Source organism: Pseudomonas sp. S30_BP2TU TE3576 (genome assembly GCF_050436025.1).
Taxonomy (GTDB): Bacteria; Pseudomonadota; Gammaproteobacteria; order Pseudomonadales; family Pseudomonadaceae; genus Aquipseudomonas.
Window position 1 is genome coordinate 5734120 of sequence record NZ_JBNDLK010000001.1, and the last position, 57671, is coordinate 5791790.

At 60.8% G+C, this 57671-nt stretch carries 45 protein-coding genes, 1 pseudogene and 2 riboswitches (1 of these 48 running past the window's edge); of the genes and pseudogenes, 21 read left to right on the top strand and 25 right to left on the bottom strand.

The window, feature by feature from the left end; genetic code table 11:
* The 4 genes in view from ABIA48_RS26275 to ABIA48_RS26290 are tightly spaced (at most 16 nt apart) and all read right to left on the bottom strand, a layout consistent with a single transcriptional unit that may run on beyond the window.
* Window positions 1-393, bottom strand: the 5' end (the start) of a protein-coding gene (locus ABIA48_RS26275) for an extracellular solute-binding protein (protein ID WP_429492433.1). It extends 660 nt beyond the left edge of the window; only the first 393 of its 1053 coding nucleotides appear in the window; the start codon lies at window positions 391-393; its stop codon lies beyond the left edge, outside the window.
* 16 nt (window positions 394-409) lie between these two features.
* Complete coding sequence (locus ABIA48_RS26280; protein ID WP_429492435.1) at window positions 410-1198, bottom strand: ABC transporter permease; 789 nt, start codon at window positions 1196-1198, stop codon at window positions 410-412.
* The gene (locus ABIA48_RS26285) at window positions 1195-2112 is read right to left on the bottom strand and encodes an ABC transporter permease (protein WP_007995937.1); all 918 of its coding nucleotides are present in this window, start codon (window positions 2110-2112) and stop codon (window positions 1195-1197) included. Before ABIA48_RS26285 ends, ABIA48_RS26280 begins: the two co-directional genes overlap by 4 nt.
* A 1-nt stretch (window position 2113) precedes the next feature.
* Window positions 2114-3199: an ABC transporter ATP-binding protein gene (locus tag ABIA48_RS26290; RefSeq protein WP_429492437.1), complete on the bottom strand. Its 1086-nt coding sequence runs from the start codon at window positions 3197-3199 to the stop codon at window positions 2114-2116.
* Between the two features lie 140 nt (window positions 3200-3339).
* On the opposite strand from ABIA48_RS26290, the gene ABIA48_RS26295 reads away from it, so the two are divergent.
* The 3 genes from ABIA48_RS26295 to ABIA48_RS26305 all read left to right on the top strand — a co-directional run bounded on the left by ABIA48_RS26295 (window position 3340) and on the right by ABIA48_RS26305 (window position 6789).
* A complete protein-coding gene (locus ABIA48_RS26295; RefSeq protein WP_007987445.1) occupies window positions 3340-4029 on the top strand; it encodes a GntR family transcriptional regulator in 690 nt (229 codons plus the stop codon).
* Window positions 4030-4270: 241 nt separating this feature from the next.
* A complete protein-coding gene (locus ABIA48_RS26300; RefSeq protein ID WP_429492440.1) occupies window positions 4271-6382 on the top strand; it encodes an ATP-binding protein in 2112 nt (703 codons plus the stop codon).
* A 173-nt stretch (window positions 6383-6555) separates the two neighbouring features.
* The gene (locus tag ABIA48_RS26305; RefSeq protein ID WP_429492442.1) at window positions 6556-6789 is read left to right on the top strand and encodes a hypothetical protein; all 234 of its coding nucleotides are present in this window, start codon (window positions 6556-6558) and stop codon (window positions 6787-6789) included.
* Between the two features lie 220 nt (window positions 6790-7009).
* On the opposite strand, the gene ABIA48_RS26310 is transcribed toward ABIA48_RS26305, so the two are convergent.
* From ABIA48_RS26310 to ABIA48_RS26330, 5 genes are all read right to left on the bottom strand, one after another.
* On the bottom strand, window positions 7010-8089 hold the full coding sequence (locus ABIA48_RS26310; RefSeq protein ID WP_429492444.1) for an SMP-30/gluconolactonase/LRE family protein: 1080 nt from the start codon (window positions 8087-8089) through the stop codon (window positions 7010-7012).
* Window positions 8086-9231: a sterol desaturase/SRPBCC family protein gene (locus tag ABIA48_RS26315; RefSeq protein ID WP_429492446.1), complete on the bottom strand. Its 1146-nt coding sequence runs from the start codon at window positions 9229-9231 to the stop codon at window positions 8086-8088. The genes ABIA48_RS26310 and ABIA48_RS26315 overlap by 4 nt, the downstream gene beginning before the upstream one ends.
* 106 nt (window positions 9232-9337) lie before the next feature.
* Entirely contained in the window at window positions 9338-10201 is an 864-nt protein-coding gene (locus tag ABIA48_RS26320; RefSeq protein WP_204933728.1) for a LysR family transcriptional regulator, read from the bottom strand.
* A 251-nt stretch (window positions 10202-10452) separates the two neighbouring features.
* Complete coding sequence (locus ABIA48_RS26325) at window positions 10453-10767, bottom strand: SCP2 sterol-binding domain-containing protein (RefSeq protein ID WP_085725686.1); 315 nt, start codon at window positions 10765-10767, stop codon at window positions 10453-10455.
* A 64-nt stretch (window positions 10768-10831) separates the two neighbouring features.
* Window positions 10832-11542, bottom strand: coding sequence for a histidine phosphatase family protein (locus ABIA48_RS26330; RefSeq protein WP_007987438.1), 711 nt, complete (start codon window positions 11540-11542; stop codon window positions 10832-10834).
* A gap of 201 nt (window positions 11543-11743) precedes the next feature.
* Between ABIA48_RS26330 and sohB the strand changes: the two genes are divergently transcribed.
* Together sohB and ABIA48_RS26340 are read left to right on the top strand one after the other, a co-directional pair.
* The gene (gene sohB / locus ABIA48_RS26335) at window positions 11744-12766 is read left to right on the top strand and encodes a protease SohB (protein ID WP_310062545.1); all 1023 of its coding nucleotides are present in this window, start codon (window positions 11744-11746) and stop codon (window positions 12764-12766) included.
* A gap of 327 nt (window positions 12767-13093) precedes the next feature.
* Entirely contained in the window at window positions 13094-16993 is a 3900-nt protein-coding gene (locus ABIA48_RS26340) for a dermonecrotic toxin domain-containing protein (protein ID WP_429492449.1), read from the top strand.
* 50 nt (window positions 16994-17043) lie between these two features.
* Here ABIA48_RS26340 and ABIA48_RS26345 read toward each other — a convergent pair whose 3' ends face one another.
* Complete coding sequence (locus ABIA48_RS26345; RefSeq protein ID WP_007987432.1) at window positions 17044-17538, bottom strand: DUF934 domain-containing protein; 495 nt, start codon at window positions 17536-17538, stop codon at window positions 17044-17046.
* Window positions 17522-19180: a nitrite/sulfite reductase gene (locus ABIA48_RS26350; RefSeq protein WP_429492451.1), complete on the bottom strand. Its 1659-nt coding sequence runs from the start codon at window positions 19178-19180 to the stop codon at window positions 17522-17524. The genes ABIA48_RS26345 and ABIA48_RS26350 overlap by 17 nt, the downstream gene beginning before the upstream one ends.
* Before the next feature lie 525 nt (window positions 19181-19705).
* On the opposite strand from ABIA48_RS26350, the gene ABIA48_RS26355 reads away from it, so the two are divergent.
* The gene (locus tag ABIA48_RS26355; RefSeq protein ID WP_429492453.1) at window positions 19706-20791 is read left to right on the top strand and encodes an ABC transporter substrate-binding protein; all 1086 of its coding nucleotides are present in this window, start codon (window positions 19706-19708) and stop codon (window positions 20789-20791) included.
* 6 nt (window positions 20792-20797) lie between these two features.
* On the opposite strand, the gene ABIA48_RS26360 is transcribed toward ABIA48_RS26355, so the two are convergent.
* The 3 genes and pseudogenes from ABIA48_RS26360 to metH form a co-directional block, all read right to left on the bottom strand.
* A complete protein-coding gene (locus ABIA48_RS26360) occupies window positions 20798-21016 on the bottom strand; it encodes a DUF2970 domain-containing protein (protein ID WP_429492455.1) in 219 nt (72 codons plus the stop codon).
* 171 nt (window positions 21017-21187) lie between these two features.
* Window positions 21188-21283: pseudogene (locus tag ABIA48_RS26365) on the bottom strand (hypothetical protein); the annotation flags it as partial.
* A gap of 142 nt (window positions 21284-21425) precedes the next feature.
* On the bottom strand, window positions 21426-25136 hold the full coding sequence (gene metH / locus ABIA48_RS26370) for a methionine synthase (protein ID WP_429492457.1): 3711 nt from the start codon (window positions 25134-25136) through the stop codon (window positions 21426-21428).
* 156 nt (window positions 25137-25292) lie between these two features.
* Between metH and ABIA48_RS26375 the strand changes: the two genes are divergently transcribed.
* On the top strand, window positions 25293-27590 hold the full coding sequence (locus tag ABIA48_RS26375) for a fatty acid cis/trans isomerase (RefSeq protein WP_429492459.1): 2298 nt from the start codon (window positions 25293-25295) through the stop codon (window positions 27588-27590).
* A 186-nt stretch (window positions 27591-27776) separates the two neighbouring features.
* Window positions 27777-28361, top strand: a complete 585-nt coding sequence (gene nfuA, locus ABIA48_RS26380; protein WP_007912592.1) for a Fe-S biogenesis protein NfuA — start codon at window positions 27777-27779, stop codon at window positions 28359-28361.
* A 196-nt stretch (window positions 28362-28557) separates the two neighbouring features.
* Here nfuA and cobM read toward each other — a convergent pair whose 3' ends face one another.
* From cobM to ABIA48_RS26400, 4 genes are all read right to left on the bottom strand, one after another.
* Complete coding sequence (gene cobM / locus ABIA48_RS26385; RefSeq protein WP_429492461.1) at window positions 28558-29304, bottom strand: precorrin-4 C(11)-methyltransferase; 747 nt, start codon at window positions 29302-29304, stop codon at window positions 28558-28560.
* A gap of 84 nt (window positions 29305-29388) precedes the next feature.
* Window positions 29389-29802: a cobalamin biosynthesis protein gene (locus ABIA48_RS26390; RefSeq protein ID WP_310062581.1), complete on the bottom strand. Its 414-nt coding sequence runs from the start codon at window positions 29800-29802 to the stop codon at window positions 29389-29391.
* Entirely contained in the window at window positions 29799-30506 is a 708-nt protein-coding gene (locus ABIA48_RS26395) for a CbtA family protein (protein ID WP_204933717.1), read from the bottom strand. The genes ABIA48_RS26390 and ABIA48_RS26395 overlap by 4 nt, the downstream gene beginning before the upstream one ends.
* A gap of 11 nt (window positions 30507-30517) precedes the next feature.
* The gene (locus ABIA48_RS26400; RefSeq protein ID WP_007992699.1) at window positions 30518-30709 is read right to left on the bottom strand and encodes a CbtB domain-containing protein; all 192 of its coding nucleotides are present in this window, start codon (window positions 30707-30709) and stop codon (window positions 30518-30520) included.
* Window positions 30710-30830: 121 nt separating this feature from the next.
* Window positions 30831-31056, bottom strand: a riboswitch (cobalamin riboswitch).
* 195 nt (window positions 31057-31251) lie between these two features.
* Window positions 31252-31464, top strand: a riboswitch (cobalamin riboswitch).
* A 103-nt stretch (window positions 31465-31567) separates the two neighbouring features.
* Here ABIA48_RS26400 and cobW point away from each other — a divergent pair.
* The 4 genes from cobW (at window position 31568) to ABIA48_RS26420 (ending at window position 38313) form a co-directional block, all read left to right on the top strand.
* The gene (cobW, locus tag ABIA48_RS26405) at window positions 31568-32638 is read left to right on the top strand and encodes a cobalamin biosynthesis protein CobW (protein WP_429492952.1); all 1071 of its coding nucleotides are present in this window, start codon (window positions 31568-31570) and stop codon (window positions 32636-32638) included.
* A 3-nt stretch (window positions 32639-32641) separates the two neighbouring features.
* Window positions 32642-36490: a cobaltochelatase subunit CobN gene (gene cobN, locus ABIA48_RS26410; RefSeq protein WP_429492464.1), complete on the top strand. Its 3849-nt coding sequence runs from the start codon at window positions 32642-32644 to the stop codon at window positions 36488-36490.
* Window positions 36491-36640: 150 nt separating this feature from the next.
* Window positions 36641-37648 carry an ATP-binding protein gene (locus ABIA48_RS26415; protein WP_429492466.1) on the top strand — a complete coding sequence of 336 codons (1008 nt, stop codon included), beginning with the start codon at window positions 36641-36643 and terminating at the stop codon, window positions 37646-37648.
* A gap of 119 nt (window positions 37649-37767) precedes the next feature.
* Entirely contained in the window at window positions 37768-38313 is a 546-nt protein-coding gene (locus tag ABIA48_RS26420; protein ID WP_429492468.1) for a vWA domain-containing protein, read from the top strand.
* 122 nt (window positions 38314-38435) lie between these two features.
* On the opposite strand, the gene ABIA48_RS26425 is transcribed toward ABIA48_RS26420, so the two are convergent.
* Complete coding sequence (locus tag ABIA48_RS26425) at window positions 38436-39659, bottom strand: NADH:flavin oxidoreductase/NADH oxidase family protein (protein WP_429492470.1); 1224 nt, start codon at window positions 39657-39659, stop codon at window positions 38436-38438.
* 76 nt (window positions 39660-39735) lie between these two features.
* Here ABIA48_RS26425 and ABIA48_RS26430 point away from each other — a divergent pair, with 76 nt between their 5' ends.
* Window positions 39736-40140, top strand: coding sequence for a MerR family transcriptional regulator (locus ABIA48_RS26430; RefSeq protein WP_429492472.1), 405 nt, complete (start codon window positions 39736-39738; stop codon window positions 40138-40140).
* A gap of 30 nt (window positions 40141-40170) precedes the next feature.
* Here ABIA48_RS26430 and ABIA48_RS26435 read toward each other — a convergent pair whose 3' ends face one another.
* Genes ABIA48_RS26435 through wecB form a run of 4 tightly spaced genes read right to left on the bottom strand, consistent with a single transcriptional unit; the run spans window position 40171 to window position 47523 of the window.
* Complete coding sequence (locus ABIA48_RS26435; RefSeq protein ID WP_429492474.1) at window positions 40171-41037, bottom strand: DUF4434 family protein; 867 nt, start codon at window positions 41035-41037, stop codon at window positions 40171-40173.
* Window positions 41037-44201, bottom strand: a complete 3165-nt coding sequence (locus tag ABIA48_RS26440) for an NfrA family protein (protein ID WP_429492476.1) — start codon at window positions 44199-44201, stop codon at window positions 41037-41039. Before ABIA48_RS26440 ends, ABIA48_RS26435 begins: the two co-directional genes overlap by 1 nt.
* Window positions 44198-46372, bottom strand: a complete 2175-nt coding sequence (gene nrfB, locus ABIA48_RS26445) for a cyclic di-3',5'-guanylate-activated glycosyltransferase NrfB (RefSeq protein ID WP_429492478.1) — start codon at window positions 46370-46372, stop codon at window positions 44198-44200. The genes ABIA48_RS26440 and nrfB overlap by 4 nt, the downstream gene beginning before the upstream one ends.
* Window positions 46369-47523, bottom strand: a complete 1155-nt coding sequence (gene wecB, locus ABIA48_RS26450) for a non-hydrolyzing UDP-N-acetylglucosamine 2-epimerase (RefSeq protein ID WP_429492479.1) — start codon at window positions 47521-47523, stop codon at window positions 46369-46371. The genes nrfB and wecB overlap by 4 nt, the downstream gene beginning before the upstream one ends.
* A 371-nt stretch (window positions 47524-47894) precedes the next feature.
* Between wecB and ABIA48_RS26455 the strand changes: the two genes are divergently transcribed.
* The 8 genes from ABIA48_RS26455 to ABIA48_RS26490 all read left to right on the top strand — a co-directional run bounded on the left by ABIA48_RS26455 (window position 47895) and on the right by ABIA48_RS26490 (window position 54583).
* Window positions 47895-48743: a transporter substrate-binding domain-containing protein gene (locus tag ABIA48_RS26455; protein WP_429492481.1), complete on the top strand. Its 849-nt coding sequence runs from the start codon at window positions 47895-47897 to the stop codon at window positions 48741-48743.
* A gap of 51 nt (window positions 48744-48794) precedes the next feature.
* A complete protein-coding gene (locus tag ABIA48_RS26460) occupies window positions 48795-49457 on the top strand; it encodes an amino acid ABC transporter permease (protein WP_033063194.1) in 663 nt (220 codons plus the stop codon).
* An 8-nt stretch (window positions 49458-49465) separates the two neighbouring features.
* Entirely contained in the window at window positions 49466-50128 is a 663-nt protein-coding gene (locus ABIA48_RS26465) for an amino acid ABC transporter permease (protein WP_204933707.1), read from the top strand.
* Complete coding sequence (locus tag ABIA48_RS26470) at window positions 50125-50919, top strand: amino acid ABC transporter ATP-binding protein (RefSeq protein WP_007984631.1); 795 nt, start codon at window positions 50125-50127, stop codon at window positions 50917-50919. Before ABIA48_RS26465 ends, ABIA48_RS26470 begins: the two co-directional genes overlap by 4 nt.
* A 30-nt stretch (window positions 50920-50949) precedes the next feature.
* Window positions 50950-51339: a RidA family protein gene (locus ABIA48_RS26475; protein WP_277529124.1), complete on the top strand. Its 390-nt coding sequence runs from the start codon at window positions 50950-50952 to the stop codon at window positions 51337-51339.
* Window positions 51340-51485: 146 nt separating this feature from the next.
* Entirely contained in the window at window positions 51486-52250 is a 765-nt protein-coding gene (locus ABIA48_RS26480; protein WP_429492485.1) for an IclR family transcriptional regulator, read from the top strand.
* Window positions 52251-52289: 39 nt separating this feature from the next.
* A complete protein-coding gene (locus ABIA48_RS26485; RefSeq protein ID WP_429492487.1) occupies window positions 52290-53507 on the top strand; it encodes an amino acid deaminase in 1218 nt (405 codons plus the stop codon).
* A 140-nt stretch (window positions 53508-53647) separates the two neighbouring features.
* A complete protein-coding gene (locus ABIA48_RS26490) occupies window positions 53648-54583 on the top strand; it encodes a sugar kinase (protein WP_429492489.1) in 936 nt (311 codons plus the stop codon).
* A gap of 161 nt (window positions 54584-54744) precedes the next feature.
* Here the strand turns inward: ABIA48_RS26490 and ABIA48_RS26495 are convergent, their stop codons facing one another.
* Both ABIA48_RS26495 and ABIA48_RS26500 read right to left on the bottom strand, forming a co-directional pair.
* Window positions 54745-55020: a peptidylprolyl isomerase gene (locus tag ABIA48_RS26495; RefSeq protein WP_007898282.1), complete on the bottom strand. Its 276-nt coding sequence runs from the start codon at window positions 55018-55020 to the stop codon at window positions 54745-54747.
* A 68-nt stretch (window positions 55021-55088) separates the two neighbouring features.
* Window positions 55089-57626, bottom strand: coding sequence for a PAS domain-containing protein (locus tag ABIA48_RS26500; protein ID WP_429492491.1), 2538 nt, complete (start codon window positions 57624-57626; stop codon window positions 55089-55091).
* Between the last annotated feature and the right edge of the window lie 45 nt (window positions 57627-57671).

The following is a 57671-nucleotide window of genomic DNA, read 5'->3' on the forward strand; positions in this document are numbered from 1 at the left end:
CAGGTACGGTGCCGAGAACTTGCGGCCGGGGTCGAAGCTCGGGTCGCGGAACGCCGGTTTGACGTACTGGAAGTTGGGCAGGGTCGAGGCGTCGATTTCCAGCAGCAGGTTCTGGTTGATCAGGGTACGCATGATCGATTGCGACGGCACGATCACGTCATACGCGGCGCCGCCGGCCTGCAACTTGGCCAGCAGGGTTTCATTGCTGTCATAGCCATCCATGGTGACCTTGATGCCGGTCTCCTTTTCGAACTTGGCCAACAGGTCGACCGGGTAGTAATCGGTCCAGTTGTAGAAGAACAGCTCCTTGGGTTCGGCGGCCTGCGCAGTAAAAACGGTGAAGCAACTGAGGGCCAGACCGGCAATGCCGTAACGCATGTTTTTATTTTTCATAGAGCGCGCTCCAGGTTCATTGGTTTTTGCCGCGCTGTCCCAGCCAGAAGGCCAGCACCACCAGCACGATGGATATCACCAGCATCAGGGTCGAGATCGCGTTGATCTCCGGCGTCACGCCGGCCTTGATCGCCGAGAAGATGTACACCGGCAAGGTCGTAGAACCCGGCCCGGCGACAAAGAAGGTCATGATGAAATCGTCGAGGCTGACCACGAACGCCAGCACCGAACCGGACAGCACCGCCGGCCACAGCAGCGGCAAGGTCACCCGGCGAAACACCTGCCACGGGTTGGCGTACAGATCGTTCGCCGCTTCCAGCAGGCTCTTGTCCAGGTCATTGAGCCGCGCACGAATCGGCAGGTAGGCAAAGGGAATGCAAAAGCCGATGTGCGCGACGATCACCGTCAGCAAACCGAGCTTGATCCCCAGCGCCATGAACAGCAGCAGGGTGGCCACGGCGGTGACGATCTCCGGCAGGATCAGCGGCAGGTTGATCCCGCCCTCGACCATTTTCTGTCCGTAGAACGGCCGGTAAGTCGCCAGCGCCGCGAGCAACGCAATCGCCGTGGCGCAGAGCGTGGCGATGCCGGCGACGATGATCGAGTTCAGCGCGGCGGTCTGGATCGACGGGTTGGCGAGGATTCGTCCGTACCAGTCGAACGAGAATTCGGTCCACACCGTCGCCGAGCGGTTGGCGTTGAAGCTGTAGGCGATCAACACGAAAATCGGCAGATACAGATAGGCCAGCATCAGCAGGCTGACTTCACGGGTCAGGGGCAGTTTTTTCAGGTGCAGGGCAATCATGCTTGGGCTCCCCGACGCAGGGTCTTGGCGGCATTGCGGCTATAGAGGGCGTAGAGCACCAGGGACAGCAACATGATCCCCAGCAACAGGAACGACAGCGAACTGCCCAGCGGCCAATTGCGCGCGGTGCCGAATTGTTGCTGGATCAGGTTGCCGATCATCAACGTCTTGCCACCGCCGAGGATCGCCGGGGTAATGAACGCACCCAGGCTTGGCACGAACACCAGCAAGGCACCTGCAATCACGCCCGGCATCGACAGCGGCAGGATGATCCGGCGCAATGCGTGCCAGCGGTTGGCGCCCAGGTCATAGGCGGCTTCCACCAGGCGCCAGTCGAGTTTTTCCAGGGTCGAGTAGATCGGCAGGATCATGAATGGCAGGAAGCTGTAGACCAGGCCGACGCTGACCGCGAAGTCGTTGTAGAGCAGGGTGATGCCACCGGCTTGCGGGAACAGCGCGTTGAGGCTCTGGGCGACCCAGCCGTGTTCGCGCAGGATGATCAGCCACGCATAGTTGCGGATCAGCAGGTTGGTCCAGAACGGAATGGTGATCAGCAACACCATCAGGTTGCGCCGACGGGGTGTCAGGCTCGACATCCACAACGCCACCGGAAAGCCGAACAGGAAACACAACACCGTGGTGCCACCGGCCTGGAACACCGAGCGCAACAACGCTTGGGCGTAGACCCAGTTCAGTTCCAGTTCACCGTCGAAACCTTCCTGGAAAAACAGCTGCACGTAACTTTGCAATTGCCAGTTGGCCTGCCAGTCGACGCCACCATAGACGTTGCGTGGCAATAGGCTGATGTAGCCCATGATGCCCAGCGGAATGGCGATCAGGGCCAGCAGGGTCAGAACCACCGGGCTGAGCAGCAGCGCACGGTTGAGGGCTGGGGAAGTGCTGCTGACGCTCATCTCAGGCCTCCATCAACAGGCAGGCGTGGGGCGGCAGGTTGACCGCGACCCGATCACCCACCACCCGGCCGTGGTTCAGGCCTTCGTTGTTCTCGCGCAGCATGACCTGGATGTCGTTGTTCAAGCGGCATTGATAGAGCGTGGCCGTGCCGACATACAGCACGGCTTCGATCACGCCACGCAGGTGATGCGGCTGTGTCGGCTCGACCAGTTGCGAACGCTCGGGGCGAAACGCCAGTTGCACCTTGCTGCCGTCAAAGCCCTGGGCCTGGCAGGGGATTTCCACCGGCATGCCGTTGGGCACGAAGAGGTTTTCGTTCTGCTGACCGCGCTTGAGATGGCCGGGGAGGAAGTTGATGTCGCCGATGAATTGCGCGACGAACTGGTGTTGCGGCCGTTCGTAGATTTCATTGGGCGTGCCGATTTGCAGGATCTTGCCGGCAGACATCACGGCAATGCGATCGGACAGGGTCAGCGCTTCTTCCTGATCGTGGGTGACGAAAATGAAGGTGATCCCGGCTTCTTTCTGCACGCGCTTGAGTTCGACCTGCATTTCCTTGCGCAGCTTGAGGTCCAGGGCCGACAGCGGCTCATCGAGCAACAGCACTTTGGGTTTCGGCGCCAGGGCCCGGGCCAGAGCCACGCGTTGCTGTTGGCCGCCGGACAGTTCGGCCGGTTTGCGTTTGGCCAGGTGCTGCATTTGCACCAGCGCGAGCATTTCCTCGACGCGCTGCGGAATCAGTTTGCGATCAAGACCCTGCATCTCGAGGCCGAAGGCGATATTCTGCGCAACACTCATGTGCGGAAACAGCGCGTAACTCTGGAACACCGTGTTGACCCGACGCTTGAACGGCGGCAAATCGTTGACCGGCTCGCCTGCCAGTCGGATCTCGCCGTCACTGACATGCTCGAAGCCGGCGATGGTGCGCAGCAAAGTAGTTTTGCCGCAGCCGGAGGGGCCGAGCAGGGTGAAGAACTCGTTATCGGCGATATCTACCGAGACGTTGTCCAGAGCCGGAGCCAAGCCTGGATCGTCGGAATATCGTTTGGAGACGTTTCGCACTTCAATTGCAACTGGATGACCCATAATGGTGCATTCCTCTAATTATTGTATGCAAAATCTGGATGCAATTTAGAAATACCCGGATTAATCTGCCCGTGCAAGCCCCTTTTTCAATGGCTGTTCATCCGCCAGGCTTGTTTGCACGGGGCGCGAGGAGTTGATGAATGACGGAAAAGAAGCTGGAAACTACGGTCGACCGCGTCTACCAAGGGGTTTACGAGGCGATCAGCAAACGCTCGTTGCGGCCCGGGATGAAGCTCGGCGAAGCCTCTTTGGCCGAACTTTTCAATGTCAGCCGCACGTCCGTTCGGGCCGCGCTCAAGCAATTGGAGGCCGACGGACTGGTCACCACCGAGCCCAATAAAGGTGCCTCGGTGTCGTTACCGAGCGACGAAGAGATTCGTTCGCTGTTCGAAACCCGGCGCCTGATCGAGATCGGTATCGTCAGCGAGCTGTGCCGTCGGCGCGATACAGCGGTGACCCAGGACCTGCGCGATCATTTGCTGCTGGAAGATGAAGCGCATCAGAGCGGTGATCACGAACGGTTGATTCACCTGCTCGGCGAGTTCCACATCAAACTGGCCCGCAGCCTGAACAACCCGGTGCTGCTCGACTGGTTCCAGAAGCTGATTTCCCGGGCGTCGCTGTATGCCGCCGCACTGGATGACGACAGCCATGAAGCCTGCCGCGACGACGAGCACCTGCGGCTGATCGAATACATCGAAGCGGGCAACCAGAGCGCTGCCATCGAGCTGACCTGCATGCACTTGAATGGCATCGAGAAGGCAATTCTCGACGTCGCGGCCACCCTGAAAAGCAGCTACAACCCGCTCAAGCACTTGATTGAGGTTTAGTAGGCCACACTGAAGATCAAAAAGTGGGAGCGGGCTTGCTCGCGAAAGCGGTGCATCAGAAGACGAATAAGTTGAATGAGACACCGCTTTCGCGAGCAAGCCCGCTCCCACAGGGATCTCTATTGGCCACAGACTCCAGGCTCGACAAGGAAGCCTCAGAATCAGCTATACCTCTATGAACCGAATAGTGTGCAGGATGCTCGAAACAAACGGATGCAAATGACCGGGATAGAGCCAAGCCATGCAGTTTCTAGAGGATAGCCACGGGTGTTCCGGGTGGAACGGCGAAATGGCCGGGCGCATTCGTGCGTTCGACTGGAGCCTGACCGAACTTGGGCCACTCGACTCATGGTCCAAGAGCCTGAGCAGCGCGGTGCAGTTGATGCTCGCGTCCTCGCTGCCGATGGTGATGCTCTGGGGCCAGTCCGGGTACATGATCTATAACGACGCTTACTCCAAGTTTGCCGGTGGGCGTCATCCGTACCTGCTGGGGGCTGCGGTGGAACTGGGTTGGCCAGAAGTCGCCGAATTCAATCGCCACGTGGTGGATACCTGCCTGGCAGGCGGCACCTTGTCCTATCGCAATAAAGTCCTGGTATTGCTGCGCGACGGCGTTCCCGAGGATGTCTGGCTCGACCTCTATTACAGTCCGGTGGCCGACGATGACGGGCGCCCGGCCGGGGTCATGGGCATGGTGGTGGAAACCACGGAGCGGGTAATTTCCGAGCGCCGGCGGCAGGCGGCCGAAGACGCTTATCGAGCGGATAACGAGCGGGTGCGTCTGGCGTTGAACGCCGGTGCCTTGCTCGGTTCCTTTGTCTGGGACATCAAGACCAACGTGCTTTCGGGTGATGAGCGCTTCGCTCGCACGTTCTCTTATCCACCCGGGCAAGACTTGGGCAACCTGTCACAGGAGATCGTCGAAGGGCGGATCCATCCGGACGACCGTAGCTGGGTCCAGGAACGGATCGCACTGTCGGTCGAGACTGGCGAACCCTACAACGTCGAGTACCGGATCCAGCGTCCCGACGACAGTTACTTCTGGGTGCTCGCCAGCGGTTGCTGCGAATTCGATGAGCAAGGGGAGGCATTTCGGTTCCCCGGCGTGCTGATCGATATTCACGAACGCAAGACCGCCGAAGAATCCCTGCTCAAGTTCACCCGCAACCTGGAGCAGCGGGTGGCCGATGAGGTCGAGGCGCGGCTGGCGGCGGAAGAACAACTGCGCCAGTCACAGAAACTCGAAGCCATCGGTGGCCTCACTGGCGGTGTGGCCCATGACTTCAACAACCTGTTGCAAGTGATCGCTGGCAACCTGCACCTGTTGGCACGCCATGAGCCGAATAACGCCAATGTGCAGCGTCGGGTCTCGGCGTCGATTGCCGCCGTCGAACGCGGTGCCAAGCTGTCCTCGCAGTTGCTGGCATTCGCCCGTCGCCAACCGTTGTCGCCAGGGGTCTTCACATTGCGGCAGATATTCGATGGCCTGGCGGAACTGTTGCAGCGTGCCTTGGGTGAAACCCTTCAAGTGCACATGGCAGCACCTGAAGACTCCTGGAGTGTGTTTGTCGATCGCAATCAACTGGAAAATGCCATTCTCAATCTGGCGATCAACGCCCGGGACGCCATGCAGGGGGAGGGGACCATTGATCTTTGCGCGGACAACATCGTTCTCGACCGCAAGTTTTGCGCCGGTAAGGGCATTGCTGCCGGGGACTATGTGCGGGTGTCCGTGGCGGACACCGGCGTCGGCATGCCGCCACAGGTGCTGGCCCAGGCGTTCGAGCCATTCTTCACCACCAAGGCCGACGGTCAGGGCACCGGATTGGGCTTGAGCATGGTGTTTGGTTTCGTCAAACAGAGTGGCGGTCATATCGAGATTGCCAGCGACGTTGGGCAGGGCACCCGGGTGCAGCTGTATTTCCCGCGCACCTCGCGTTCGGCACCCAGCGAAACACCGAACCTTGACGTGCCGCAACGGGGCGGGCACGAGCGCATCCTGGTGGTCGAAGACAATGAGGCCGTGCGGGTATCGGCGGTGGAGTTGTTGCGCGAAGAAGGCTATCGGATCCTCACGGCAACCAACGGTGACGTCGCCATGCAAATGTTGCTGCAAGGCGTGGCAGTGGACCTGATATTCACCGACGTGGTCATGCCCGGCCTGATCAAGAGTTCGGACCTGGCGGCCTGGGCGAAAGTGCAGGAGCCCCCGGTGGCCGTGCTGTTCACCTCGGGGCATACTCGCGACATCATCTCGCGTAATCACCAGTTGAGCCCCGACACCCACCTGCTGAGCAAACCCTACAATCCCGAAGCACTCAAGCAGATGGTGCGCATGGTGCTTAACGGCTGAAACCTGTGGCGGCACGGGCGCAGGCCAAGGATTTATCGCATTTGCGGCAGGACGACGAACGGGCACCGCTGGTCTGACGGGTGGTCGACAGAACAGGCTAACCGAGGCCATTCTGATAGTTGGTGAACGCAATTGATCGCGTTTCGCTGCCGATCAACAAACGGAGGTGTTCCATGCCGGTGCCCCATGACCTTTATCAGGATCTGAAACGCTCAAAGGAAGAAATCCAGCAGAAACGCACCAAGGATCCGTTACTGGATTCACTGCTTAACAAGTATTCCCAGGCGGATGCCGAAGTGGTGAAAGCAGAGGAGGCCAAGTCAAACGATGACACCGTAAGGAAACTCAAAGAGGCTCGTTTGCTGGTCAAGGACAAGATCGTCAAGCAACTTGGCTCGCCATCCTGACCCAGCCCCTTCATCCCGAACACACCACGGTCAATCCCGTTGATGACTGGCCGGATGATGAGGGAGGCGACTCGGGCTCCGAGTGAACGCTGTCCCTGTGGGAGCGGGCTTGCTCGCGAAGGCGTCAGGTCAGCCAACATCTCTGTTGAATGTGCCGGCCTCTTCGCGAGCAAGCCCGCTCCCACTGGGGGACTTGGGTGAATTCAGAGAGGTGCACTGCTCATTGCAATGCCTTGCTCAATGGCAAACGCACCATGTTCTGCGCTTTCAGCGAACCGAAGTACAACCAGTCCCCATACTCGCGCACCGTGGTGATGGGTGAGTAATTGTCGCTGCTGCCATCCTGCAGGTTGGCAATCACTTTGCCCTCAAGGTCCAGACCGAGGGCAAACCCGCGCTTTTCCACGGGTTTGGGCAGGACAGTCATGGCCCGCACGATCATCTTGCGCACGAACGGATGCGCCGCCGTGCCGTCGAGCAAGGCGTTCCGGGGGGCATACAGTGCCACCCAGAACCGGTCGTGACCATTGAACGACAGGTTGTCCGGCAGCCCCGGCAGGTTGTCGATGAACAGGTCATGGGTGCCGGCCTTCGGGCCGCTGAGCCAATAACGGCTGATGCGGTAGGCACCGGTTTCATTGACCAGTACATAGGCATCGTCTGGTCCCAGGGTTACGCCGTTGGCAAACTCCAGCTTATCCAGCACAACCGAGGTCTTGCCGGTCTGGAAGTCGTAACGCAGCAGTCGACCGTCCCCGCCGTGTTCGAGCACGGCCTCACCGTCGTGGCCATAGCCGAATCGGCTCGAAGCATCGCTGAAATAGGCGTAGTGACCGGGTTTGTCGATGGCCACATCGTCGGTAAAACCGAAGGGAACACCGCCGGCTTCTGTGGTCAGGGCCACCAGACGCCCCTGGGCGTCGAGTGACAGCAAGCCTTTGACGGCATCGGCGATCACCAGCAGACCATTGGGATGCCGGGCCATACCCAGTGGTCGGCCACCGGTATCGACCAGGACTTTGGTGGTCTTGCCGTCCAGGCTCGTGCGGATCAGGCGACCGTCGTGCAGGCCGGTGATGAGCATGTCGTTTTCCAGCAACAAGGCTTCCGGCCCGTCGATGTCGGCGGCACCGACGCGCTCCACGTCTTTGAGCCGCTGATTGTCGGCATAGATTCCGCTGGTGAGGGATGGCGCCGGTAGTGGCGTCCAGGCCACCGGTCGCACCTTGGTCGGCATCAGTAGCAGGAAGGCGCCGATGACGATGATAACCAGCAACAGAGATTTGAAGGTTCTGCTCACGCCTTGACTCCTGACGCCGCCAAGTGTTTTTGCGCCATGTCGCGCAACGCCTGCATCGACGCCGCCGATTCGTGATCAATGCGACGCTTGAGCAACACCCGGTTGGCGATCCGCATCGCCAGACCGCTGAATTGATACTCCAGGGTGCGGACGAAACGTGTGTCCTCGCCTGTTGCATCGCATTCATAGGTCACCACCAGCGACAGGCCATGATCACCCTGGGCCCGGGCGCTCCAGCGCCTCCCGGGCAGGTATTCGGCCACCTCCCAGCTCAAGTGTCCATCGCGTCCACCGGCGCGGATGTCTTCCTCGAAACGTGCGCCGGCATGCAACGGACCTTTTGGCCCGTCGATGCGCAGCGACGACGGATGCCATTGCGGCCAAAGGGTCACGGTGCTGGCGTAGGCCAGTACGTCCACCGGGTGTCCGGCAATGACAATCTGATGCTGCATGCGGGTCATGGGCATTCTCGTCGGGTTGAGCGGCACAGGTTCCGGCTCCCAATAAAGGGTACCGAACAGGTAGTCCATCAGCGGGAAAACGATGTTGAAATTGCGCTCCTGCATCAGTTCGCGGCGGTGGTGCAGTTCGTGTAGCCGGCGCATCTGGCGGATCCACGGCAATCGCGTGATCGGGTAGTGCGGTGGCAGGTGTTCGCAGGCATGAAACACTTCATAGGCCAGGTAACCGAGGACAAGAACACCGCCCACCAATCCGGCGACGTTGGCATCGATGTGCTTGAGCAGCCACCAGAGAGGCAGTGCGACAGCGAGGGTGTGCAGCATGATCAGCCATGCCGGAAACAGAATCACCCGCCAGTCGCGAGCACTGTCATAGGTCATGTGGCCGGGGGTGAAAAAGCTGTGGTGATCGCCCGCGTGACGGGCATAAAACAGCCGGGCGAAGCTCTTTCTATGATGACCCAGGTGGCGGTGCACCATGTACACGCCGAGGTTGAACAACAACAATGTAACGGGCACCGCCAGCCATTGCGCTGGCCGCACCTGATGCACGTTGCTCCAGAAAACGCTGATCGCCAGTACCCCGAACAACAGGACAAAAGCGCCGTGCAGCCAAGGGTTGTAGAGCGGATGAATGTCGGCGCGGTAACGGCGGCGGAATCCTTCGGTGGTCTGCCTCACTGCAATCACCTGTCATTATTGTTATTTCTTTCAGATTAGCCGATCCCGCTGATATGACGGGCCGAACCTTGAGGACACAATAGCCATGATCCGGTGCAGACCGGTCTCAGGTCAGCGGGTCCCAGCGTTGCGACCAGTCTTCGTCGGAGTCGATAACCTCGCGCAGCAGGTCGAAGGCGCGTTGCAGCGTCGGCGAGTCACGATCGCGGGAGTAGACCAGATAGGTCGGGTAGCTGAATTCCGGCGCCTTCGGCACCCGTTCCAGGGCGCCGCTTTCCAGATAACTCTGCACGACGCGGGTGCGGAAGTAGCCACTGCCGCCATTTTCAAGCAGGTACTGCAAACCCAGCGGGCCGAGATTGAAACTCAGCGCAGCCTTAGCCTTTTCCGGCAGGGCGGCGTCGTGCTGGCGTCGGAATTCGCTGCCCCAATCGATGTACACATAAGGATCGGGCTTGTCGGCCAGACGCACGAGAATCAGCTTTTCTTCGAGAATCTGCTCGACCTGCAAGCGCGGCCAATACTCGGGCTGATACACCAGCGCCGCGTCCAGAACGCCCAATTCCAGTTGGCGCAGCAGGTTTTCGCCGTCCCGGATTTCCATGCGCAAGGCGTGGCTGGGGATGTTCTTGCGGATTTCGCCGGCCCAACCGAGCATCAGCGGGTTGCACAGGCTCACTTCGCCACCGATGTGCAGCACATCGCGATAGCCCTCGGGCAACGGTAAATCCCGTCGCGCGGCTTCCCAGGTTTGCACCAGCTGATTGGCGTACACCACGAACGCTTCACCGTTGGGCGTCAGGCGGGCGCCTGCACGATTGCGCACGAACAGGGTGCCGCCCAGCTGGCTCTCGAGTTTTTGCACCCGAGCGGTGATGGCGGTCTGGGTGACATGGAGCTTCTCGGCAGCCGCGGCCAGGCTGCCATGGCGGACGATTTCGAGGAAGGTGCGGGCGAGGTCGATGTCCATGGGGCGGCCGGTGTCGAAAGTGCGGACATTGTAAGATCACCACCGAACCTGTGGCGAGGGGGCTTGCCCCCGTTGGGGCGCGAAGCGGCCCTTGACGTTCGCCCGGCCAATAGAAACTCCGAATGGGCGACTGCTTCGCAGCCGAACGGGGGCAAGCCCCCTCGCCACAGGGCCCTGAAACGACGAATCCCGCCACTAAGGGCGGGATTCGTTTGCGGCAGGCACACTCCCGAAGGCCGGGAGCCCAGTGCTTACGACGGGAACAGCTCGGACAGTTTCATGGCCAGCATCATGTCGCCTTCAGCGCGCAGTTTGCCGCCCATGAACGCTTGCATGCCGTCGGTTTCGCCGCTGACGATGCCTTGCAGGGTTTCGCCGTCCATCACCAGGGTCACCTGGGCGTCCGGGTTCTCGCCTTCCTGCAGCTCGCAGGTCTGGTCCTTGACGATCAGCGAGAAGTTCTTGGTGTCGTCGATGCGGAAACCGAAGACCAGGTCCAGACCGGCAGCAGCGGCTGGGTTGAACTTGGCTTTCATTGCTTGTACGGCATCAGCTACGGAGGTCATGGTTCGATCCTTTCTTGGGTAATAAGAGCTGGGTGATTACAGCCAGGGTCACAATGGTCCGGACTCAACGAAACGTGATGAGCTCCGGGGTCTTCAACAGTTGCAGGTGTGCATGACCGTTGAAGGAAGCCAGGGACACCTCGCGACCACGAAACTTAAGCTGGTTGAGCGAGGTGTTGACGATTTGCCAGTTCAATTCAAAGGCCTGCCTGGCAGGCATTTGCGTAATCAGGTGGAGCAGGGCGGTGATGGTGCCGCCGGAGGTGAACACGGCGATTTTTTGTGTGTTGTCGGCCTGGTCGAGGATGCGATGCAAACCGGCCCGCACCCGCTCGACAAACCCCAGCCAGCTTTCCAGGCCCGGTGTGTCATAGGTGCCGGCGAGCCAGCGTTCGATGATCAGGGCGAAGATACGCTGGAACTCACCGCGGTTTTGCGCGGCGTTGCGTAAGATGTTCAAGGCTTCGGGTTCATCCGGCAACATGGCCGGCAACAGCGCTCGGATGACCGCATCGGCGTCGAATTCGTTGAAGGCGGAGTCGGTTTCCAGGAGCGGCACCGGCAAGCCCACCGCGGCGAATTGTTCCAGCGCGCTGTTGGCCGTGTGCTGCTGGCGGCGCAGGTCGCCCGCCAGGCAGCGGTCGAAGCTGATCCCCAGTTCGGCCAGGTGCCGGCCGAGGATTTCAGCCTGACGAATACCGGTCGGCGACAGAACGTCGTAGTCGTCCGCACCGAAGGAGGCCTGGCCATGTCGAATCAAGTAGATGCTGCCCACGTCCGCGTCATCCCGGTACGTTGAAGGTTTGGCGAGGTTATGAGGATGGCGGTGTGCTGTCAATGAAAAAACATACGCTTGTTTGAAATGCCCGTTACAGGCCTGTTGCCAGAGGTTTCACGGCTGGTCGCAAGGCCGGCGCATGGGTATGCTGGAGGTATCCCGCGCGCGTTCAAGCCGCGTATCGTTTGAGGAGTCCCTGTGGAGTTTTTTTCCGAGTACGCCATTTTTCTGGCCAAGACCGTGACCCTGGTGATCGCCATTCTGGTGGTCCTGGCCAGTTTTGCGGCCTTGCGCAGCAAGGGGCGGCGCAAGTCGGCCGGCCAGTTGCAGGTCAGCAAGCTCAATGATTTCTACAAAGGGCTGCGCGAGCGCCTGGAGCAAACCTTGCTCGATAAGGACCAGCTCAAGGCCTTGCGCAAGACCCAGGCTAAAACCGAGAAGAAACAGAAGAAAAAACCCGAGGCCAAACCCCGGGTGTTCGTGCTGGATTTCAACGGCGATATCAAGGCTTCGGCCACTGAAAGCCTGCGCCACGAAATCACCGCGTTGCTGAGCCTCGCCACGCCGAAGGACGAAGTGGTCCTGCGCCTGGAAAGCGGCGGCGGCATGGTTCACAGCTACGGTCTGGCTTCCTCGCAACTGGCGCGTATCCGTGAGGCCGGCGTGCCGTTGACCGTGTGCATCGACAAGGTCGCGGCCAGCGGCGGCTACATGATGGCGTGCATCGGCCAGAAGATCATCAGCGCACCGTTCGCGATCCTTGGCTCGATTGGCGTGGTGGCGCAGTTGCCCAACGTCAATCGCCTGCTGAAAAAGCACGACATCGACTTCGAAGTGCTGACCGCCGGTGAATACAAACGCACCCTGACCGTGTTTGGCGAGAACACCGAGAAGGGCCGGGAGAAGTTCCAGCAAGACCTGGACATCACCCATCAACTGTTCAAGAACTTCGTGTCGCGCTATCGCCCGCAACTGGCCATCGATGAAGTGGCCACCGGCGAAATCTGGCTCGGCGTCGCGGCGCTGGACAAACGACTGGTCGACGAGCTCAAGACCAGCGATGAATACCTCGCCGAACGCGCCAGGCAGTCCGATCTCTATCACCTGCATTACTCCGAACGCAAAAGCCTGCCGGAGCGCATCGGCATGGCCGCCAGCGGTTCGGTCGATCGCGTGCTGCTGAGCTGGTGGAGTCGCTTGACCCAGCAACGCTTCTGGTAACGCTTTTGTTGCCTTCGAAAAAATGAAACCGCAGCGCCTGCTGCGGTTTTTTCAAGTTGAAACGGTCCTTTGTAGCAGTTGTCGAGTTTACGAGGCTGCGTTCGGCTGCGAAGCCGTCGCAAAACCGTGCAGCTCGGTGTATCAGACAAACCGCGTACACCAGCCTGCGAGGACTTTGTCCTCGAACGCAGCCTCGCAGGCTCGGCAGCTGCTACATCCTTCACGCATCAGCGAAATTTCCCAGATGCGCTGACGTGTCCTTCCTGCTGCCGGCCCAGCCACCGCCCGCTATGTTGCAATTCCTCCAATATCTGCAACGGAATGCACATGAGCGACTATTCGCACGGCCACGACGCACCGCCACATCCACCCGTCACGCCCATGCGTGATGAACTGAAAACGGCGGTAGCGACAGCGTTGCCGCAATCCCCCGAACAATTCGGCGCAGCACTGATAACGGAAAAATGGGGACAGGCCATCGACCCGTATACGGCTCTGTTGGTGACGCTGGACTACGACACTGACGCAAGCGCCGCGCATGATGCGATCCACCAGGGAACGGTGAACAATTCACGCACCCTGGTGCAGGCATTGCTGTCGAATTATCAGACGGTGGGTGACGGCCGTTTCGGTGAAACGGCGTTCGGCTTGTACACGCCTGCGGACATCGGTCCCGAGATACGCATCGTTGATCCCGTCGATGAGCCTTTTGCCAAAGCCGTGGATTATTACCGGGACTATGAGGGGATCTACCGGTGCACAACACCGCAGACCTACGGCCCCTCCACGCAAATCGCCCTCCGGCCGGCCGATTTCAAACAGTGGGTATGGGAACTGGATCTGCAAACCCGCTATCAGGCTTACCTTGACCACGCCTGGCCTTCCGATAAGCGAATCGTCCAGGCAGCGCCTTACGACCTGAGAACCTCGACCAAGGCCGCCTTTATCATGAGCGCCTGCCTGCAGCATCAAGAGGGCAGTTTGAGTCAGGAGGGCCTGGCCCTGGCAATGCAGGCCGCCGGGTTGCCGGCGAAGCAGGCCTGGAATGCGCTGACCATCGGCCAGGTGCAGGCGCCAACCCGCGTCAGCGCATCGATCGAAGTCGGTCGGCTGACGATCTATCGCTACACCTCAAACGATATCTGGTGTTACCGCCACCGTCACAGTGGCAGGGTCTTGCTGAATATCCCGGGCAATTCCTCACCCTTGCATGAGTTCGCCGACTTCCAGCACTTGCGCCAATGGATCGTGGCACAAGGCACGGTGGACGCTACGCGGCAAGCGCTGGTTGCGCACTTTGCCGAGGACGATCGTGAAGACGGCACTTTCCATGCGGGCGTGTTGACGGCGCTGGAGGGCATGGCGGTTTACCCGAAGGAACACTGGCTGAAAAAGAACGCCGGGCTCTTCAACAACGACGGTTTCTGGGACCCGCAGGACTACATCGACCTTGCGCGTCCGCCGACCGACACCGACCCGTTCGCGCAACTGGTGCTGACGATGAAGCAGGCCTCCATGGCCAGTGTCAAAACCATCCGCGACGATGCCCAAGTCAATCGCGACAACCTGAGTGCGGTAGTGGAACCGCTTGTACAGTGGATCAATCGGTTGGGCCCATTGGCGTTGTTCATTCCAGGAGGTGAAGGTGTGCTGGTGCTGGCCGGCCTGATCGACGCCGGTTACGGCCTCGATCAGGCCATCAACGGCAAAACGCCCGAACAGCGCTCCGAAGGCGTGACGCGCACAGTGTTCGGCTTGCTCAATGCGCTTGCGCTCGCCGGGGCGGTGGCGGCACTCAAGGGGGAAGAAAAAATCGCCGGAACGCTGCGCGAGCCCCGGGAATCCGGGAGCGAGCCGCCTCGCGAATCGCCGGCTGAGCTCACGCCCGGATCGGCTCCGACGCCCGTGTCTACACGTGTGGAACTGATGCGTGGCGTTTGCGCGCCACTTGCTTCCTTCAGTGATGAGGTGCTGGCGCAAATCGCGCAGGTCAGTACGGTCGACGACGATATGCTGCGTCTGATGCAGGCCGGACGCCCGCCGACACCGTTGCTCGCCGACACCATTACCCGTTTCAAGCTCGATCAGGAGCTCGACGCCGTCGCCGATTCGCAAGCGCGGGCCGGATTGTTCAACGCCCGCTATCAGGCGCTCCAGCACTCGGACCGGGAATGGATTCGCCTGTTTCAGGGCGAATACCCCGGTTTGCCGAAAAGTGCCGTGGAGCAAATCCTCGACCGTTCGGGAGTCGACATCGATCGGCCCTTCGATGCTGACGAGGCGCTGCAACTGTTCAAGCGCCTGGACAGCAAGGCGCGGGAGTATCAACAACACGTACGACTCAACCGGGTCTATGAAGGCCTGTACTTGCGCTCGGTTGTCCATCCTGAAACCGATGCCCTGGCGTTGCATTCCCTGCAACGCCTGCCCGATTGGCCGAAAGGCTTGCGTATCGAAGTACTCGACGGGTCAATCAGTGGCCGGGTCCTGGACCGCTGCGGTCCGCTCGATTCAGCGGATTGTCGGCGTTTGATCAAGGTGGGTGATCGTTATCGGTATTCTGCAGTGGCCGCTACCGAAGGCGACGGTTCGGATCTGTTTACCGCGCTGGTTGACCTGTTGTCCGTGGAGGAGCGCACGGCGATGTCGCTGCGCATGCCGAACGTGGCCAGTGAATTGCGCTTGCGCATTGGCGGGCACGCCTTGTCCCGCTCCGAGCTGATGCTCGGCTTGGGTCGAATGGATTCGGGGTTGCCCTTCGAGGCCCTGGGATTGCGTGGCGGCGGCTTTCCGAATACGCCGCAGGCCGCTGTGCTGACCCACGAAATCAAGCGTTTGCAGGTCAAGAATCTGTACCCGGACTTCACCGATGCCCAGGCGGACGAGTTACTCCAGATGGCGGGTGATGGTGCACAAGCACTGGTGGATCGCCTGACTCTCGAGATGCGGCAGTTGTATGCCGACCTGCGCCAGTGGGTCGACCAGGCTGTGCTGGATGCCGATGACATGGATGTGGATTTTCTGGCGGTAGGCGATGAAGCCGCCGCGGGCATGAGTCCTCAGCAGGTGGCGGCGCACAATGTCGAACTGCTGCAAAGCGTGATCGATAACGAGCGCGCAACACGAATGGAACTGGGCGACGAACTGATGAGCATCTGGCAAAAATGCCCACCCCGGATCAATAGAGTGCTGTCCGGTGAGGGGGTTTCCGGCTACAGGCTTGATCTGGGTTTCGAGGACTTCCATCGGTTGCCGACGATGAACGTGCGCTTCAATGAAGTTGTCGAGCTATCGATGCAGGGCATGCATTTGGTCGAGCGCGAGAGCCTGGACGTCTTTCTGGAAAGCTTTCCGAATCTGCGCACCCTGAACCTGGAACGTGTCGACCTGCGTCGGCTCAACGCAGACAACGTGCTGGAGGGTGTATTGCCGGCGCCGGTCCGTCAAATGACCCGGCTCACAACGCTCAAGATGGGTTCCACCTTTCTGCAGCTTCAGGAGAGCACGGCTGCACAGTTTGGTGATCTGGCGAGCTTGCAAACTCTGGATCTGAGTGAAAACCCTTTGGCTGTCCCGCCCGTTGTGCTGGGGTTGAAAGAGTTGCGCGTGTTGAACTTGAGAAACACCGGAATTCGCCATTGCCCGATTGGTATCGCCGATCAGCCGTACCTCACCTCGCTCGACTTGCGAGGCAACCGGATCGGTCGGGTTCCCCACGCGATACTGAATCAGGCGGTCTCCCGGGACCGGGTGAAACTGTGGGGTAATCCGTTGACGGATGAAGAGACGTTGTCGCGCCTGGTCGATCATCGGGAACGCACCGGTATCAATCTGTGGCTGAGTGAGCCGGGTGCCGATTATGGCAGTGCGACGCCCTGGCTGGAGGAGGGCGATGATAGCGTGCGCGAGGCGCGGCAGCAGATCTGGCAACGATTGGCCGTCAAGCCATCGGGCAGTACGTTGCTGAGGGTCATGGATGGGTTGAGCCTGACGGCAGATTTCCGGGTCGACTATCTATCGCTACAGGCGCGAGTGTGGCGCTTGCTGCACGAAGCGGATGCTTCAGAGGAATTGTGGGGCTGGTTGCGTCAGTGTGTCGAAACGCGGATGGCTGATGCGGACAACCCGTTCAGGTTGTTCGTGGTGCTGGAAGATCGAATCCGGCTGTACCGCGACTGGGTCGCCATGGGGCGGCTGATTCCGCTGGCGGATCATCCGGTGTTTTAGCGGCAGGGGTAAAACGCCTTGAACCCTGGCCGGGGTTCAAGGCGTGACGGTCAGCGGCGACGGAACAGCGGCAGCGGTTCGTCGGTAGCGGCCTGGTAGGTCACCGAGAAGTCCTTGAGGCCTTCAAGGGCTTCGTACGGGTCTTTGTCGGGGCGTACAGCAAAGGCATCGAAACCGCAGCGATGCATGTAGAACAGCTGGTCGCGCAGCACATCGCCAATGGCCCGCAATTCGCCTTTGAAACCGTAACGGTCGCGCAGCAGGCGGGCGTTGGAGTAGTTGCGGCCATCGGTGAATGCCGGGAAGTTCAGGGCGATGACCTGGAACTGCGCCACGTCTTCACCGATTTCCTCGGCTTCTTCATCGGCGTCCAGCCAGATGCCCAGGCCGCCGTCGCGGGCCAGGAGCATACGGCTGTGTTCGCGCCACAGCTGCAGCGGCACGATGAGGTCGTCGCAGTTGCTGATCCCGTCGATGTTGAAATCCTTGGGCAGCAGGTGCCAGGTCTCGTCGACGACCTCGTTGTTCTTAATGATTCGCTGCATAGACACGCTCCTTGAAGAGTTCGATGCCAATACGCTGATAGGTGTCGATGAAGCGTTCGTCTTCGGTACGTTGTTCGATGTACACGTCGATCAGCTTTTCGATCACGTCAGGCATGGCTTCCTGGGCAAAGGACGGGCCGAGGATCTTGCCCAGGCTGGCGTCACGGCTGGCGCTGCCGCCGAGGGAAACCTGATAGAACTCTTCGCCCTTCTTGTCCACCCCGAGGATGCCGATGTGGCCGACGTGGTGGTGACCACAGGCGTTCATGCAACCGGAGATGTTCAGGTCCAGTTCGCCGATGTCGAACAGGTAATCCAGGTCGTCGAAACGACGCTGGATCGATTCGGCGATCGGAATCGACTTGGCGTTGGCCAGGGAGCAGAAGTCGCCACCCGGGCAGCAGATGATGTCGGTCAGCAGGCCGATGTTCGGCGTGGCGAAACCTTGCTCGCGCAGCTCGCCCCACATGGCGAACAGTTTTTCCTGTTCGACGTCGGCCAGGATGATGTTCTGCTCATGGGAAGTGCGCAGTTGACCGAAACTGTAACGGTCGGCCAGGTCGGCCACGGCGTCGAGCTGTTTGTCGGTGATGTCGCCCGGTGCAACGCCGGTCGGCTTCAGGGACAGGGTAACGGCCACATAGCCCGGTTTCTTGTGGGCCAGGGTGTTGCGCACGCGCCAGCGGGCGAAGCCCGGGTGCTGCTGGTCGAGTTCGGCCAGTGCGGTGGTCTGGTTTTCCAGCGCCTTGTAGTCCGGGTCGACGAAATGCTTGGCGACGCGCTGCACTTCGGCTTCGGTCAATGTGGTCTGGCCACCGCGCAGGTGCTCCATCTCCGCATCGACTTTTTGCGCGAAGACTTCAGGCGTCAGCGCCTTCACCAGGATCTTGATCCGTGCCTTGTACTTGTTGTCGCGACGGCCATAGCGGTTGTAGACCCGCAGGATGGCGTCGAGGTAGCTCAGCAAGTCTTGCCACGGCAGGAATTCATTGATGAATGCGCCCACCACCGGTGTACGGCCCAGGCCACCACCCACCAAGACACGGAAGCCCAGTTCGCCAGCGGCGTTATGCACCGGCTCAAGGCCGATGTCGTGGACTTCAATGGCGGCGCGGTCGGAGGTCGAACCGTTGACGGCGATCTTGAACTTGCGCGGCAGGTAGGCGAACTCCGGGTGGAACGTAGTCCACTGGCGGACGATCTCGCACCATGGGCGCGGGTCGATCAGCTCATCGAAGGCGACACCGGCGAACTGGTCGGTGGTGACGTTGCGCAGGCAGTTGCCGCTGGTCTGGATCGCGTGCATCTGCACGGTGGCCAGTTCAGCCAGGATGTCCGGAATGTCTTCCACGGCCGGCCAGTTGAACTGCACGTTCTGCCGGGTACTGATGTGGGCGTAGCCCTTGTCGTAGTCGCGGGCAATTTTGGCCATCATTCGCACCTGGCGCGAAGTCAGTTGGCCGTAAGGCACGGCAACTCGCAACATCGGTGCAAAACGCTGGATATAAAGACCATTTTGCAGGCGCAGGGGGCGGAATTCTTCTTCGCTCAGCTCGCCTGCCAGATAGCGTCGGGTCTGATCACGGAACTGCTTGACGCGGTCCTCGATGATCCGCTGATCGTATTCGTCGTATACGTACATAAAAGTCCTGTTCTCAGGCTTGGGCCGGTCGGAAACAGCGGCGTTTTTTTGGCTTGCTGGCGTCCGATAAAACCTCGGCAATTCTGCGCGCACGGCCGCGCACTCCCTACGGAGCCGGGGCAAGATACCAGTTTGCAGTTATGCGCAAAAGTGATGTTTGAGTATATGTAAAGAACCAAATCGCCTAATGAGAATCGTTGTTGCAACGCCCTTGTTTGTGGTGCGGGCAATCGTCGTCTTTACTTTGCTCGAGTCTTTATGCAATCACCGATAAAACCGACAAGAGGCGATGCAATGAGCAACCCAACCAAAGCACGGAAAAGCGATAGCACCGTTGATGCATGGGCAATTTTGTTCCTGATCATTCTGGTCGTGGGGACGGCGGTTTTCTGGGTCAGCCATCAGTAAACGACCCCGTCCGGGCCCGGTTCCGACGATTGTCTGACAAAAGCCGGAAAAATCGCCGTTTTACGGACGTTCGCTGGCTATAATGCGCGGCGGAATTTCCGGGGGCTCGGACGACCAATGTTGAAGTTTTTGTGTGGCGTATTGCTGACGCTGGGCATGGTCGTGGGATCTTGTGCCCAAGCGGCGTCAGTGCTGTTCCTGAACCCGGGAACCCCCACGGAAGCTTTTTGGGTGAGTTACTCGCAGTTTATGCAGGCCGCGGCGACCGACCTGGGGATGGACCTGCGCATCCAGTATTCCGACCGCATCTCCGAAAACACCATCCAGCAGGCCCGTGAAGCTCTTCAGGGCTCCCATCGCCCCGACTACCTGATCTTCGTCAACGAGCAATACATCGCACCGGAAATCCTGCGGCTGGCCAAAGGCAGCGGTGTGAAGCTGTTCATGGTCAACAACGCCTTGACTGCGGATCAGATGAAACTGATTGGTGCGCGGCCTGACAAGTATCCCGATTTGCTCGGTAGCCTGGTGCCCAATGACGAGGAGGGCGGCTACCTGATGCTCAAGGAGCTGATTCGACAGCACGGCCCGGTGGCCCCCGGCCAGACGATCGAATTGCTGGCCTTTTCCGGTTTGAAGATCACCCCGTCCGCGCAATATCGCGAGAAGGGCCTGCGACGTGCCTTGGCCGAGCACCCCGAAGTGCGTTTGCGCCAGTTGGTGTACGGCGGCTGGAGCCGGCAGCGCGCCTACGAGCAGGCCAGGTTGTTGCTCAAGCGCTACCCGCAGACGTCGCTGGTCTGGGCCGCCAATGACGAGATGGCGTTCGGTGTGATGCAGGCTTATGTCGAAGCCGGGGGTGTGCCAGGCAAAGGCGTGCTGTTCGGCGCGATCAACAATTCACCCGCGGCGTTACAGGCACTGCTGGACCGGCGCCTGAGTGTCTTGCTGGGCGGGCACTTCAGTCTGGGGGGCTGGGCGCTGGTGCAATTACATGACTACGATGAAGGCGTGGACATCAGCCAGTACGGCGGCCGTGACCGACAGGTTCCGCTGTTGCAACTGATCAATCGGGAACAGGCCAGGCGACTGCTGGAGATGGGCACCGCGCAGGATTTCGGCGTGGACTTTCACAAATTCTCGGCCAAGGGCCGTCCTGCGTCCTGGCGCTACCCGTTCACCCTGCAAACCCTGATGCACTGAGTCGCATCAAATCCCGGCCAGAAACAGCACCAGTTTGACGATGCCGAACAGTGTCAAGGCGAACACCGCTGTGAACAGGATCCCCAGAATCACGAAATGACTGGGCTTGCCGTGCGTGAAGTCACGGGCCCGGTTCTTTCCGCTCTGCACCCCGAACGCCGCCGCCACGACGCTGTGCAGCATTTGCCAGAAGGTCGGCGGCTTGTTGTCGGCCGGATCGTCCATAAATCCCTCGCCAGGAATGTGTGTGAGGCAAGCATAGACAATTCACAGCATGCACAAAACAAATGTGGGCGGGCTTGCTCGCGAAAGCGGCCGTTCAGTGAAAATGTCTGTTGCTGACACGCCGCCTTCGCGAGCCAGTCCGCTCCCACACTGAATCGAGTACGCCTGCAATCAGTTGTCGTAACCCAGGTTCGGCGCCAGCCAGCGCTCGGTCACGCTCAACTTCTGGCCCTTGCGCGAGGTGCAGCTCTGCACCTGGTCCTTGTCAAAGACAATTCACTCGGGGCTGGCGCATTTCCTGTGGGAGCGGGCTTGCTCGCGAAAGCGGCCGTTCAGTGAAAATGTCTGTTGCTGACACGCCGCCTTCGCGAGCAAGCCCGCTCCCACACTGAATCGAGTACGCCTGCAATCAGTTGTCGTAACCCAGGTTCGGCGCCAGCCAGCGCTCGGTCACGCTTAACTCCTGGCCCTTGCGCGAGGTGTAGCTCTGTACCTGGTCCTTGTCGATCTTGCCCACGGCAAAGTATTGCGCCTGCGGGTGAGCGAAGTACCAGCCGCTGACCGCCGCTGCGGGGAACATGGCGTAGTGTTCGGTGAGGAACACGCCGCTGCGGCCTGCGCGCATTTCCTGGGCTTCGGGATCGAGCAGGGCGAACAACTGGGCTTTCTCGGTGTGATCCGGGCAGGCCGGGTAGCCCGGGGCAGGGCGGATGCCGCTGTATTGCTCTTTGATCAGAGCTTCGTTGTCCAGAACCTCATCCTTGGCATAACCCCAGTACTCTTTACGCACCTGCTGGTGCAGCCACTCGGCGCACGCCTCGGCCAGGCGGTCGGCCAGAGCCTTGACCATGATCGAGTTGTAGTCGTCGCCAGCGTCCTGGTAGGCCTTGGCCACTTCTTCGGCGCCGATGCCGGCGGTGGTGATGAAACCACCCACGTAGTCGGTCACTTCACTGTCTTTCGGTGCAACGAAGTCGGCCAGGGAGAAGTTCGGCTTGCCGTCGGTCTTGATGATCTGCTGGCGCAAGTGATGCAGCTTGGCTATTGGCTTGCCGTCATCGCCATAGAGCTCGATATCGTCGTCATGCACCTGGTTGGCCGGCCAGAAACCGAACACCGCGCGGGCGCTGATCAGCTTCTCGTCGATCAGTTTGGTGAGCATTTCCCGGGCATCGTTGTACAGCGAGGTGGCGGCTTCACCGACCACTTCGTCCTGGAGGATGCGCGGGAACTTGCCGGCCAGGTCCCAGGACACAAAGAACGGTGTCCAGTCGATGTATTCGGCCAGAACATTGAGGTCGATGTTGTCCAGCACCCGCGCCCCGGTGAAGGTTGGCTTGACCGGGGTGTAGCTCGCCCAGTCGAATTGCGGCTTCTTGGCGATGGCCGCGCCATAGCTCAGGCGTTCGGTGCGGGCACTGCGGTTGGAAGTGCGTTCGCGAACCTCGATGTAGTCCTGGCGGGTTTTTTCGACGAAACCGGCCTTGAGTTCCTTGGACAGCAACTGCGTCGCCACGCCCACGGCGCGGGAAGCATCGGTGACGTAGATCACCGCATCGTTGCTGTACTTCGGCTCGATCTTCACCGCCGTGTGGGCCTTGGAGGTGGTGGCGCCACCGATCATCAACGGCAGGTGGAAGTCCTGGCGCTGCATTTCGCGGGCGACGTGGACCATCTCATCCAGCGACGGAGTGATCAGGCCGGACAGGCCGATGATGTCGCACTTCTGCTCCTTGGCCACCTGGAGGATTTTCTCCGCCGGTACCATCACACCGAGGTCGACGATGTCATAGCCGTTGCAACCGAGCACGACGCCAACGATGTTCTTGCCGATGTCGTGCACGTCGCCTTTGACCGTAGCCATCAGGATCTTGCCCTTGGCTTGCGGCTTGTCGCCTTTTTCCAGCTCGATGAACGGGATCAAATGCGCGACTGCCTGCTTCATCACTCGAGCGGATTTCACCACCTGGGGCAGGAACATTTTGCCTGCCCCAAACAGGTCGCCGACGATGTTCATGCCAGCCATCAGCGGGCCTTCGATCACCTCGATCGGGCGGCTGAAGGACTGGCGCGATTCTTCGGTGTCTTCAACGATGTGGGTGGTGATGCCCTTGACCAGCGCATGTTCCAGACGCTTGTTGACGTCCCAGTTGCGCCACTCTTCGGTCTCGGCTTCCTTGACGCTGCCGTCGCCCTTGTACTTGTCGGCGATGGCGAGGAGGGCGTCGGTGCCTTCCGGCGTGCGGTTGAGGATCACATCTTCCACGGCGTCGCGCAGTTCTGCCGGGATCTGGTCGTAAATCTCCAGTTGGCCGGCGTTGACGATGCCCATGGTCAGCCCGGAACGGATCGCGTACAGCAGGAACACGGAGTGGATCGCCTCACGCACCGGGTTGTTGCCGCGGAACGAGAACGACACGTTGGACACGCCACCGGAGGTCAGTGCATACGGCAGTTCGTCACGGATGTAGGCACACGCATTGATGAAATCGACGGCGTAGTTGTTGTGCTCTTCGATACCGGTGGCGACGGCGAAGATGTTCGGGTCGAAGATGATGTCTTCCGGCGGGAAGTCCACTTCGTTGACCAGAATGTCGTAGGAGCGTTTGCAGATTTCTTTCTTGCGCGCTTCGGTGTCGGCCTGCCCGGCCTCGTCGAAGGCCATCACCACCACCGCAGCGCCATAGCGCTTGCACAGTTTGGCGTGGTGTATGAACTGCTCGACGCCTTCTTTCATGCTGATCGAGTTGACGATGCCCTTGCCCTGAATGCATTTCAGGCCGGCTTCGATCACTTCCCACTTGGAGGAGTCGATCATGATCGGTACGCGGGAGATGTCCGGTTCGCCGGCAATCAGATTGAGGAAGGTCACCATGGCCTTCTTCGAATCGAGCATCCCTTCGTCCATGTTGATGTCGATCACCTGGGCACCGGCCTCGACCTGCTGCAGGGCGACTTCCAGGGCTTCGGTGTAGTTGTCTTCGCGGATCAGCCGGGCGAACTTGGCGGAACCGGTAATGTTGGTCCGCTCGCCGACGTTGACGAACAGCGAACTGCGATCGATGGTGAAGGGTTCCAGGCCCGAGAGGCGGCAAGCCTTGGGAATGTCCGGGATTTCCCGCGGCGCATAACCGGCCACGGCTTTGGCGATGGCTTCGATATGGCCCGGCGTGGTGCCGCAGCAGCCGCCGACAATGTTGAGGAAGCCGCTTTGGGCGAATTCTTCGATGACCTTGGCGGTTTCCGATGGCAATTCGTCGTACTCACCGAATTCGTTCGGCAGGCCGGCGTTCGGGTGCGCGGAAACGTGGGTGCCTGCCTTGTTCGACAGCTCTTCGAGGTACGGGCGCAATTCACGGGCGCCGAGGGCGCAGTTCAGGCCAACCGAGATCGGCTTGGCGTGGGCCACGGAGTTCCAGAAGGCTTCGGTGGTCTGGCCCGACAAGGTGCGACCCGAGGCGTCGGTTATGGTGCCGGAAATCATGATCGGCAGTTCGACGCCCAGTTCCTCGAACACGCCTTGGACGGCGAAGATCGCGGCCTTGGCGTTCAGGGTGTCGAAAATGGTTTCGATCAGGATCAGGTCGGCGCCGCCTTCGATCAGGCCTTTGGTGGATTCGGTGTAGTTTTCCACCAGCTCATCGAAAGTCACGTTGCGGTAGCCGGGGTTGTTCACGTCCGGGGACAACGAGCAGGTGCGACTTGTAGGACCGAGCACGCCGGCAACGAAGCGCGGCTTGTCCGGGGTTTCCAGGGTCTTGGCGTCGGCAACCTTGCGCGCCAGGCGTGCGCCTTCTACGTTTAACTCATACGCCAGGCCTTGCATGCCATAGTCAGCCAGGGAGATCTGGGTGGCATTGAAGGTGTTGGTTTCCAGAATGTCGGCGCCGGCGTCGAGGTAGGCTTTCTCGATGCCGCCAATCACGTCCGGGCGAGTCAGTACCAGCAAGTCGTTGTTGCCTTTGACATCGCTCGGCCAGTCAGCGAAGCGTTTGCCACGGTAATCCTGCTCTTCGAGCTTGTAGCTCTGGATCATCGTGCCCATACCGCCATCGAGAATCAGGATGCGCTCTTTGAGGGCGTGCTTGAGAGCTTGAAGGCGAACGCTGCGATCGGACATTTGGACTACTCGGTAAGACCATGACGAAGGGCCGGGATGATAGCAAACCTGTGCGCTTTTAGAGCATGACTCGATTTTGCATGAATATCGTTCATGTTGGTAGAGATGACAGGCCGGTAGAATCGCGGCGTTTTTTCAGGATTCAGGACCAGGGACATGTCGTATCGCTTCGTCATCAGCATATTGCTGTTGTTTTCAAGCTGGGGCGCTGTGGCGCAAAGTCCGGCGATCTCCTCTGCCATTTCATACAGCCGCGACATTCAACCGATCTTCACTGAAAAGTGCGTGGCCTGCCACGCCTGCAACGACGCCGCCTGTCAGCTCAATCTGGGCAGCGGCGAGGGCGCGGCGCGTGGCGCGACGAAAGTCCCGGTTTATGACGGTGACCGCACTAAAGCAGTGGCCCCGACACGGCTGTTTTTTGACGCCTCCGGAAAAACCGCCTGGCAGCAAAAGGGCTTCTATTCGGTGCTCGATGCCCAGGGCAGTCAGGCTGCATTGATGGCGCGGATGCTGGAGCTGGGTCACAAAACCCCGTTGCAGCCCAACGCCAGGCTGCCGGAGGACATCGTCCTGGGCCTGAACCGGGAAAACATGTGCGCCATGCCCGCGGAGTTTGACGGCTATGCCGCGTCGCACCCGAAGGAGGGCATGCCGCTGGCGGTGACCGGCCTGACCGATCAGCAGTACCAGACGCTGCAACGCTGGCTGGCGGCCGGGGCGCCTATCGACCAGCAGGGCCTGGTCCCCAGTGCAAAAGAAGCCCGACAAGTGCTCCAGTGGGAAAACCTGCTCAATGCGCCGGGGGCCCGGGAAAGTCTGGTGGGACGCTGGTTGTACGAGCACTGGTTCCTCGCCCACCTCTACTTCAAGGATGGCGAGCCCGGGCATTTCTTCCAGTGGGTGCGTTCGCGCACGCCCAGCGGCCAGCCGATTGACCTGATCAACACCCGGCGCCCGAACGATGACCCGGGCACGCAGTTTTACTACCGCTTGTGGCCGGTGCAGGGCGTGATCGTGCACAAGACCCATATCACCTATCCGCTGAGTTCGGCGAAGCTGGCGCGGGTCAAGTCGCTGTTCTACAGCGGTAACTGGCAGGTCAACGCATTGCCGGGCTATGGGCCGCAAAGCCGGGCCAACCCGTTTGCCACCTTCGAAGCGATTCCGGCCCAGGCGCGCTATCAGTTCATGCTCGATAACGCCGAGTACTTTGTGCGCACGTTTATCCGTGGGCCGGTGTGTCGTGGCCAGATCGCCACGGACGTGATCCGCGATAATTTCTGGGCGCTGTTCCAGGCGCCCGAACACGACCTCTACATCATCGACCCGAACTATCGGGGACAGGCCACGCCGTTGCTGGCAATGCCGGGGCAGAACGATGATGTCGGCAGCGTCCTCAGCCTGTGGCACGACTACCGCGACAAGCGTAATGAATACGAAGCCTTGCGCCGGGACAGCTACGCCGATCAGCCGGCGCCGAGCTGGTCGACCCTGTGGGCGGGCAATGACAATGCGTTGCTGAGTATCTTCCGCCATTTCGACAGTGCTTCGGTGACCAAAGGCCTGATCGGCGACGTGCCGCAAACGGTGTGGCTGTTCGACTATCCGCTGCTGGAGCGCACCTACTATCAACTGGCAGTCAATTTCGATGTGTTCGGCAACGTGTCCCATCAGGCCCAGACGCGGCTGTATTTCGACCTGATCCGCAATGGTGCCGAGCAGAACTTCCTGCGCCTGATGCCCGCCGATTCCCGGGATGGCTACCTCGACGATTGGTATCAGAACAGTGGCAAGTTCAAGATGTGGCTGGACTACGAGACCATCGATAACGACAAGCCAACGGCACTGAATCTGAACCCGCAGGACCCCAAGCGAGATTTCGCCCGGCAATTGCTCTCCCGCTATGGCGACCTCAATGCCAGGCCAGATCCGATCAACCGCTGCGACGGTGCCTATTGCTCGCGGCCGAACATTGATCCGGGCCTGCAAAGTGCCGAGCAGGCGCTGAGCCGCCTGACCTCGCGTCCGGCGGCCGGGTTGAAAGTGATTGATCAACTGCCGGAAGCGACCATGCTGCGTATCGAAACCAGCAGCGGCAAGCGTGAGATCTACAGCCTGCTGCGCAACCGTGCTCACAGCAACGTCGCGTTCCTGCTCGGCGAATCGCTGCGCTATCAGCCGGGGCTCGACACCCTGACGATTTTCCCGGGTGTGCTCAGCAGCTATCCGAACTTCATGTTCAACATTCCGGCCGAGCAAGTGCCGGCGTTTGTGGATGCAATGGAGAACGCCAGGGATACCGACAGCTTCGAGAAAATCGTCGAACGTTGGGGGATACGTCGCAGTCATCCGCAATTCTGGCCGTATTTCCATGACCTGAGCCGCTACATCCAGGAAACCAATCCGGTGGAAGAGGGCGTGCTGGACATGAATCGCTACGAGAACCTCTGAAAAACCACGGATCCCCTGTGGGAGCGGGCTTGCTCGCGAAAGCGGTGTGTCAGGCGCAATTGATTTGCCTGACACGACGCCCTCGCGAGTAAGCCCGCTCTCACAATTCTTTCCCGACAAAAATACTAGGACTTTGTCCGGCGCGTTGATTGGCGTAAACTGCGCCCAAGCCTGCGAGGAGTTTCCATGACCGCTATTACCATTACTGACGCCGCCCACGATTATCTGGCTGATCTGCTCTCCAAGCAGAACACCCCGGGTATCGGCATCCGCGTCTTCATCACCCAGCCTGGCACCCAGTACGCCGAAACCTGCATTGCCTACTGCAAGCCGGGCGAAGAAAAACCCGAAGACACCGCGCTGGGGCTGAAAAGCTTCACCGCGTACATCGACCACTTCAGCGAAGCCTTCCTGGACGATGCCGTTGTCGACTACGCCACCGACCGCATGGGTGGCCAACTGACCATCAAGGCGCCAAACGCCAAAGTACCGATGGTCAACGCCGACAGCCCGGTCAACGAGCGCATCAACTATTACCTGCAAACCGAGATCAACCCGGGGCTGGCCAGCCACGGCGGCCAGGTCAGCCTGATCGACGTGGTTGAAGACGGCATCGCTGTCCTGCAGTTCGGCGGTGGTTGCCAGGGCTGCGGCCAGGCCGACGTGACGCTGAAGGAAGGCATCGAGCGCACCTTGCTCGAGCGTATTCCCGAGCTCAAGGGCGTTCGCGACGTAACCGACCACACGCAGAAAGAAAACGCCTACTACTAATAAGGTGTTCGCTGCGAAACGAAAAAACGGCGCCCCGTGAGCGCCGTTTTTTATGGGGCATTGGAAACCTGTGGCGAGGGGGCTTGCCCCCGTTGGGCTGCGAAGCGGCCCCGGCTTTTAAAACGGGCGCACAGATTTTGCGACGGCTACGCCGCCGAACGGGGGCAAGCCCCCTCGCCACAGGGTTGGTGGTGAATCAGGGTCTGTAAAGATGCGCATGCCCCGCGCGATACAGCGATGACTCGCTGAAATGGTCACTGCCCAGCACCCGACCCACCAGAATCAACGCCGTACGGCGAAAGCCTTTCGCCTCAACCTTCCCGGCAATATCCTCAAGCGTTCCCACCACCCAATCCTGATCCGGCCAGCTCGCGCGATGCACCACCGCAATCGGGCAATCGGCACCGTAATGCGGCACGAGCTCTTCAACGATCTTCGGCAGGTGATTAACCCCCAAATGAATCGCCATGGTCGCACCGTGCTGCGCCAGGCTGGAGAACTCCTCTCCGGCTGGCATGGCGGTTTTGTCGGCGTAGCGAGTCAGGATCACGCTCTGTGAAACGTCCGGCAGCGTCAGTTCGGCGCCCAAAAGGGCCGCGCAAGCTGCCGTTGCGGTGACACCGGGCACGATCTCGAACGCAATGCCCAGCTCACGCAGATAGCGAATCTGCTCGCCAATGGCGCCGTACAGACTCGGATCGCCGGAGTGCACTCGGGCCACATCCTGGCCTTTGGCGTGGGCGCTCTTGATCAGGTCGATGATCTGTTCCAGGTGCAGTTCGGCGCTGTTGACCACCTGTTCGGCACAATGACCTTCCAGTACGGCGGCCGGCACCAGAGAGCCGGCATAAATGATCACCGGGCAGCTGCGAATCAGTCGCTGGCCCTTGACGGTAATCAGTTCGGGGTCGCCGGGACCTGCGCCAATGAAGTAGACGGTCATCGTCGGTTCCTGTGGGAAAAAGGGGGATGAACAGGGCTTCAGATGAAGATTGTTCATGATCAATGGCGGGGATTATCGGGGTTTTTATGCCGCGCCGGCCAATGCCAGGGTCGCCTGGGCATATTTTTGTCGTGGGATCAGCAGTTTTGCCGGGGCCTGGGCCAGTTGTTCGGCCAGGGCCAGCGCGGCGCTTTCCGCCACGCCGTAGCAACCGGTGCGCTCAAACGCTATCTGCGATTGATGACTGAGTTGCTGCTCATAAGCGGCAAGTTGCTGGCTGCTGAAATACATCAATTCCAGGCCAAGCTGCTTCGCCAGTTCGATCAGTGCAGGTTCGTTGCGCTTCAAATCGATGCTGGCCAGGGCCTTGATCTCATGAAGCGGGATCTGATGCGCTTCCAGCGCCTGGTCGAGCAGCGCCCGCAGCGTGCTGACAGGGCAGCCCCGCTGGCAGCCCAGGCCGACCACCAGGGTCGGCGCTGTGCTGGCAGCAGTCATGCGTGGTATTGACCATCGCTTTTGCGGCGGAACAACCAGGCGCTGATCAGGCCCAGGGCCAGCCAGAATGCCACGTTGGTCAGCTGCGAAGCGATTTTGAACTGGGCTTCCAGTGCTTGCGGAGCGAGCATCGAATGCACCTCCGGTTGCGGTGCGCCAATCACATGGGGAACGGCGAGGATCGCCACACCGAGGACTTTCATCAGCCAGTGACGGCTGAACACAACCAGGGCGATACCGACGGCGGTGGAGGCGGCGGTGCCGATCCACCACAGTTGCCGTTGTGCCAGATCGGCGGCGGCAGTGCCGGGCAATTCAGGTGGCAGGCCGAGCGTCGGTGCGAGCACGAAGGTCGCATAACCGGCCAGGCCCCAGAGCAGGCCTTGAGAGGTTTTGGTCGGTGCACGCAAGGTGTACAGGCCGGCCAGCATCAGGGCGAAACCGACGGCCACCACCAGGTTGCCGCCAGTGGTCGACAGCACACGCTGCCAGCCGTCTTCCGGCTCCCAGGCTTGCGCATCGTGGGTGTGAGCAGCCATGGCGCCATCGGCGTGCTGGTGAACTTCAACGGCGGCCGGTTCGGCTTTTTCGTAGGTCTCGGCCTGCAAAATCAGCGGCGCGACCCAGAAGCTTTGCAGCAGGGTCAACAACAGGGCGGCCAGCAGTCCGGTGAAGCCTGCGGTTTGCGCAATACGCTTGATCATGTCAACAGCTCTCAGTGGCACGGGAACGCGGAGCTGTGACGGGTATCGTGGGCGGCATTGTGCACCGCTTCGATGTGCGAGAAACCGGCGAAATAGACAAGACAGGCGCCCAGGATCGACGCGCAGACGGCGGCGGTCAGACGTTGGGCCAGGGTAGAAGTGGTGCTGGTGGTGATGTGGCCGGTGCTGCTGATGATCGACATGGCGTATCCCTCTGGTCTGTCAGCGGGGAATAAGAGCGCATGCAAAAAACTGCACGACCAGGCGCGCAGCGTTTCAAACAGCGCCCGCCCACCGCGGGTTTGTTGGTTCAGTGATCGTACTGGTCACTTTGTGTTGCGGGCCGGTCTCCGGGCTCACGAGGGGCGCAGGCCTCTGCCTGTTCCTGAAAGCATCACCTTCCCATGCCGTAGTGGCACAGTGGATCTGATGCTTCGCTCGCTTACCGTTGCGGGGGCAGCACCGGACTGACATGGCTTAAGAGTAAAGCACATGATTCACCGGTTTCCCGTTTCACCCTGTGAAGGGCACCCGTAACAAGGCGTGTAGGAGAGCATGGGAGGGGGTTGGGCGTCAATTGGCAAGGGTTCTCAACTGTAAACCGAGTCGCTTTCTTCGCGAGCAAGCCCGCTCCCACACTTGACCCTTTTCCCCTGAAAGAACCCGATCAAATGTGGGAGCGGGCTTGCTCGCGAAGGGCACACCGCAGAAGTCACGTGAACATTGACCCGCCCCAAGACCATGCGTAGCCTTGCGCTTTCGAGGTTCTTCGGCGTTTGCCGAAGCTAAGAAGGGAACGCGGTCAATGCCGCGGCTGCCCCCGCAACTGTGAACGGTGATGTTCGCTGCCACGCCACTGCAGGCTCAATCCATGAGTCCGGCGGGAAGGCGCAGCGAATGCCAGGCTCAAGGCTGGCACACCGTCAGCCAGGAGACCTGCCTCGACACAGATTCTCACTTTCAACCGGGCGGGGTGATCCGGTGGCGAACTCTTCAGGCACGCGCGCCCGCGTTGCCGGTTGTCGTCCCGTATGCCCGCCAGCTTAGCCAAAGGGCATCCGATGAAAACACTGGCCAAACTCCCCGTCACTATCGTCACAGGCTTTCTCGGCTCGGGTAAAACCACGCTGCTGCGGCACATGCTCGACAACGCCCAGGGCCGCCGCATCGCGGTGATCGTCAATGAATTTGGCGAGTTGGGCATCGACGGCGAAATTCTCAAGCAATGTTCCATCGGCTGTACCGAAGAAGAGGCCAACGGCCGAGTCTATGAGCTGGCTAACGGCTGCCTGTGCTGCACCGTCCAGGAGGAGTTCTTCCCGGTGATGCGCGAACTGGTGGCCCGTCGCGGCGATCTCGATCACATCCTGATCGAAACCTCGGGCCTGGCACTGCCAAAGCCGCTGGTGCAAGCCTTCCAGTGGCCGGAAATCCGTAGCGCCTGCACGGTTGACGCGGTGATCACCGTGGTCGACAGCCCGGCTGTCGCCGCCGGCACGTTCGCCGCATTCCCCGATCAGGTCGACGCCCAGCGCAAACTCGACCCGAACCTGGACCACGAATCGCCGCTGCACGAGCTGTTCGCCGACCAATTGGCCAGCGCCGACCTGGTCATCCTCAACAAAACCGACCTGATCAACCCGGCAGACCTGGCCCGCGTGCGCCTGGAAGTCGCCGAAGAATTGCCGCCTGCGGTGAAAATCGTCGAAGCCAGCAGCGGTCGCCTGCCGCTGGACGTGCTGATCGGCCTGGGTGCCGGCTCCGAAGAACACATCGACAGCCGTCACAGCCACCACGACCATCATCACGATGGCGACGACGATCATGACGACCACGATCACGACGCCTTCGATTCGATCTCCATCGAACTGCCCCAGGCCGACGAAAGCCTGCTGATGGACGCGCTGACCCAACTGGTAGTCCAGCACGGCATCTTGCGGGTCAAGGGTTTTGCGGCGATCCCGAACAAACCGATGCGCCTGCTGATCCAGGGCGTGGGCACGCGTTTCGACAAGCATTTCGACCGCCAGTGGGGCGCCGAAGAAGCGCGCATCACCCGCCTGGTGTTGATTGGCCAGGAACTGGACGCCACTGTTCTCGAAGCGCAATTGCGCGCCGCGCTCAGCGTGTAAGCCATGCACCTGCTCAGGACCCAGCCCGGCGGTTTCGTGTCGGATGACAACATCGCCGACCTTGGACAAACCCCCGCCGACCTGGTGGTCCTGTGCAGTGGCGATTCCAGCCTGGCGCTGCTCGCCGAAGCGGCGCAGCAGTTGCCCGGCGATTACCCGAGCGTGCGCCTGGCCAACCCGATGCAGGTGCAGAACCATGCCTCGGTCGACTTGTACGTCGATGAGGTTCTGCGTCACGCCAAGGTGATCCTGATTTCGCTGCACGGCGGCATCGCCTATTGGCGTTACGGTATCGAGCGTCTGGTTGAACTGTCGCAGCGCGGCGTGCAGGTGATTCTGGTGCCGGGCGATGATCGCCCGGACCCGGAGCTCAGCGACCTGAGCACGGTCGGCGCCGAGGATCGCGATCGGCTCTGGCAGTTTCTGCGTCAGGGCGGCATGGGTAATGCGCTGAATTTTTTCCGCTGCCTGGCGAGCCGCTGGCTGGCACGCGATTACACCTGGGGCGAGCCGCAAACCCTGCCACGCACGGCGATTTACCATCCGCACAAACACTCTGCCGCACTGAGCGACTGGCAGGCCGACTGGCACGCCGATCAATCCGTGGCGGCGGTGTTGTTTTACCGCTCGCATTTGCAGGCGGCGAACACTGCTTTCATTGATGTTTTTTGCCAGCGATTGCAGGCGGCGGGGTTGAATCCGTTGCCGATTGCGTTGGCCAGCCTGAAAGAACCCGGTTGCCTTGGCGTGGTCGAGGACTGGCTGGATGAGGCCAGCGTCTCGGTGATCCTGAACACCACGGGGTTCGCCCAGTCGAGCCCCGAAGCCCCGCATCTGCGCCCGTTTCGCCGCAATATTCCGGTGATTCAGGCCATTTGCGCACAGGACAACGAACCGGGTTGGCGCGCCAGCGAACAGGGCCTCGGCCCCCGTGACCTGGCGATGCACATTGCCTTGCCGGAACTGGACGGCCGCATCATCAGTCGCCCGATCAGTTTCAAGGATCTGGCGTGGCGCAGTGAGCGCAGTCAGTCGGATGTGGTTTGCTACCGGCCGCAACCGGAGCGCATGGATTTCGTGGCCGAACTGGCGCGGCGTTGGGTCGATCTGGCGCGGGTACCTAATGCTGATAAACGCATTGCGTTGATTCTCGCCAATTACCCGACCCGCGACGGTCGCATCGGTAATGGCGTCGGGCTCGACACCCCGGCCGCCGCACTGAATATCCTGCGGGCGCTGCATGCCGAAGGTTATCCGTTGCCGGCCGAATTGCCCGACAGCGGCACCGCGCTGATCCAGCAGTTGCTGGGTGGCGTCAGCAACGATCTGGATACCCTCGACCTGCGTCCGTGTCAGCAAAGTCTGGCGCTGGACGAATATCTGGCGATGTTCCACGCACTGCCCGAAACCAACCGCGCGGCTGTGCTCGAACGCTGGGGTACGCCAGAAAACGACCCGATGTGCCGCAGCGGACGGATGATGATCGCCGGCCTGCGTTTTGGCCTGACTTTCGTCGGCATTCAACCGGCGCGGGGTTATCAGGTCGACCCGAGCGCGGTGTATCACGATCCGGACCTGGTTCCGCCCCATGGTTACCTGGCGTTTTACTTCTGGCTGCGCAACACCTACGGCGCGCATGGCGTGATCCATGTCGGCAAGCACGGCAACCTCGAATGGTTGCCGGGCAAAGGCGTGGGGTTGTCGGAGCACTGCTGGCCGGACGCGTTGCTCGGGTCACTGCCGAACATCTATCCGTTCATCGTCAACGACCCGGGCGAGGGCGCCCAGGCCAAGCGGCGGACCCAGGCTGTGATCATCGATCACCTGATGCCACCGCTGACCCGCGCCGAAACCTACGGCCCGTTGCGCAACCTCGAGCTGTTGGCGGACGAATATTACGAAGCGCAGTTGCTCGATCCGCGCCGCGCCCGAGAGTTGCAGCGCGACATCCTGCAACTGGTGCGCGACACGCACATTGACCGTGAACTGCAACTGGACGAACAGCTCGACAGCGATGCCGACGCGGCGGTCTGGTTACCGCGACTCGACACCTACCTGTGCGACTTGAAAGAGTCGCAGATCCGCGATGGCCTGCATGTGTTCGGCGAATCGCCCACCGGTCGTTTGCGCATCGACACCTTGCTGGCGTTGTTGCGCATTCCAAGGGGCGATGGCCGAGGTGCGCAATCGAGTCTGCTGCGGGCGCTGGCCAAGGCCTTCGGACTGGGTTTCGATCCGCTTGATTGTGTACTGGCCGAGTCCTGGGCGGGGCCGCGTCCCGAGCCTCTTTTGCTTATCAGCGACGACACTTGGCGTACGGCGGGCGATACCCGCGAGCGCCTGGAACTGTTTGCCGCGCAGTTGATTTCGGACGCGTTGAATAACCCCTGTGGGAGCGGGCTTGCTCGCGAATCGGTTGAGCATTCAACATTGATGTCGATTGACCCACCGCTTTCGCGAGCAAGCCCGCTCCCACAAGGGGCAAACTGGAATGAAGTGCAAGCCATCCTCGACAGCTTGCGCGAAGTGGTCGCACCAAGGCTGGACGCCTGCGGCCCCGCGGAAATGCGCGGTCTGCTTGACGCCCTCAGCGGGCGCTTCGTCCCGGCCGGCCCCAGCGGTGCGCCGAGTCGTGGGCGCCTGGACGTGCTGCCCACCGGGCGCAACTTTTACTCGGTGGACGTGCGCAATTTGCCGACCACCACAGCATGGCGCATCGGTTTTCAGTCGGCCAACCTGATTCTGGAGCGGCACCTGCAGGATCACGGCGACCATTTGCGCCAGCTCGGTCTGTCGGTATGGGGCACCGCGACCATGCGCACCGGTGGCGATGACATCGCCCAGGCCATGGCGTTGATGGGCGTGCGTCCGGTCTGGGCGACCGGCAGCCAGCGGGTCGATGATTTCGAGATTCTGCCGTTGAGTTTGCTCGACCGCCCGCGAGTCGACGTGACCTTGCGTGTCTCCGGTTTTTTCCGCGATGCCTTTGCCAATTTGATCCGCTTGTTTGACGCGGCGGTGCAAGCGGTCGCCGACCTCGATGAGCCGGACGATCTCAACCCGCTGGCGGCCAAGGTGCGCGACGAACGTGCAGCCTTGCGGCAGGCGGGGCTCGATGAAGACACGGCGCGACGTCAGGCCGGCTGGCGGATTTTCGGGGCCAAGCCCGGCGCCTACGGTGCAGGTGTGCAGGGCGCCATCGACGGTCGTCTATGGCAGACCCGTGAGGATCTGGTCGCCGTTTATTTGAACTGGGGCGGCTACGCTTACGGCGGCTCTGACGAAGGTACCGCGGCTCGGGAGCAATTCACCCAGCGTCTGGGCCAGGTGCAAGCAGTGCTGCAAAACCAGGATAACCGCGAGCACGATTTGCTCGACTCCAACGATTACTACCAGTTCCAGGGTGGCATGCTCGCGGCGGTGGAAAGCCTGAAAGGTGAGGCCGCAGCCAGTTATCATGGCGACCACAGCCAGCCGGACTTGCCGAAAATCCGCACCTTGAAGGAAGAGCTGAACCGGGTGATCCGCTCCCGGGCGGCCAATCCAAAGTGGCTCGAGGGCGTTAAACGTCACGGCTACAAAGGCGCATTTGAAATGGCCGCGACCGTCGATAACCTGTTCGCCTTCGACGCCACCACGCAATTGATCGACGATCACCAGTACGCGTTGTTGGCCGACGCCTATTTGCTCGACCCTGACACCCGGGATTTTGTCCGTGAACACAATCCCCATGCCTTGCGCGACATGACTGAACGTATGCTCGAGGCGCAACAACGCGGGATGTGGAAAGACCCCGGCGCCTACCGCGAGGCATTGGAAAATCTGTTGCTGGATATAGAAGAAGACAGCTAATCACCGCAAACCCTGTGGGAGCGGGCTTGCCCGCGAAGGCAATTTGTCAGCCAACGATGATGTTGGATGTGATGGCCTCTTCGCGAGCAAGCCCGCTCCCACAGGGATATAGGTGCCTGTGACATCACCGACCATGACTGAGAAAGAACTATGACCGACACCCCGCATTTCCCGCTCTCCGCCGTGGTCGGCGCCGACGATTTGAAGCTGGCCCTGTACCTGACTGCCATCGACCCGAAAATCGGCGGTGTCTTGATCGAAGGCCCGCGAGGCATGGCCAAGTCGACCCTGGCTCGCGGTCTGGCGGACCTGCTGGCCAGCGGGCAGTTCGTCACATTGCCGCTGGGCGCCACCGAAGAGCGCCTGGTCGGCACTCTCGATCTCGACGCAGCACTGGGCGAAGGTCGCGCACAGTTTTCCCCCGGCGTACTGGCCAAGGCTGACGGTGGCGTGCTTTACGTCGACGAGGTCAATCTGTTGCCCGATCACCTCGTTGACCTGCTGCTCGATGTGGCCGCCAGCGGCACCAATCTGGTCGAGCGCGACGGTATTTCCCATCGGCACTCGGCGAAGTTCGTGCTGATTGGCACCATGAATCCGGAAGAGGGTGAGCTGCGTCCGCAACTGCTCGACCGTTTCGGCTTGAACGTCGCCCTCGGTGGCCACACCGCGCCTGCCGAACGAGGCCAGATTATCCGCCGTCGCCTGGATTTCGACAGCGACCCGCAAGGTTTCTGCGCTGAATGGGAATCCGCGCAGGCGTCTTTGCGTGTACGTTGCCAGAACGCACGTAATGCGCTGGCAAGCATTCCCCTCGACGACCAGGCACTGGCACACATTACCGAACGTTGCTTTGCCGCTGGCGTCGATGGTTTGCGTGCCGATCTGGTGTGGCTCCGTGCCGCCCGGGCTCACGCCGCCTGGCGCGGGGCGAACGCCATCGCCGAGGCCGATATCGACGCAGTCGCCGAGTTCGCCTTGCGCCATCGTCGTCGCGAGCATTCGCCGCCGGCACCTGCGCAATCCCAAACTGCGCCACAAACCGCGCCGCAGAACGACAATCCGGGTGAAGGGCAGGGCCAGTGGGGCGAATTGCCTGCCCAAGCGCTGGCGGTCGGCGCACGACGTGAAGTGCCGAGCTGGCCAAAAAAGCCCTAGGCATTCGCCCTCGCTGCGACGCGGGGGCGAATGCCAGACCCCGAGCCGGGCGGCTGGACCACGGCAAGCAGGGTAAGCGTCACGCCGCACGCAATGGCTCGGTCAACTGGCCCGGTACATTGCTCAATGGCCGGCCGCGTCAGCGCGACGATCTGTTGTTTCACCTGCGCACTCGTGCGCCCCATGAACTGTGGCTGGTGATCGTTGACGCCTCCGCTTCGACCCGCCGTCATCAGGCGTTGAGTGATGCCAAGGGCTTGCTGGCGCAGTTGTTCGACGATGCCTATCGCCAGCGTGCGCGACTGGCCCTGCTCACGGCCAGCGGCTCTGCCCCCAAGTGGCAGGTGCAGGGATTGAAGGCTTCGACCGGGTTGCGCCATTGGCTCGACGGCCTTGGCGCCGGTGGTGGTACGCCGTTGCTGGCGGCTTTGAGCGAAGCGGGACAATGGCTTGCGGCACGGCAAAAGCGTTTTCCGGCAGAGCAGCAGCGCTTGTTGCTGGTGACCGATGGCCGGCTGAAGGACTGGCCGCTGCTGCCTGTGCTTGCGTGTCCGGGGTTGTTGATCGACATCGAGCGCGGGCCGATTCGGCTTGGGCGTAGCCGGGTGTTGGCAGCGCAGTTGCAGGCGGAATATCGGCACATCGACGAGCTGCTTCCTGGCTGAGTTCTCCTTTGCCCGGGCCGGCCTCTTCGCGAGCAAGCCCGCTCCCACAGGGGGCAACGCATTCCAAATGTGGGAGCGGGCTTGCTCGCGAAGGCGGCGGGTCAGCCAACATCAATTCTGCATTACTTGCCCATCGCCTGCCGATACTGCCGGGTGCGCCTGCCAATGTACAACTGGTCGACAATCAACGCCCACAACGCCGACACGTCAGGCCGGGTTTTGCGCCCACGGCTCAAGCGATGCAGCTGGAACTTCACCACCGCCATGCTTGCCAGCGCCGCCAGGGGCTTGCGCTTCCAGCGGATCGGCGGCAATTGCGGATGGCTGTTCTGGCCTTCACGCCAGTGCTTGACCAAGTGTGGTTCCACGGCTAGCGCAGTGCCGATGCCGGCCATGGCGATGCCGCTGTCGAGTACCTGTTCGACGATTGCCAAACGGCGGATCCCGCCCGTCACCATCACCGGCATACGCGCCACGCTGGCCAGTTCACCGGCCATTTCCAGAAAGTACGCTTCCCGTGCCAGGGTCCGGCCGTCCCGGGCTTCGCCTTGCATGGCCGGTGCTTCGTAACTGCCACCGGAGAGTTCCAGCAGGTCGATCGGCTGTTCGTTGAGCCACAGGATGACCTGCCGCGCGTCATCGGCATCGAAACCGCCGCGCTGGAAATCCGCTGAATTGAGCTTCACCGACACACAAAATTGTGGCGACACCGCTTGGCGGACTGCCTTGACGACGGACAACAGCAGGCGCGCACGATTCTCCAGCGAACCGCCCCATTGATCGGTGCGCCGATTGGTCAATGGCGAAAGGAACTGGCTGATCAGGTAGCCATGGGCGGCGTGGATCTGTACTCCGGTAAAACCGGCTTTCTCCGCCAGTGCGGCGCTGCTGGCGAAGCGTCGGATTACCTCCTGGATGTCGTCCTCGCTCATGGGTTTGGGTTCGGCGAACATCTTCGAGAACTGGCCGAGATCCAGTGCAACCGCCGACGGCGCCAGAGCTTGCTGGCCAAGGTTGGCCATGGTCTGGCGGCCAGGATGGTTGAGCTGCACCCAGAAATGCGCACCGCCGGCCCGGCCGATACTGGCCCACTGGCGGAAGCGTTCCAGATGGTGCTCGTCTTCCAGCGCTACACCGCCGGGGCCGGTCATGGCGCGGCGGTCGATCATCACATTGCCGGTCAGCAACAAGCCGGCCTCGCCCCCGGCCCAGGCTTGATACAGGCGAAACAGCGCCTGGTCGGGCACCTGATCGGTATCGGCGAGGTTCTCTTCCATGGCGGCTTTGGCAATGCGATTACCGATGGTCTGACCGTTGGGCAATTTCAATATTTGGAAGGGCGACATGCTTGACTCCTCGAAGTGATGAGCAGAGCCTAAGCTTAAAGTTAACTTTAATGTCAAGCAGACAAATGAGGTCCCGATGAAAATTGGTGAATTGGCACAGTTGAGCGGGTTGACCGCATCGCGCATCCGTTTTTACGAGTCTCAGGGATTGATCCGGCAGGTCGAGCGTTCTGCCAACGGATATCGGCGTTACTCGCAACAGGCGCTGCAAACCCTGCAAATCATCCAATGCGCGCAACAGGCCGGTTTCAGTCTGGAGGAGCTCAAGCAATTGCTGCCGGATAATGTGACGGGCGCGTTCAAGCACGATGAGTTGATGGCCGGCCTGCATCGCAAGATCGAGCAGATCGAAGAGATGCAACGGCACCTGGCCCAGAGCAAAGCGCAGTTGCTGGAATGGATCGACACCATTCAGACCCGGCCCGAAGGCATGACCTGCGATGAAAATGCCGAACGGGTGATGACGTCATTCAAGCATTAGGTCAGGTATCGACCTTGACCAGTGCCTGGTTCAGCCGCCGACCTTGATGTTGTGCTGGTTATCGAGAATCACCTTGCCCCACGGTCGGTAGCGCAGGGAGAAAACCGACGTCGGGTGGCAGCCCGGTGATGTTGATTGCGGGGGCATCGGTTCTGCGCGGAAGGGTTGTCCGGCAGCGCTGACTTGCCGGAAGGCTTCCCTGACGATGCCGATGGAGCAGGGCAGTGCATTGGCGTAGCCGTTGCGAATCAAGGGTGGCAAACGCCCGGTTCCGGCGCCGTCCTGCCACCACACCTGGATTCCGGCGCTGGCCACTTCGCCCAGCCACTGTCCATTTACCTGTGGCGAAAGTTTGCCGACGCTGAACACGCTGATGTGCAGCTGCGCGTCGAGTTTGCCAGCGAAATCCTTGAGCTGGCGTTGCAGGGTTTGCCGACGATCGAGCGGTAGAAAGTGCAGGTCATCCAGTTCCATGGGCAAATACCAGCCGCTGACCGGGAGTTTCCAGTCCTTGCGCAGCGTCCGCTGCCGGGCCAGCGACTGTCCCAGTTGCGCCTGCCAGTACGTTGCCAGTCCGGCACTGTCCAGCTCATTGATGCGCTGGTAATAGGCCGGGTCCATACGCAGACCCAGCACCAGTTTCAGGCCTTGGGCCTGGGCCTGTTTCAGGCTGGTGGCGAGCCAGCCGTTGGCGCCGCCAAAGTCCGAATCACCGTAGGCCGTCCATTGCACGATCACCGTGTGCGTGCCTTGGCGGGCGGTGTCTTGCCAGATCCGCTGCCATTGCGCCTGGCTCAGGTTGGCGTCGGCATTGAGCGGCTGATAGAAAATCCGCTCGTCGGCATGGGTCGTCACGCCGCCCAGCAGCAGGCACAAGGCCAAAAGAAGTCGCCTCATCAGAAATTCAACTCCACGCCCAGCAGCACGCCGTTGGCGCCTTCATACAGATTGCCGCCCAGCGATTGTTGATACTCGGTGCGGACCGTCAGGTGTGCGCGATAGGCGTTGTAGATATTGTCGTTGAACCACCATTGCCAACGCAGGCCGAGACCGGTGCGCAGATCCTGGCGCCAGTCGTTGCTCGGGTCCTGGCTGGCGAATTCGAGAAAACCGTACGGCATGAGCGTTTGCGCGCTGTTGAATGGCAGCTTCCAGGCGTGCCCTTGCTGGAAGCGCGACAACCATTGGTGGTCACCGGCCTTGGTCCACCACGCCGCGTCGACATAGAGGAAACGTTCTTCCCAATCGCTTTCGTCGACGCGCCAGTCGTTGCGATATCGCCCCTGATCGAGGAACGACGCAGTAGCACGCAGGAGATAGTCGGTAGTGGTGTGCCCATCCTCACGATGATCGTCAGCCTGATCGGAGACCTTTTCGGGGACCAGCATCTGGCCGAGGCTCAAGCCGTGGTTGTCTTGATCATCGAACTGGCTTTGCTTGTAGATCTCGCCGTAGAAATTGATATTTGCCGTACCCCAGGGTTTGTAGCGCAGGCCCACGCCGGTGGCGATGGACTGCGCATAACTGGAGCGACTCTGGCCGCCGAGCAACACCCGTCCGTAGGCCGACAGCGAGCTGCCTGCGCGGCTGGGTTCTTCACCGAGAGCATGGTCCCACATGGCCATTTGCACGTTCTGCGGAGTCGAGCGCCGTCGAGAGCCGATGCTTTCATCAGGGCGCAGGAAGTCGTTGGTCGAGACCCCGGCTGGCGACCAGGTACTGGCGAAGGTCAAGGTATCGCGCCGGGACAGGGATTCATGGGCACGACGCTGGCGATAACGCCGCGCTTCCATGCTGCCATCCTCGTCGTCTGCCGCTACCGGGTTTTGCTCCAGGTCGATCACGCGCTGCAGTTCCTTGCGGGCCGAGGCGCTGTCCTCGACTTCGTCGTAACGCCAGGCCAGGGTTTCGCCGAGTTGATAGTCTTCCGGGAAATCTTTAGTGGCGCTTTGCAGATACGCAATGGCGCGGGCGCGTTCTTCCCTGGTCTCGGCACCGGACAGGCGCATGCCGTAGTCAGCGCGATAGCGTGGATTGTCCGGTTCTCGGCGCACCGCTTCGGCCAGCCAGGCCGTGCTTTGTGGCAGGTCGCCGGCCTTTTGTGCGGTGACCGATGCGGCGTAGAAATGCCCGGCATCGGGAGCCTGTTGCAGGGCGGAACGCTGGCGCTGCAATGCGAGCGAATGATCGCCCTGGGCATCGGCAATCGCAGCGCCCAGGGCCCATTCATTGGCGCCACGGCTGCGGCTTTGCTGCCAGTAGCGTTCGGCTGCTTGTGTGTCGCCCGCATTGAGGGCACTGCGGCTGGCGGTGAGACTGGCGTTATCGCTGAGTTCTGCGTCCGGAATGCTCCGCCAGATGGCCAGCGCACCCGTTGAATCCCCGGCAGCCTCCAAAGCATAGGCCAATGTCAGGCGACTGCCTTTGTCGCCGAGTTTTTCTGCGGTCTGGTAGTACACCACCGCTTCACCGGGGCGATTGGGCATGGCGCAACGACCCAGGGCGCGGTAGTCGCCAGCGCTTTGTGGTTGATTGCCGGTTGCCTGTTGTACCGCATCGCACTGGCCTTTTTCCGCCAGTTGCGCCAGCAGTTCACCGCGTGTGGCGGGATCGACGCGATTGACCAGTGTCACCATGCGTTGCTGTTGCGCCGGGGTCGGTGTCGACGAGGCATACAGTCCCGCCAGTCGCTGCAACAGGGCGCTGGGTAATTTGCCGTTGTGGTGGTCGTAAGCGTTTTCGAGCAGCTGCTGCGCGTGATCACGCTGACCGGCATTCAATAGCCAATACGTCGTCTGATTGAGCGAATTGAAGTCGCCGGTCTGCTGGTAATGACGCTCCCAAAGCTTCGCCGCTTCAGCATTGCGCCCCGATGCCTGGAGCATTTCGGCCTGGCGTTTGACCACGTCGGCGGTTTGCGGCTGGCTGGCGAGATAGGCCATGATTTTGTCGCTGCGGCCCTCATCCTGCCAGGCGTCCAGCAGTCGTTCACGGCGTCGCGTGTCCCAGGGTTCCGGCAAACGAGTGTTTTGCAGCAGTTCGGTCGCTTGCAGACGCTGGGCGAGAATCAGCCAGGTCTGCGGATCTGCGTCGGGTGGGCAACTTTGCAACTGACTGAGCGCGGCTTGCGGGTCGTGGCGGGACAGCCACTCGGCCGTCTCAAGGCACGGACGCTGCATCTCGCCACTCAAGCGTTGCACGGTTGCGCTGTCGCCGGTTTGCCGCGCCAGCTCCCACAGGCGCTGGCGTTGTGCCGGGTCGGCAAGGTCGGCGGGCGGCAGCGTTTGCATCCAGCGTTGCGCCTGCTGGATGTGACCCATGGCAATCGCCCGATCGACCATGGCCAATCGAGTCTTGCGCGCGGCTTCAGGGCTTGGCGCTGTTTGCAGTAATTGCTGCAAGGGTTGCTCGTCGAGGCGTTGCACGTAGGCGTTGGCCAGGCGTTGCCAGCTTTGGGCGTCGAGTTGCCGGTTCGCGGCCAGGGGCTCCAGCTCTTTGATGGTGCCATCCCAATCGCGCAATTGCTCGGACCAATTGGCCAGGGCCAGGTGCAGGGCTCGCTCATCACCTTTGGGCGGCAGTTGCGCCAGCCAGTCATGGGCCGGGGACGCGCCGCCGCGCTTGGCCAGGCTCGCGCTATAGGCCTGCCACAGGCGCACGCGCTGGTCCAGATTGCTGGTGGCTATCCACTGCTCCACTTTTTGGCTGTCCGGCGGATCCTGTTCGATCCAGGTCAGGCGCAGGTTGAGCAGGGTTTCGCTGTTGGCCGGGGTATCCGGTAGCGCTTGCACGGCGTCTTCGTAGCGTTGCTGCATGGTCAGCGATTGCACCAGCAGTGCCCGCGCTTCATCGTTTTCCGGCACTTTGCTCAGCAGGTGGCGCATCAGCCGTTCGACTTCCTTCCAGTTGCCTTGCTTCGCTTCGCGGTAACCGCGATCCATATAGGGGTAACTGCGGAACTGTTCGAAGTCGGTTAACGGCTCTGCCTGCACCGACGCCGTCGTGTTCAGGCAGAGCAACAGGCTAGCGGCTAACAAGGTGTGACGATGGACAGGCTTCATGCGGCCTCCCGGGCAATGCGGTAGGCGGCGTGTTGTTCGCTCGCCTGATCGGCCAGGGCCTGTTCAAGGATTTCCTGAGTGATCATGCCGCGGTCAATCAAGTGTTCGCCCAGAGACATTTTTTCCGCATCGAAATCGATCAGCGCCTGATTGAACAGGGTCGGCGGCACCATGCCGCGCACTTGCAACAGATTGCCCAGCAGTATCTGGTGATGGCTGACGCGCTCGATCAGGTCTTCGTCGTCCTGATTTTGCTCAAGCACGCTAAGCATCTGATGTACTTCTTCGTTTTGACGAGGGCTGGCGTACCAGAAGCGGATCCCCAGCGTAACCCGGCCTTGTGGGGCGAGACGGCAACGCACCGGGCGTTTCAGTTGACGGCTGATGGCTCCCAGAGACACCTGGCTCACCGGACCTTCGGAGGCCAGCACCAGGGTTTGGTTTTCCTCGGCGACCGGCAGCACGCCGTAGTGTGTGGCGATCTTGCGTGGCACGGCGTCGATCAGGCGTTTGTCGAGTTTGAACGGATTGAGTGGCGCCCATTCCAGGTCCAGCTGTTCGGCCAGGGTCTGCACCAGTTGAGTGGTGTCGATGTGTCCGCGCAGTAGCAGTTCCTGACCGAGGCGCCGGCGTACCGGGTTGGTGATCGCGGCTTCGAGTTGATCCTCGGTGAGCAAACCCTTTTCCACTAACCGATGGCCCAGCGGGGTGCGCTGGGCTTCGGCCAGGGCCGGAAATTCATGAGTGGTCTTGTCCCAGGCGACGCGACGCGAATCGCCCATTGCCATCACCTGGCGCAGTGCCCGAAGGTTGGCGAAGAAATTGACGAAGTTGCTCCACACCATCCGGGGGGCCGACAGCAGTCCTTCGCCCAGCCCGTAAAAACGGGTGACAAACCAACCACGCTGGAATAGCCGATTGAGCAGCATGAGGCCATTGAGCCACAGCAGGCTCGCCAACAACGTGCTGTCGGCGAGGAGCGACGGGAACCGCCAGGCATCCGGCGCGATCACGGTGACCAGCCACATCGCCAGCAACACCACCAGCAGGATGTTCACCAGGAAGCTCAACAGGTACGCAATCAGGCCACGGCGGTCGCGCCACAGAAAATAATTGAGCAGGCCTTTGCGGCTCCAGCCCAGATTCTTGGTGCCCTGGAACACAATGCCGACGATCCAGCGCGACTTCTGCCGGATCGCGTACTGCAAGTCCCTTGGAAAGTGCTCGCGCACGCAGATCACCTGGGAAAACGCGCGGTCCATGCCGAACACCCAGGGTTGTTCAAGTGCCAGTTTCGGGTCGGTCACCGAATAGCGGGCAAAGATGCACTTCATGCCTTTTTGCTTGAGGCGGAAACCGATGTCGTAGTCTTCGGTAAGACTCTGCACGTCGAAGGCAATACCGTCGCCGTCCTCGAGCAGGGCAGTGATGGCTTTGCGGCTGAAGCAGGTGCCGACCCCGGCGCTGGGCACTTGCCCGGTCAGTGCTTCACGCACGATGACGTCCTTGCCATGGTTCTCGGCGAACTCGTCGACGTAGTGGCCGGCAGTGAAGCCATTCCATTCCGGGGCGTAGGGGTAGACCGGAATCTGGATCAGATCCTTGGCCGGCAGCAGGTAGTTGAACAGGCGCAATTCCATAGGCGAAATCACGTCTTCGGCATCGTGCAGGATGAAGCCGGCGAACTGGATTTTTGCATCGTTTTCAAAACGCAGGATCGCGTCGATGACGTTGTTCAGGCAGTCAGCCTTGCTGGTGGGGCCGGGACGGGCGCACACCACTTTGTGCACGTTGGGATAATGCAGGCACACCGCATCGACGTCGGCCTGGGTCTCGGCGTCGTTGGGGTAGGTGCCGACGAAAATCTGATAGTTCTCGTAGTCGATGGTCGAGGCGGCCAGGCGTGCCATTTCGCCGACCACGCCGACTTCGTTCCACGCCGGTACCATGATCGCCAGGGGCTTTTCGCCGATGGAGTACAGCCGTTGTTCATCGGCGCGCTCGAATTTTTCATAGATCCGCCAGCGTCGGATCAGTTTGCGGGTCCAGTACACCAGGTCGATGAACAGATCATCGAGCCCGAGAATGAACATCAGCAAGGCCAGGGTAATGGCGAGGTATTTGAGTCCGAACAACGCATAGGCAAAGAAGTCGACAAACGCCAGGCTCATACGGCTTTACCCACCGCCGCACGGTGTTTCAGCCAGATGCCGAGGCGATTGGCGATGCGCTCGCTGGCGTGTCCGTCACCATAAGGGCTATGGACTCGGCTCATGCGCTGGAAGGTGGCGTCATCATCGAGCAACAGGCTCGATTCATTGACGATACGGTCGGTATCGGTGCCCACCAGCACCACCGTCCCGCCTTCAAGCGCCAATGGCCGCTCCGTGACATCGCGCAGCACCAACAGCGGTTTGCCAATGGCGGGGGCTTCCTCCTGGATGCCACCGGAATCGGTGAGAATGAAATACGCACGGTCCATCAGCCAGACGAAATGCTGATAATCCTGCGGCGCCACCAGATAGATATTGGGTTTGTCCGAGAGAACGCTGTAGACCGCCTTTTGCACCTGCGGATTGAGGTGCACCGGGTAGACGAATTGCACATCGGGATAACGTTCGGCGAGGGTGGCCAGGGCCAGGCAGATGTTGCGAAAGCCGCCGCCGAAGTTTTCCCGGCGGTGCCCGGTGATCAGCACCATGCGCCTGGTGTCGTCGAGCACGGCCAGCGGCGAGTCGGCGGCCGGGTGCCAGTGGACTTGCTGTTGGTGATTGCGCATCCATACCAGTGCATCAATCACCGTATTGCCGGTGACCTCGATGTTGGCCTTGGGTACACCTTCGCGTAGCAGATTGTCTTCGTTATTGGCGGTCGGCGCGAAATGCAGGTCGGCGATGACACCGGTCAGGTGCCGGTTCGCTTCCTCCGGCCAGGGTGCGCGCAAGTTACCGGTACGCAAACCCGCCTCGACGTGGCCAATGGGCAACTGGCGATGGAAGGCGGCGAGGGCGGCAATGAAACTGGTGGTGGTGTCGCCGTGTACCAGCACGATATCCGGTTGCACGCGTTCATAGGCTTTGTCGAGGTGTGCCAGAAGTTGTTGAGAAAGACCATTGAGGGTCTGGCCCTGGGTCATAACCTGCAAGTCTTCATCGACCGTCAGTTCGAACGAGTCGAGGACCTGCTTGAGCATTTCCCGGTGCTGGCCAGTGGAACAGATGTTCAGGCTGATACCAGGCCAATTACGCAGGACCAGCGCCAGGGGTGCCATCTTGATGGCCTCCGGACGTGTACCAAAAACCATCATGACTTTAAATGTCATTACCCCTCCTGGGATTGCACACGCCGGATACGTCGCGGCTGTTAAGACCGGCTATTTCGTGAACATAGAATAAAGCAATCGGATGGGGGGTTGTCTAATGAGCTGCTCTGAATTGCTGGTCTTGCTTCGAATTGGTTCATGTGCGCCAGGTTGTGAACCACATACCCGCTCCCTGTAGCCAACGGTAGCGTCTGTCTGTCCGTGCGTTTGGTAACGTTTTTTCCTGTTTGTACGCATCCCTCTGATTCAAAACAAATTTCAATCTCCCTCACATGGCCTCCACATCCTGTGGCACACTTTCTGCTGTCTATTCCGTTGTTACATACCATGTTCCGGTATAGCGGAATAAACATCACCCTGGAGTGCTTGCCATGCATCGCCGACCTTCCTTGTTCAAAGCGTGTGTTTTTCTGTTCGCGGTTTCCGCCGCTGCCATGGGCGTTGCCCAGGCGGCGGACAGTAAGCTCGACAGCGTTCTGGCCCGCGGCAAACTGATTGTAGGTACCGGCAGCACCAACGCGCCGTGGCACTTCCAGGGCGCGGATGGCAAGTTGCAGGGTTTTGATATCGATATCGCCCGAATGGTCGCCAAAGGGTTGTTCAACGACCCGAGCAAGGTGGAGTTTGTGGTGCAGTCGTCCGATGCGCGGATTCCAAATCTGTTGACCGACAAGGTCGACATGAGTTGCCAGTTCATCACCGTGACCGCCAGCCGCGCGCAGCAAGTGGCGTTCACCCTGCCGTACTACCGCGAAGGTGTCGGCCTGCTGCTGCCGGCGAACAGCAAGTACAAGGAAATCGATGACATGAAAGCCGCCGGTGACAGTCTCACCGTGGCGGTTCTGCAAAACGTCTACGCCGAAGAACTGGTGCACCAGGCGCTGCCCAAGGCCAAGGTTGACCAGTACGACAGCGTGGACCTGATGTACCAGGCCGTGAACTCCGGCCGTGCCGATGCGGCGGCCACCGACCAGTCTTCGGTGAAGTACCTGATGGTGCAGAACCCTGGCCGTTATCGCAGCCCGGCCTACGCCTGGAGCCCGCAAACCTACGCCTGCGCGGTCAAGCGCGGCGATCAGGACTGGCTGAACTTCGTCAACACCACCCTGCATGAAGCCATGACCGGCGTTGAGTTCCCGACTTACGCGGCATCGTTCAAGCAATGGTTCGGCGTAGACCTGGCGACTCCCGCGATTGGTTTCCCTGTCGAATTCAAATGATCCCGTGAGAGCGGGGCGGTTATGAATCGCCCCGTTCAGGTACTGCTGACCATGAACTATCAGTTGAACTTTGCCGCCGTCTGGCGCGATTTCGACACCTTGCTGGCGGGGCTCGGCCTGGGTCTTGAACTGGCCCTGGTGTCGATCGCCATCGGCTGCGTGATCGGCCTGATGATGGCGTTTGCTTTGCTGTCCAGGCATCGCGCATTGCGGGTGCTGGCGTCGGTGTATGTCACGGTGATTCGTAACACGCCGATCCTGGTGTTGATTCTGTTGATCTACTTTGCCTTGCCGAGCCTGGGGATCCGGCTGGACAAGATTCCCTCGTTCATCATCACTCTGTCGCTGTATGCCGGGGCGTATCTGACCGAAGTGTTCCGCGGCGGTTTGCTCAGCATTCCCAAGGGCCAGCGTGAAGCCGGCCTGGCCATTGGCCTGGGCGAGTGGCAGGTCAAGGCCTATGTCACCGTACCGGTGATGTTGCGCAATGTGTTGCCGGCCCTGTCGAACAACTTCATTTCGCTGTTCAAGGACACCTCGCTGGCGGCGGCCATCGCCGTACCGGAGCTGACCTATTACGCGCGCAAGATCAATGTCGAGAGTTACCGGGTGATTGAAACCTGGCTGGTGACCACGGCGCTCTATGTGGCGGCCTGTTACCTCATTGCCATGATGCTGCGTTATCTCGAACAGCGTCTGGCGATTCGCCGATAGGAGGCCCCATGTACGAATCCCCCAGTTGGTTGCATGAGTTGTGGGTGGCGCGCGAACCGCTGTGGCAGGGCTTTCTGACCAGTGTGCAGGTATCGGTGCTGGCGATTTTGCTTGGCACGCTCGTTGGTGTCGTCGCCGGTCTGGTGCTGACCTACGGCAAGTTCTGGATGCGCGCACCGTTTCGTTTTTATGTCGATGTGATTCGCGGCACGCCGGTGTTCGTGTTGGTGCTGGCGTGTTTTTACATGGCGCCGGCACTCGGCTGGCAGATCAGCGCGTTCCAGGCTGGTGCACTGGGTTTGACGCTCTTCTGCGGCTCCCACGTCGCCGAGATCGTGCGCGGTGCGTTGCAGGCATTGCCACTCGGGCAAATGGAGGCGAGCAAGGCCATCGGCCTGACGTTCTACCAGGCCCTCGGTTACGTGCTGTTGCCCCAGGCACTACGGCAGATCCTGCCGACCTGGGTCAACTCGTCGACCGAGATCGTCAAGGCCTCGACCCTGTTGTCGGTGATTGGTGTGGCGGAATTGCTGCTCAGTACCCAGCAGATCATCGCCCGGACCTTCATGACCCTGGAGTTTTACCTGTTCGCCGGATTTCTGTTTTTCGTCATCAACTACGGCATCGAATTACTCGGCCGGCACATTGAAAAGCGGGTGGCTTTGCCATGACTCAGACTCAAACCCATGCACAAAACGGCCAACCCCTGCTGGACATTCGCGGCCTGCACAAACGTTACGACCAGCTGGAAGTGCTCAAGGGCGTCGACCTGACCATGCAGCGCGGCAATGTGGTGACGCTGATCGGCTCCAGTGGCTCGGGCAAGACCACGCTGCTGCGCTGCGTGAACATGCTCGAAGAGTTCCAGGGCGGACAGATCCTGCTCGACGGCGAGTCGATCGGTTATGACGAGGTCAACGGCAAACGCATTCGCCACCCGGAAAAAGTCATCGCCCGCCATCGCGCCATGACCGGTATGGCATTCCAGCAGTTCAACCTGTTTCCGCACCTGACGGCGTTGCAAAACGTCACTCTGGGCCTGCTCAAGGTCAAGAAGCTGCACAAGGACGAGGCGGTGGCCCTGGCCGAGAAATGGCTGGAGCGCGTTGGCCTGCTGGAACGTCGCGATCACTTCCCCGGTCAGTTGTCCGGCGGTCAGCAGCAGCGCGTGGCGATTGCCCGGGCGATTGCGATGAACCCGAGCCTGATGCTGTTCGACGAAGTCACCTCGGCGCTGGACCCGGAACTGGTGGGTGAAGTGCTGAGCGTGATCAAGGGCCTGGCCGAAGACGGCATGACCATGCTGCTGGTGACCCACGAAATGCGCTTCGCGTTCGAGGTTTCGGACAAGATCGTTTTCATGAATCAGGGGCGTATCGAAGAACAGGGGCCGCCCAAGGACATGTTCGAGCGCCCGCAATCGCCACGACTGGCGGAATTTCTCAAAAGCACCCGTTTTTGATCCCTCAATGTTCAATCAGGAGAAACACTCATGAGCATTACTCGTTACGGCACCGGCAGTACCGCCGCTGGCGGTCAGCCTCGCCCTTTCGCCCGCGCCGTTGAAGCCGATGGCTGGCTGCACGTTTCCGGGCAGGTGCCGGCGGTGGACGGCGAGATTATTACTGGCGGCATTGTCGAACAGACCCACCAGGCCATGAAGAACCTGATCGCGATTCTCGAAGAGGCCGGTTTCGGCCTGGAAGATGTGGTGCGTGCTGGCGTGTGGCTGGAGGATCCGCGGGATTTCACGAGTTTCAACAAGGTCTTCTCCGAGTACTTCAAACCCGAGCACGCCCCGGCGCGGGCCTGTGTGCAGGCAAACATGATGGTCGACTGCAAGGTCGAGATCGATTGCATCGCGTACAAGAAAAAGGCCTGAGATTTGCGGCGAATTCTTCGCGAGCAAGCCCGCTCCCACATATGGAATGCGTTTCTCTGTGGGAGCGGACTTGCTCGCGAAGGCGGCCTAACAGTCGCCGCCGCACTCTCGGTAAACTCCCGGCATTATGAATGGGAACCACTGACATGACCGAAGACACCATCAAGCGCCGGGCACGTGGTCTGGACCGGGCGTTCGATATCCTCGATTTCCTCAAGGAGATCGGCCAGCCCCTGCGCCCGAACGACATTGCCAATGGCATCGGCAGCCCCAAGTCCACGGTCTACGAACTGGTGGCCTCGCTGCTGGAACGGCGCATCCTGGAGCCAGTGGGCAAGGACGGTCACGTCTACCTCGGCCGCCAGTTGTACTTTCTCGGGCAGGCGCACCTGCGGCATTTCGACCTGACTCGCGAGGCCGATCACGCCTTGCAGGAAATCGTCAGCCAGACCCATGAAACCGCGCAGATGTGCCTGCTCAACGGGCGCAAATACACCGTGGCGCTGATGAAAGAGGGGGAGCGGCATTTCCGCATTTCCTCGGACATCGGCGAAAACGCACCTATCCCCTGGACTGCCTCCGGGCGCCTGTTGCTGGCGCACCTGAGCGACCAGGAAATCGTCGATCTGATCGATCACGACGACTTCATCCTGCCCGATGGCGAACGCCTGGAGCTTGCGCAGTTCCTCAAGGAAATCCGTCAGGCCGGGATCGATGGATTTTTCTCCTTCGATAGCGTTGCCGATACTTTTACCCATTGCTTCGCCGCGCCGGTCAAAGACCCCAGCGGCGTGGCCATCGCGACCCTGTGCATCGTCGCCCCACGGGCCGATGCCAGGAACAACTACAACGACTATCGCCGGGTGCTGATCGAAAGCGCGAACAGCCTGGCCCGTCGCATCAACGAATAACAGCGGCTGCCTGCGGCTGCGTGAACGAGGAGTTCGACCATGTCTTCTGCCCCCCATACTGCCAACGTGGATAAAGGCGCTGCCCCGATCGGTGCCAACCTGGTGCGTGACGTCAGCCTGCCCGCGCTGGTATTGCACCGTGAGGCGCTGGAACACAACATTCGCTGGATGCAGGCGTTCGTCAGCGACAGCGGGGCGGAACTGGCGCCCCATGGCAAAACCAGCATGACCCCGGCGTTGTTCCGTCGCCAACTGGACGCCGGTGCCTGGGGCATCACCCTGGCCAGTGCCACGCAAACCCGTGCGGCCTACGCCCATGGCGTACGCCGGGTGCTGATGGCCAACCAGTTGGTGGGCACGCCGAACATGGCGCTGATCGCCGACCTGCTGGCCGACCCGACGTTCGACTTCTATTGCATGGTCGATCACCCGGACAACGTCGCCGACCTCGGCGCCTATTTCGCCTCCCGTGGCGTGCGCCTCAACGTGATGATCGAATACGGCGTGGTCGGTGGTCGTTGCGGTTGCCGCAGCGAACAGGAGGTGCTCGACCTGGCCAAGGCCATCGCCGCGCAACCGGCGCTGGCCCTGACCGGGATTGAAGGCTATGAAGGCGTGATCCATGGCGATCACGCCGTGACCGGCATTCGCGATTTCGCCGCGTCACTGGTGCGCCTGGCGGTGCAGTTGCAGGACAGCGGCGCCTTCGCCATTGCCAAGCCGATCATCACCGCGTCGGGTTCGGCCTGGTATGACCTGATTGCCGAATCCTTCGAAGCGCAGAACGCTGCCGGACGTTTCCTCAGCGTGCTGCGTCCCGGCAGTTATGTGGCTCACGACCATGGCATCTACAAGGAAGCGCAGTGCTGCGTGCTTGACCGTCGCAGTGACCTGCACGAAGGCCTGCGTCCGGCGCTGGAAGTGTGGGCGCACGTGCAGTCGTTGCCGGAGCCGGGCTTCGCGGTGATTGCCCTGGGCAAACGCGACGTGGCCTATGACGCCGGTTTACCGGTGCCATTACTGCGTTACAAGGCGGGCGTCGTGCCGGCCAAGGGCGATGATGTGAGTGCCTGCAAAGTGACCGCGGTGATGGACCAGCATGCGTTCATGACCGTAGCGCCGGGGGTGGATCTGCGGGTGGGTGACATCATTTCCTTCGGCACTTCGCACCCGTGCCTGACGTTCGACAAGTGGCGTGTCGGCTGTCTGGTGGATGAGCAACTGAACGTCATCGAGACCATGGAAACCTGTTTCTAAGATTCAGGACCGAGGTGCTGCCATCGCGAGCAAGCTCGCTCCCACATTGGATCTGTGGCATTCACAAAATCCCTGTGGGAGCGAGCTTGCTCGCGATGAGGCCCTGCCAGACAACACCGAAACATCTGAGATCGCACAACATGAACACCATTAACACCCTGGGCCCCAACACTCCCCGCATCGCCCTGATCGGCGAGTGCATGATCGAGTTGCAGCATCGCGCCGACGGCAGCCTGCAACAAAGCTTCGGCGGCGATACCTTGAACACGGCGGTGTACCTGTCCCGGGAACTGGGAGAGGACGGCACCGTGGACTACGTCACCGCCTTGGGCGATGACAGTTTCAGTGACGCGATGTGCCAGAGTTGGGCGGCGGAAAATATCGGCCTCGAAATGGTCCAGCGCCTGCCTGGACGCCTGCCGGGGTTGTATTGCATCCAGACTGATGCCGCCGGTGAGCGACGCTTTCTGTATTGGCGCAATGAAGCGGCGGTGCGTGATTGCTTCACTACGCCGGCCGCCGCACCGATCCTGGCAGCGCTGCCGGATTATGACGTGCTGTATTTCAGCGGTATCACCCTGGCAGTGCTCGGCGCTCAAGGTCGGGAAAAATTGCTGGACACCCTGATTGAAGCCCGTCAGCGCGATGCGCGAATTGTGTTCGACAACAACTACCGGCCACGGCTGTGGGCGTCGGTCGAAGAGGCACAGGCGGCGTATCGCTGTGTGCTGCCGCAGGTTGATCTGGCGTTGCTGACGGTGGAGGACGAGCAGGCGTTGTTTGGTTATGCCGATTGTGAAGCAGTGTTTGCCGCGTATGAGCAGATCGGTACGCCGGAAGTGGTGCTCAAGCGCGGCGCGCAGGCGTGCCTGATTCATTGTGATGGAGAGTCATTCGAGGTGCCGGCACAGAAGGTCGAGCGGGTGGTGGACACCACGGCGGCAGGAGATTCGTTCAGTGCTGCGTATCTGGCCTCGCGCCTGAAGGGTGGTAGCCCGGGGGAGGCCGCCGAGGCCGGGCATCGATTGGCGAGCCGGGTGATTCAGGTGCCGGGGGCGTTGATTCCCAGAGATTGAAATGCATTATCTGTGGCGAGGGGGCTTGCCCCCGTTGGGCTGCGAAGCAGCCCTAAAACCTCTCGACCGGGTTTGTCTGACATACCAGGTGAAGCAAACTTACGAGTGCTGCGCACTCGAACGGGGGCAAGCCCCCTCGCCACAGAGGCCCGACAACCCCTTCAATCCCGGTAAAACACCTGCACCAGGTGATACCCGAACTTGCTCTTGATCGGCCCATGCACCACCCGCAGCGGTTTCTTGAAGATCACCGCATCGATCACACCGACCATCTGCCCCGGGCGCACTTCTCCGAGATCACCGCCGCGCTTGCCTGATGGGCAGGTCGAATACTTCTTGGCCAGTACATCGAACGCTTCACCCTTGGCGATGCGTTGTTTGAGCTGCTCGGCTTCTTCCGAGGTCTTCACCAGAATATGGCGGGCTTGAGCTTTCATGGGACAGTTACCTTGCAACGATGCTGGCTATGTGGGTGGTAGCGGGGGGCGCGCAATTATGCCTCAACTCAGTTCGGTTGACCGATCATCGTGCGAATCTTGTTGGCCAGCAGGTCGATGGAAAACGGCTTGGCCACCATATCCATGCCTTCTTCGAGGAAACCCTGGCGCTCGGCGGCGATTTCCGCGTAACCGGTCATGAACAGCACCTTCAGTTCGGGACGACGCTGGCGGGCGATTTCTGCCAGTTGTCGGCCGTTCATGCCCGGCAACCCCACGTCGGTCACCAGCAGGTCCACCCGCAGGTCCGACTCCAGCAGCGGCAGGGCACCCTTGGCATCTTCGGCTTCATGGGCGCGGTAACCCAGTTCCTTGAGCAGGTCCAGGACCAGCATGCGCACTGCCGGATCGTCCTCGACCAGCATCACGGTTTCGCCGGCAATCGCCGCGGGTGCCTCGCCGACGACGGGCGACGGGATGTTTTCCGACTCGATCGAATGCAGGCGCGGCAGGTACAAGCGCACGCTGGTGCCCCGTCCGGGCAAGCTGAACAGACTGACGTGGCCCCCTGATTGCTGGGCGAAACCGTAAATCATCGACAAGCCCAAACCGGTGCCCTGGCCGATGGGCTTGGTGGTGAAGAACGGGTCGAATGCCTTGGCCAGCACCGAAGGCGTCATGCCGGTGCCGTTGTCGCTGACGGCAATCATCACGTAGTCGCCGGCCTTGACCGGTTCGAGGGTCGTGATGTCGCTGCCGTCGAGGTACACATTAGCGGTTTCGATCTGCAGTACGCCGCCATTGGGCATGGCGTCCCGGGCATTGATCACCAGGTTGAGCAAGGCGTTTTCCAGCTGGCTGAGATCGGTACTGACCCGCCAGATGTTCTCGGCCAGTTGCAGTTTGAGCTCGATGTGATCGCCCTTGGTACGGCTGAGCAAGTCTTCGAGCGAGTGGATCAATTCGTTGGGGTTCAGCGGTTTGCGGTTGAGTGATTGACGACGGGAGAACGCCAGCAAGCGATGGGTGAGGGCGGCTGCGCGGTTGGCCGAGGACACGGCCGCTTCGGTGAACCGGCCAATCTCGGCGACGCGGCCGTCGGCAATGTAGCGTTGCATCAGGTCGAGGCTGCCGATGATGCCGGTGAGCATGTTGTTGAAGTCATGGGCAATGCCGCCGGTAAGCTGGCCGACCGCTTCCATTTTCTGCGCATGGCGCAAGGCATCTTCGGCACGTTCACGCTCGAACATCTCGTTTTGCAAACGCTCGTTGGCCTCGGCCAGTTGACGGGTGCGGGCGGCAACCCGTTCCTCAAGGGTTTCGTTGAGGATGCGCAGGGCTTCTTCGGTCTTTTTGCGTTCGGTTTCGTCGATCACGAAGATGTAGAAACCGTTCACCGCGCCATCTGCACCGTGGCGAGGCAGGTAATTTATCAAGGCCTGGCGCATGCTGCCGTCGCGGTGTGGCGTGCTGATGCTGAAACTGCAGGGCCGGCCGGACAGCGCCTCAGTGATGTACGGAGCGCGCAGCGCGTAGGCTTCTTCGCCGATTACTTCAAGAATGGTTCGCCCGTAAAGCTCTTGCGGCGTCAGCCCGTACCAGTCGAGGTACGCCGCATTGTTCAGGCGAAAGCGTTCTTCGCGGTCGACGTAGCTGATCAGGACCGGCATGGCGTTAATGATCAGTTGCAGTTCGGTCTGGCTCTGGCGCAGGGCCTGTTCGGTGTGTTTGCGTTCGGTCAGGTCCAGGGCTGCGCCGAGGAAGCGGATCGGCCGGCCGTGGTGATCCTTGTAGCAGCGACCGCGGGCAAACACCCAGCGCATCTGGCCACCAGCTTGCTGCAGGCGATATTCCTCGGCGTACTCGGTGCCGTGGGTGATGCAGTGCTTGATGCTGCGAGCGATCAGGGCGCGGTCTTGCGGGTGTACGCCGTGCAGGTATTCACTGATCGGCAATTGACTGGCCATGGACGGGTCGATGCCGTGCAACTGGGCAAAATGCGCATCGGCGATGAACCGGTCCTCGCTGATGTTCCAATCCCAGGTGCCGACCGCGTCGGTGGCGGCAAGGGCCAGTTGCAGGCGCTCCTCGGTTTCGCGCTGGGCCTTGAGGCTGGCCGCCGAGCGCTGTTCGAGTTCGAGGGCGATGCGCCGGCGTTCGTTGGTTTCGATGGCGGTGACCAGGATCCCCGCCACCCTGGCACCTTCGTCGCGGATCGGGCTGTAGGTCAGGTCGAGCCAGAAGTCAGACTCCCGGCCTTCACGTTGCAGGGTAAAGAGTTGTTCGCTGTAGGTCCGCACCTGGCCTTGCAGGACGGCGCGGTATATCGGGTCGGTAAAGTCTTTTAACTCTGGCCAGATCAGGTGTGCCGGTTGTCCGAAAGCGTGTGGATGTTTGCTTCCGGCGAGCAGGGCGAAGCCGTCGTTGTAGATTTGCGTCAGTTGCGGGCCCCATAGCAGGAGCATCGGCATTGGCGAGTGAATGACGATGTCCACGGCGGTTCGCAGGCTCTGAGGCCAGGTGCTGGCGGCGCCCAGCGGGCTGCTTGCCCAGTCGAGTCGGGCTATAAGGGCCTGGGCATCGCTGCCGGTCGGTATTGCGTTCATCAACGAGTCCTGCACATGCGTCGCTTTAGCTGGCGTCTATTCTTG

What these genes read in the sequence shown, in the direction of transcription:
- ABIA48_RS26280 (WP_429492435.1), bottom strand. Translation starts at nt 1,198, where the DNA reads ATGATTGCCCTGCACCTGAAAAAACTGCCCCTGACCCGTGAAGTCAGC.
- ABIA48_RS26285 (WP_007995937.1), bottom strand. Translation starts at nt 2,112, where the DNA reads ATGAGCGTCAGCAGCACTTCCCCAGCCCTCAACCGTGCGCTGCTGCTC.
- ABIA48_RS26290 (WP_429492437.1), bottom strand. Translation starts at nt 3,199, where the DNA reads ATGGGTCATCCAGTTGCAATTGAAGTGCGAAACGTCTCCAAACGATAT.
- ABIA48_RS26295 (WP_007987445.1), top strand. Translation starts at nt 3,340, where the DNA reads ATGACGGAAAAGAAGCTGGAAACTACGGTCGACCGCGTCTACCAAGGG.
- ABIA48_RS26300 (WP_429492440.1), top strand. Translation starts at nt 4,271, where the DNA reads ATGCAGTTTCTAGAGGATAGCCACGGGTGTTCCGGGTGGAACGGCGAA.
- ABIA48_RS26305 (WP_429492442.1), top strand. Translation starts at nt 6,556, where the DNA reads ATGCCGGTGCCCCATGACCTTTATCAGGATCTGAAACGCTCAAAGGAA.
- ABIA48_RS26320 (WP_204933728.1), bottom strand. Translation starts at nt 10,201, where the DNA reads ATGGACATCGACCTCGCCCGCACCTTCCTCGAAATCGTCCGCCATGGC.
- ABIA48_RS26325 (WP_085725686.1), bottom strand. Translation starts at nt 10,767, where the DNA reads ATGACCTCCGTAGCTGATGCCGTACAAGCAATGAAAGCCAAGTTCAAC.
- ABIA48_RS26340 (WP_429492449.1), top strand. Translation starts at nt 13,094, where the DNA reads ATGAGCGACTATTCGCACGGCCACGACGCACCGCCACATCCACCCGTC.
- ABIA48_RS26345 (WP_007987432.1), bottom strand. Translation starts at nt 17,538, where the DNA reads ATGCAGCGAATCATTAAGAACAACGAGGTCGTCGACGAGACCTGGCAC.
- ABIA48_RS26350 (WP_429492451.1), bottom strand. Translation starts at nt 19,180, where the DNA reads ATGTACGTATACGACGAATACGATCAGCGGATCATCGAGGACCGCGTC.
- ABIA48_RS26355 (WP_429492453.1), top strand. Translation starts at nt 19,706, where the DNA reads ATGTTGAAGTTTTTGTGTGGCGTATTGCTGACGCTGGGCATGGTCGTG.
- ABIA48_RS26360 (WP_429492455.1), bottom strand. Translation starts at nt 21,016, where the DNA reads ATGGACGATCCGGCCGACAACAAGCCGCCGACCTTCTGGCAAATGCTG.
- metH (WP_429492457.1), bottom strand. Translation starts at nt 25,136, where the DNA reads ATGTCCGATCGCAGCGTTCGCCTTCAAGCTCTCAAGCACGCCCTCAAA.
- ABIA48_RS26375 (WP_429492459.1), top strand. Translation starts at nt 25,293, where the DNA reads ATGTCGTATCGCTTCGTCATCAGCATATTGCTGTTGTTTTCAAGCTGG.
- nfuA (WP_007912592.1), top strand. Translation starts at nt 27,777, where the DNA reads ATGACCGCTATTACCATTACTGACGCCGCCCACGATTATCTGGCTGAT.
- cobM (WP_429492461.1), bottom strand. Translation starts at nt 29,304, where the DNA reads ATGACCGTCTACTTCATTGGCGCAGGTCCCGGCGACCCCGAACTGATT.
- ABIA48_RS26390 (WP_310062581.1), bottom strand. Translation starts at nt 29,802, where the DNA reads ATGACTGCTGCCAGCACAGCGCCGACCCTGGTGGTCGGCCTGGGCTGC.
- ABIA48_RS26395 (WP_204933717.1), bottom strand. Translation starts at nt 30,506, where the DNA reads ATGATCAAGCGTATTGCGCAAACCGCAGGCTTCACCGGACTGCTGGCC.
- ABIA48_RS26400 (WP_007992699.1), bottom strand. Translation starts at nt 30,709, where the DNA reads ATGTCGATCATCAGCAGCACCGGCCACATCACCACCAGCACCACTTCT.
- cobW (WP_429492952.1), top strand. Translation starts at nt 31,568, where the DNA reads ATGAAAACACTGGCCAAACTCCCCGTCACTATCGTCACAGGCTTTCTC.
- cobN (WP_429492464.1), top strand. Translation starts at nt 32,642, where the DNA reads ATGCACCTGCTCAGGACCCAGCCCGGCGGTTTCGTGTCGGATGACAAC.
- ABIA48_RS26415 (WP_429492466.1), top strand. Translation starts at nt 36,641, where the DNA reads ATGACCGACACCCCGCATTTCCCGCTCTCCGCCGTGGTCGGCGCCGAC.
- ABIA48_RS26425 (WP_429492470.1), bottom strand. Translation starts at nt 39,659, where the DNA reads ATGTCGCCCTTCCAAATATTGAAATTGCCCAACGGTCAGACCATCGGT.
- ABIA48_RS26430 (WP_429492472.1), top strand. Translation starts at nt 39,736, where the DNA reads ATGAAAATTGGTGAATTGGCACAGTTGAGCGGGTTGACCGCATCGCGC.
- ABIA48_RS26435 (WP_429492474.1), bottom strand. Translation starts at nt 41,037, where the DNA reads ATGAGGCGACTTCTTTTGGCCTTGTGCCTGCTGCTGGGCGGCGTGACG.
- ABIA48_RS26440 (WP_429492476.1), bottom strand. Translation starts at nt 44,201, where the DNA reads ATGAAGCCTGTCCATCGTCACACCTTGTTAGCCGCTAGCCTGTTGCTC.
- nrfB (WP_429492478.1), bottom strand. Translation starts at nt 46,372, where the DNA reads ATGAGCCTGGCGTTTGTCGACTTCTTTGCCTATGCGTTGTTCGGACTC.
- wecB (WP_429492479.1), bottom strand. Translation starts at nt 47,523, where the DNA reads ATGACATTTAAAGTCATGATGGTTTTTGGTACACGTCCGGAGGCCATC.
- ABIA48_RS26455 (WP_429492481.1), top strand. Translation starts at nt 47,895, where the DNA reads ATGCATCGCCGACCTTCCTTGTTCAAAGCGTGTGTTTTTCTGTTCGCG.
- ABIA48_RS26460 (WP_033063194.1), top strand. Translation starts at nt 48,795, where the DNA reads ATGAACTATCAGTTGAACTTTGCCGCCGTCTGGCGCGATTTCGACACC.
- ABIA48_RS26465 (WP_204933707.1), top strand. Translation starts at nt 49,466, where the DNA reads ATGTACGAATCCCCCAGTTGGTTGCATGAGTTGTGGGTGGCGCGCGAA.
- ABIA48_RS26470 (WP_007984631.1), top strand. Translation starts at nt 50,125, where the DNA reads ATGACTCAGACTCAAACCCATGCACAAAACGGCCAACCCCTGCTGGAC.
- ABIA48_RS26475 (WP_277529124.1), top strand. Translation starts at nt 50,950, where the DNA reads ATGAGCATTACTCGTTACGGCACCGGCAGTACCGCCGCTGGCGGTCAG.
- ABIA48_RS26480 (WP_429492485.1), top strand. Translation starts at nt 51,486, where the DNA reads ATGACCGAAGACACCATCAAGCGCCGGGCACGTGGTCTGGACCGGGCG.
- ABIA48_RS26485 (WP_429492487.1), top strand. Translation starts at nt 52,290, where the DNA reads ATGTCTTCTGCCCCCCATACTGCCAACGTGGATAAAGGCGCTGCCCCG.
- ABIA48_RS26490 (WP_429492489.1), top strand. Translation starts at nt 53,648, where the DNA reads ATGAACACCATTAACACCCTGGGCCCCAACACTCCCCGCATCGCCCTG.
- ABIA48_RS26495 (WP_007898282.1), bottom strand. Translation starts at nt 55,020, where the DNA reads ATGAAAGCTCAAGCCCGCCATATTCTGGTGAAGACCTCGGAAGAAGCC.
- ABIA48_RS26500 (WP_429492491.1), bottom strand. Translation starts at nt 57,626, where the DNA reads ATGAACGCAATACCGACCGGCAGCGATGCCCAGGCCCTTATAGCCCGA.